This window comes from Devosia sp. J2-20, assembly GCF_055808475.1.
In genome coordinates, this window is sequence record NZ_CM147870.1 from 3,729,839 (window position 1) to 3,784,177 (window position 54,339).

Genomic DNA, 54,339 nt, shown 5'->3' on the forward strand with positions numbered 1-54,339 from the left:
CCGATATGCGCCGCATCAGCGGCCGCCACCTTCAATCCCCATGCTGCAATCCCCCCGAACCGACACCACACGCGCCACTGGCGCGGTTTTTCGTTGTGGTGAAGGCTTGCTGGTTTCACGTGAATCAGCCCAGAAACCGGCGCTAATCGGGTACGCCGCTGCCGGCGGACGACAGGGTTGCCGCAAAATATCCTTGATTGAGCCCAATTGCGGACCGGTTCAGCCGGTCCAAGGGACGCTTGAAAACTGACAGGGCAGCGCCACCATGACCGATCCCCGCCCCGATCCCGACGCAGCCGCCGACTCGATTGGCCGAATTGCCGAACTGATCGGGCAAGACCCTGCCATCGGGCTTGATACCGATATGAAGCTGGTGATCGACATGCTGGGACAACTGGGTGCGCGTCCGCTTGAGCAGTTGAGCCCCGATGCAGCACGCAGCCAGCCCAGGGCCGTCGATGCGATCGCCGCGCTGATGGCGCAGGGGGCGGCACGCTCGGTGATGATCAGGTGGTGGTCGAGGCGCTGAGCATTCCCGGCGGCGATGGCAGCCTGGCGGCGCGGCTTTATCGTCCCGCCGGGCTGGCGGAGCGGCTCAATCCGATGGTGCTGTATTTTCACGGCGGTGGTTTTGTTACCGGCGATCTGGACAGTCACGACGCCTCGGCCCGCGCCTTTGCGTGGCGGGCGGGCGCCATTGTGCTTTCGCTCGATTACCGGCTGGCGCCCGAGCATGGTTTTCCCGCGGCCCATGCTGATGCCTGGGCGGCATGGGGCTGGCTGAGTGGTCAGGCCCATCGGCTGGGCGGCGATCCGCGCCGCATTGCGGTGGCCGGCGAAGATGCAGGCGCCAATCTGGCCATGCATGTGGCGCTCAAGGCACGTGAAACGCGGGGGCTGCGGCCGGTACAGCAAGTGCTGATCCATCCCATTGCCGACACGGATATGAGCACACCGTCCTATGATGAAGCCCTGCGCACGCGCCCGATCGGGCTACCCGCCATGCGCTGGCGCTTCAAGCAGCTGTTTCCCGAAGGCATGCCCGAAACCGTGCCCGCGCTGCAATTGGTAGGCCGCGATGATCTGGCCGGACTGCCACCGAGCCTGATCGTGCTGGCGGGGATTGATCCGCTGCGCTCGGAAGGCGAAGCACTGGCCAGCGCATTGAGCGCGGCCGGTGTGGCAGTCACCACGCTGCGCTATGACGGGGTCACGCAGGGATTTTTCGGCATGGGCCGGATCGTCACCAAGGCGCTGTTTGCCCAGGCCGATGTCGCGGACGGGTTGAGCAAGACATTCGCGGCCGCGCTGCGCCGCTAGCCAATCGAATCACCCATGTTGAAGCCTGCGCCCGCTCTTGCTACATGAGCGGGTAATTGGTTGCCCTGAGAGCAGAAGGGCGTTTTGGCCGGCAAAAGTGCACCAACTTTTGCTCAAAACGCTCTAGCGGCCCCAGACCCCTTGCGGGCCGTGGGGTCGATTGCCATCTAGGGGCTTAGATCTTGATCGGGCGCGCCTGTCGCGACCGGCAACGCATTGGAGACGTGCTTCTTGTCCAAACGGGATTTCTACGACGTGCTCGGTGTCGAAAAGGGCGCCGATGACGCTGCGCTCAAGAGCGCCTACCGCAAGCTGGCCATGGCGCATCACCCTGACCGGAATCCGGGCAATGATGAGGCCGAGGCCAAATTCAAGGAAATCAACGAGGCCTATGACACGCTCAAGGACGGCCAGAAGCGGGCCGCCTATGACCGGTTTGGCCACGCGGCGTTCGAGAATGGCGGTGGCCGCGGTCCGAGCGGTTTCGGGCCTGACTTCAACTCGTCCATGTCCGATATCTTTGACGATATCTTTGGCGACTTCATGGGCGGCGGCGGCCGTCGGGGCGGTGGCGGCGCGGCCAAGCTGCGTGGCAGCGATCTGCGCTACAATCTTGAAATCAGCCTCGAAGAGAGCTTTGAAGGCCGCACCGTCGAGATCGACGTGCCAACCCTGGTCGGCTGCGATACCTGTGACGGCTCGGGCGCCAAGCCTGGCACGGGCACCCATACCTGCCGGCAGTGTAATGGCCATGGCAAGGTGCGCGCCGCCCAGGGCTTTTTCACCATTGAGCGGACCTGCCCGGTCTGTCAGGGCCGCGGCCAGATGATGGACCAGCCCTGCACCGATTGTGGTGGTCAGGGCCGTCGTCAGGAAAACCGTACGCTCAGCGTTGATATTCCCAAGGGGATTGAAGACGGCACGCGCATCCGGCTGGCCAATGAAGGCGAAGCGGGGCTGCGCGGGGGCCCGCCGGGGGACCTGTATATCTTTATCTCGATCCGGCCCCATGAGCTGTTCCAGCGCGATGGCGCCGATCTGTTCGCCCGGGTACCTATTGCCATGACCACCGCCGCACTGGGCGGCGAGTTCGAAGTGCCAACGCTGGACAATGCGCGGGCCAAGGTGAAGGTTTCGGCCGGTACCCAGCCCGGCCAGCGTGTCCGGCTCAAGGGCAAGGGCATGCCGGTGCTGCGCAGCAAGGATGTCGGCGACATGTATGTGCAGCTCGATATCGAGACGCCACAAGCGCTCAGCCGCAAGCAGCGCGAACTGCTCGAAGAGTTCGCCCAGCTCGAAACCGAGGCCACCAGCCCGACCTCGGGCGGGTTCTTCGACAAGCTCAAAAAGATGTTCGACGCCTAAGGCGCATCGCGTATTCAATCAGCGCCATGCGGGGTAACCCCGCATGGTATCATTGCCGCGCACGCGGCAGCGCAATCACCAGCGGCGCCTAGTCCTGGGGCATTTGCGCCATATCCATCCACATATGTTCCCACACATGGCCATCCAGATCGGCAATGGCGCGTGAATACATAAAGCCCATATCCTGGGCCGGCCGTATTTCGCTGCCCCCGGCCTTGAGACCGGCCTCGGCTATGGCATCCACCGCCGCGCGGCTATCGCGCGAGAGCGCATAGAGGGCCTGGGTCTGGGCCTTTGGATCGGGAATGGGCAGAGGCGAGAACTGCTTGAACTTGTCATGGGTGAGCAGCATGACAAAAATGGTGTCGCTGATGACGATGCAGGCCGCTGTCTCATCGGTAAATTGCGGATTGTGATCAAAGCCGATGGCCTTGTAATAGGCCATGGCAGCGTCCAGATCGGTGACCGGCAGGTTGACGAAGATCATTGCAGACATGGGCAATACTCCCTGATGGATTGATATGGCTAGGACATTGCCCGATCGGGGGCAACGCCCTTGCCACGACGGACCAGCCACGTCACTTTCGACATCAATTGAGTTGGAGATGACATGACCACTGCCCTGACCCTGTCCGGATCGATCCGCCAAGGCTCGCACAACCTGAAATTGCAGGCCCATCTGGGACGCCAGCTCGAGGCGGCGGGCGTGAGCGTGAACGCCATCAATCTGGGTGATTTCAATCTGCCCATCTTCAATGAGGATCTGGAAGCCGATGCCGTCCCGCAGGGTGCGGTGGCCCTGGCCGAGCTTTGGCGCAGCCACGACATCGTCTTCATTGCCACGCCAGAATATAATGGCGGACTGCCGCCACTGCTGGTCAATGCCATCACCTGGGTCAGCCGCCAGCGGCCGAGCCCGTTTCGCCATGCGGTGTTCGGCATTGGCGGGGTTAGCTCGGGCAAGTACGGCACGATCTGGTCGCTGAGCCATCTGCGCGAATCGCTGACCAAGGTGGGCGCGCTGGTGGTGCCAACCCTGCTGGGTATCGGGCCCGCCGAGGAAGCGTTTGACGCCCAGCAGAACTTTGTCGAACCCGCCATTGTGCGCAAGGTCGATCAGATGGTGCACGAACTGACCCATTTCAGCCGGGGCTAGCGCAGTGCGCGCGCTCTATGTCACCCATCCGCAAGTGCTGATCGACGCCAGCGTGCCGGTGCCGCAATGGGGGTTGAGCCCGCAGGGGCGCGCGCGCGCCCAGGCCTTTGCCGATCGCGATATCGTACCGACAGGGGCGGCGATTTTTGCCAGCGATGAGCGCAAGGCGATCGAACTGGCCACGCTGTTGTCGCCCGACCGCGATATCCGCATCGATCCGTCCCTGGGCGAGAATGATCGTAGCGCCACCGGCTTTCTGCCCAGCGCAGAATTCGAGGCCATGGCTGACCGGTTCTTTGGCGAACCGGCTACCAGTGCCCAGGGCTGGGAACGCGCCATCGACGCACAGATGCGCATCGTGGCGGCGGTGGCCCGGGCGCTGGCCGAAACCGGCGCGGACCGCCCGGTGGTGTTTTGCGGCCATGGCGGGGTGGGCACCTTGCTCAAGTGCCATGTGAGCGGCCGCGCCATTGCCCGCGCCGAGGATCAGAGCCGGCATGCGCATCCCGGCGGCGGCAATTGCTTCGCGTTCGATCTCGAACCGGCAAAGCTTGCGGCCGAATGGGTGGCGATGGAAGATTTCGCACCCGGCTGGTTCAGCCCTTCTGTTGCGGCAGCTCGATAGTGGCCGCCACCAGTTCATCGGACAGGGACTGAACTGCGATATTGGCCGCGCGCTCGGCATCATCAAGCGTGGTGCCATAGGGCACTTCGAGCCCCAGCCGCTTGGCCGGATCATCGGACCAGACGAAATTCACATAGGATCTGCGGTTCTGCAGATCGTGGTTGAGATGGGTGACGACGAGCGTGGACATTGACCATTGCCCTCCTTGGCATCGCCAAGACTAAGCACGCCGACCCGCCATCGGCAATCGCGCCCGGCAGCTTGCGGCGTGGGTGCAAATCCTCTAGGTGCTGAGCCAACATACACATCGGAGGGAAGAGCATGGCTGGCCAATTGATCGTTGGACTGGATGTGTCGTCACGCGCGCGCGCCGAGGAAATCGTGGCGCTGCTGGGTGACAGCGTCGACTTCTACAAGATTGGCTATCAGTGCTTTTACGGCGCCGATGGCTTCGCGCTGGGCAAGGCGCTGCTGGCGGCAGGCAAGAAGGTGTTCTTTGACCTCAAGCTGCTCGATATCGACAATACGGTCGAAAAGGGCGTGGCCGCGATTGCCGAGACCGGCGCCACCATGCTGACCGTGCACGCCTATCCCCAATGCATGCGCGCCGCGGTCAAGGGTGCGGCAGGCTCGGATCTGTCCATTCTGGGCGTTTCGGTGCTGACCTCGATGGACGATAGCGATCTCAAGGAAGCCGGTTTTGCCCGCGACACGGCAGGGCTGGTGGCGCTGCGGGCGCAGCAGGCGCGCGATGCCGGCATTGGCGGGCTGGTCGCCTCGGCGCATGAAGCGGCCATGGTACGCGACATTGTGGGCCCAAATCTCTCCATCGTCACCCCGGGCATCCGGCCGGCCGGCAGCGCGGCTGGTGATCAGAAACGGGTGATGAGCCCGGCGCAGGCGCTCAGCGCCGGGGCGACCCATCTGGTGGTGGCGCGGCCCATCATTGAAGCGGCCGATCCTGCCGCTGCGGCCAAAGCCATTCTGGCGGAAATGAATACCGGCACGCGGCTGGCATGATGCGCAAATTCTCTGCCTGCATCGACATGCTGTTCGTCCCCGAGACCGATGATTTTTGCCAGCGCATTGAACTGGCCAAGGCAGCGGGGTTCGAACAGGTCGAATTCTGGCTGTGGTCGAACAAGGATCTCGATGCGGTGGAGCGGACGCTGCAGCAGACCGGCATCACGCTGGCCGGCATTGTCGCCGAACCGTTTGCCGAGCTGACGCGCGACAGCGACCATGACCGCTTTCTTGCCGGCCTCGAAAACAGCCGCGATGTGGCGGTGCGGCTGGGTGCGCCGATCCTGATCTGCCAGTCGGGGCCGTTGCTTGAGGGCGTCGAGCGCGCCCGCCAGCATGCGGCGCTGACCCGGGCCATGGCCCGCTCGGCCGATGTGCTGACCGGGTCGGGCGTGCGGCTGGCGCTGGAGCCACTCAATGATCGCGTCGATCATCCCGGCTATTACCTGACCAGCACCGCCGAAGCGCTCGACATTGTCGACGCCGTCAACCGCCCCGAGATCGGCCTGACCTATGACATGTATCATTCCATGGTGATGGACGAGGACTCCGAGAGCGTGCTGGCCGGCCGATTGAACCGCATCTTTCACGTCCACATCGCCGACCATCCCGGCCGCAACCAACCCGGCAGCGGCCAGCTGCCGCTCCGGCAGAAGCTGAGCTGGCTGGACACACAGGGCTATGCGGGCGCGGTGGGTCTGGAGTTCAAGCCGACGGGATCAACGGCAGATGCGCTGGAGATGATGCGGGGAGTCTGGGGTAGGTCCGCCGTCAAAGATCGTGTTCTAGCGGGAAGGGCTTCGACTCCCAGAGATGTTAGACGCCCTATTTGCTCCATGCCGGTAGCGTTAACTACTTCTCAGCAGCGGCATGCCGGGGACGATACATCTTGTTGTTTCTTAAAGCCTAAGGCGAGGCTCCAGAATCTGATGTTTGGGAGAATGAGAATGGACTTTATGCGTTTTCTATCTGCGCTGGTTGCCGCTGCGGTTGTTTATTCCGCGGCGTTAAGCAGTGTGCCGACAGCACTGGCTGCAATCGCATTCTTCGTCATGCTGTCAGCCGGGTGGAGCGAAGCCCGGTTTGAGCGGATCATGAAGGCCATCAACTCCAAGTGGGGGCTCGACTAGCAGCAAATAACGCCTAGCTGGCGGCCAGGCCGTGCTGGCTGAGGAGGGTGGTCAGGTCGACCTGGGGGCGGGCGCCGATGTGGCTGATCACTTCATGGGCCGACAGACAGCCGGTCTTGAGGGCTTCTTCCATGGTCTGATTGCGGGCCAGGCCGAGCAGGAAGCCCGAGGCGAACAGATCGCCCGCGCCGGTGGCATCGACCACCTTGTCGATGGGGAAGGCAGGGACCGAGGTCACTTCGCCATTGTGGATGGCCATGGCGCCATCAGCCCCCATGGTAATGGCCGCGACTTCGGCATCCTTGGCAATTTCGCGCACGGCTTCGCCCAGATCATCGGTCTGATAGAGCGATTTGAGCTCGTGCACATTGGCAAAGACGTAGTCGATGGTCTTGGAGCGGATAAGGTCGAGGAATTCGGCACGGAAACGATCAACGCAGAACGGATCAGACAGGGTCAGGGCCGCGGCGCGCTCGTTCTTGTGGGCATAGTGGGCGGCCAGCACGAAGGCCTTCTTGGCCTCCTGGGGATCCCACAGGAAACCTTCCATGAAGGTAATGGCTGCGCCGCCGATCTCGTTTTCGTTGATATCGGCTTCGGTCAGCTGATGGCAGGCGCCCAGATAGGTGTTCATGGTGCGCTCGCCATCTTCGCTCAGAAAGATCATCGAGCGGGCGGTCAGCGCGCCATTCTTGAGGCGGCTGGTATTGTAGAACACGCCAATATCGTTCAGATCGGCCTCGAACACATCGCCGAGCGGATCATCGGCAACCTTGCCGACAAAGGCGGCGCGCCCCCCAGCGAGGCAATGCCAGCTGCGGTATTGGCAGCGCTGCCGCCGGAAATCTGCTGACGGCCCTGGGGCATCTTGGCGTAGAGATCTTCGGCCCGATCGGTATCGATCAGGTGCATGATCCCCTCTTTCATGCCCTCGCGTTCGATGAAGCCTGGTTCCACCGGTGCAATGATATCGACGATGGCATTGCCGATGGTGAGAACGTCGAAGCGCGTCTGGGTCATGAACGGATCCGGGTTGAGGGGGCCGGATGACCGTTTAGAGCAAGGTTTAGCCGGGCGCAACGTCCAGCGGCTCAGCGCTTCTCGATGATTTCGGTGATCAGGGCCTCGATATCCTCGCCCGCCTGGATGGCGATCTGTCCATCAAGCAGCAGGACGGCCAGACCATGCACCCGGGCCCAGGCGGCCAGCGCGGCGATCCGCCCGCCGGGATTATCGCCGCCGCTGACCTGGCGGAGCGTGTCAAAGGCGGCATTGGCGGCCATGCGCAGACCGGGGCGGTTATCGCGCTTGAGCTGGGGCGAAAACATCAGCCGGAACAGCGCGGTATTGTTCAGCGCGAACAGCACATAGGTCTTGCCCATGGCCGAGAGAATATCGGGTGGGCTGCTGGCCGCGACCTCGTTCATGGCGGTGGTGAAGCGCTGATAGCCGGTGACAGCCAGCGCTTCGAGCAGGGCGGCGCGGCTATCGAAATGGCGATAGGGCGCCGCAGGCGACACCCCCACCGCCCGCGCCAGATCGCGCAGACCCAGCCCCGCCTCGCCGTCACGTTCGAGAATGATCAGTGCTGCATCGAGCAGGGCGCGGCGCAGATCGCCGTGATGGTAAGGCGCATTGGCAGATGTTGACATTGTTTACATGGCCATTCATATATGTGAGCAGTGATAACATAAGGTGCTGGAGCCCCGCAAATGGATATCGATCTGGTTCTGGCCTTCGCTCATCATCTGGCAGTGTTCGTGGTGGTGGGGATTGTCGCTGCCGAATTCGCGCTATTGCGGCCAGGTCTGGAAGGCTTGCGACTGAGACAGCTGGCACGGATCGACCGAGCCTATGGCGGCGCGGCAATGTTGCTGATCGCCGTGGGCGTGGGGCGCGTGCTGTTTGGCCAGAGCGGGGCGGGCTATTATCTGGCCAACCACATTTTCTGGGGCAAGATGGGGCTGTTCGTGATTGTGGGCCTGCTCTCGATCCAGCCCACCGTTTCGCTGGTGCGCTGGAGCCGGGCGCTGCGGGATGATCCGGGCTTTGTCGTGCCCGATGCGCAGATCGCGCGCAGCCGCCGCTTCATCCATCTGCAGATAATCGGGCTGGCGCTGATCCCGCTGTTTGCTGCTGCCATGGCGCGGGGCTACGGCATCTAGCCCTAATGGGCCTTGGCCGGAACGCTGGGCATGGGCGTCTTGGGGGTAAAGCGACACCACTGGGCAATCGGGCAGCGCCAGCATTCAGGCTTGCGCGCCTTGCAGATATAGCGCCCGTGCAGGATCAGCCAGTGATGGGCATGCAGCATATATTGCGCGGGGATGACCTTGAGCAGGATCTGCTCGACCGCCAGGGGTGTGTTGGCCGGCGCCATGCCGGTGCGGTTGGAAACCCGGAACAAATGGGTGTCCACCGCGATGGCGGGCTGCTTGAAAAAGATATTGAGCACCACATTGGCGGTCTTGCGACCGACGCCAGGCAGGGCTTCGAGCGCTTCGCGGGTCTGCGGCACTTCGCCACCGTGCAGGTCAAGCAATTGCTGACTGAGCAGGAACACGTTCTTGGCCTTGGTGCGGAACAGGCCAATGGTGCGCACGTGCTGCTCGATCTGTTCCTGGCCCAGCGCCACCATGGCGGCGGGATCAGGGGCCAGTTGAAACAATGACTTGGTTGCCTTGTTGACCCCCACATCGGTGGCCTGTGCCGACAGCACCACCGCCACCAGCAGGGTAAAGGCATTGGAATAGTCCAGCTCCCCCTTGGGTTCGGGCTCAATTTGGTGGAAGCGCGCAAAGATGGCTTCGATGTCGGCCCTGGGCAGGCTCTTCACTTTTTTGCTGGCAGCCATTCTCTCGCCTCTGATTCTGGGCCTATAGTTAGGCCACAAGAGAACGCCATGCCAATGCAAGCCACAACCACAACGCCGCTGTTTGCGGCAGAACTGACGCCCAACCGCTCGCTGAGCGCGCGCGGCGCCTGGGTGTTGTTCGGCCTGACCGCCGCGCTGTTCGCCATGCCCGGCCTGTTGTTCATGTCGATGGGCGGCTTTCCTGTTACCGCATTGATGGGGCTGACCGGCGCGGCCATCATCGGTGCGCTCTATATAGCGCTGCGCCGCAGCAAGCGCAGCGAGCGCGTCACGGTATGGTCCGACCAGATCGAATGGCTCAGCGTGGACAGTGCTGGCCAAAGCGTGCTGCGCCGGTTTGATCCGGTGAGCATCCGGCTGGTGCTGACCCGCGACGAGCACGAAAAGACCAATGCGGTCTGCCTGCGCGATGGCAAGGATGTGTTCGAGCTGGGTGCATTCCTGAGCACCGAGGACAAATCGAGCTTTGCCAAGGCGCTGGGGACGGCGTTGCGCCGGGCACGCAACTAGGTTCGGGCAAAACCGGGTCGCTTCGGGAACCGATGGGTTCTACAGCCTTGATCACGACAGCAATCAGCAATGAGCGTGGCGATGAACCAGGCGGCACAGATCAGTCCGGCCAATGATTACGACACCATCAGGGCGGCCATTCGCTATCTCAGCGAGAACGGACCCGATGTGGCAGACCTGCCCGGTTTCGGTCGCGCGCTGGGGCTGAGCGAGCGGCAATTGACTGATCTTTTCCGGCGCTGGTGTGGTCTGTCGCCCAAGAGCTTTGCCCAGGCCGTGGCGCTGGATCATGCCAAGGGTCTGCTGCGCGCGCAGGAAAGCGTGCTCGACACCACCTATGAGGTGGGACTGAGTTCGACCTCGCGGCTGCATGATCTGTTTGTGACCTATGAGGCGATGCCGCCCGGCGTGTTCCGGGCCGGTGGCTCCGGACTGGACATGATCTGGGGCGCGGCACCCTCGCCCTTTGGCACGGCGGTGGTGACGGCGACCGATTACGGCATGAGCGGGCTGGGCTTTGCCGATGAAGAGACATCGATCGAGCAGGCCTTTGAGGATCTGGCCAATCGCTGGCCCAATGCCCGCTTCACCCGGGATGATGCCCGCGTTGCGCCCATGGTGGCGCAGGCTTTTGATCCCAACCACTGGGCGGCGGACCGGCCCGTGCGGGTGGTGCTGATCGGCACCGATTTTGAAGTCCAGGTGTGGGAGACACTGCTCAAGATCCCCGTGGGCAAGGCGACCACCTATTCGGCCGTGGCCAATCATATCGGCCGCCCCACCGCCTCGCGTGCCGTTGGCGCGGCGGTGGGCAAGAACCCGATCAGCTTTGTGGTGCCGTGCCACCGCGTGGTGGGCACATCGGGGGCACTGACCGGCTATCACTGGGGTGTGCCCCGCAAGCGCGCCATTCTGGGCTGGGAAGCCGGGGTGATCTCGGCGACACGCCAGGCCCGATAGCTAGAAAATCCTCTGGTTCAGGCGTCAACGGCCCGGCCATTCGAGCTTAGCTCTCAATCGCCTTCTCGCCTCAAATCGCGCCACTGGCGCGATTTGCCCTGCGGGATGGTTCGACGTTTCACGTGAATCGGTAGCTTTAAGCGGAACTTCGGCGGCGCTGGGGGCTTGGTCCTTTGACAAACCCTGGAGGCACCATGTCCGAACCCGTCCGCGCGGTTCTCATCGGCGTGGCGGCCACGGTTGGATTGGCCATGGTGTGGCTGCTGGCCGGACCGCTACTGACCATTTTTGCCGGCCTGCTGGTGGCGGCGCTGCTTGACGCCATCGTGCGCGGCATACGCCGGGTCGTGCCCCTGCCACAGGCACCGCTGGTGATCGTGGTCAGCCTCGCCATTGTCGGGCTGACAGCCACAGGGCTGTCTTTTGGCGGCATGGGGCTGTGGCGCTCGGTGGATGAGCTGGTGCAGATGCTCAGGCTGCAAGCGGGGGAAATCTACCAGCAACTGGCCTCATTCGGATCCGGCAGCGATCTGCTGCCCGATGATCCGGGCGCCATGCTGGCCGATTTCATGCCCAGTTCTGCCGGGGTGTTCTCCAGCGCCCAGTTCCTGTTCGGCAGCACGATGGGACTGGTGAGCAATGCCGTGGTGATCGTATTTCTGGGCATCTTCTTTGCCCTGGCGCCGGGGCGTTATCGCGACGGGCTGTTGCGCATGGTGCCTGCTTCGGCGCGCGAGGAAGCCCGCCGGGCCATGGATGGCACCGGCCATACGCTGCGCGGCTGGCTGGTCACGCAGATGGTGACCATGGTGGTGGTTGGCACGCTGATGGGGGGGCTGCTGCTGGCACTGGGCGTGCCCAATGCGATTTTGCTGGGCGTACTGGCCGGGCTGTTGAACTTCGTGCCGTTTCTGGGGCCGCTGTTTTCCGCTGTGCCGGTGCTGATGACACTGGCGACGCAAGACATGACCACGCTGATCATCGGCGTTGGGGGGCTTTTGCTAATCCAGAATCTGGAAGGCTATGTGCTCACGCCCATGCTGCAGGCGCGGATCATTTCGCTGCCGCCGGCGTGGTCGCTGTGCATGATGCTGGTAATGGGGGCCCTGTTCGGGCTGCCGGGTGTGGCGCTGGCCACACCGTTGTTTGCCGTCATTCGCTCGCTGACGCTGTCGCTCTATGTCGAACCGCAGCGGGCCGGTGCCGGCCCGCCGCTGGAGGATGATTGAGCTAGAGCTCGACGCGGCGCTCGAGCTTACCGTCGGTGCTGATCTCATAGACCGTTGGCTGACCGGTGCCGATTTCGCGGGCCAGAATCTGCTCGGGCGTCAGGTCTTCAATGTACTTGACCAGGGCGCGCAGCGAATTGCCGTGAGCGGCGACCAGCACGGTCTTGCCGGCCTTGAGCAGCGGCAGCAATTCGGTCTCGTAATAGGGCAGGGTGCGGTCGGCCGTGTCCTTCAGGCTCTCGCCGCCGGGCGGGGGAACGTCGTAGCTGCGGCGCCAGATATGGACCTGCTCCTCACCCCATTTGACGCGGGCGTCGTCCTTGTTCAGACCCGCCAGATCACCATAGTCACGCTCATTGAGCGCGATATTGCGGGTGATGGTGACATTGTCGATGCCCATTTCCTCAAGCATCAGGTCCAGCGTGTGCTGGGCGCGACGCAGGGCCGAGGTGTAGTAATAGTCCGGTACGATGCCCTTGGCCTTGAGCGCCTTGCCGGTCTCGCGGGCTTCTTCAACACCCTTTTCGGTCAGGTCCGGATTGCGCCAGCCGGTGAAGAGGTTTTTCAGGTTCCACTCGCTCTGCCCGTGGCGGACGAGGATCAGGGTTCCGGTCATCAAAATCATCCTTGTTCAGTCGTTGAGGCCGAGCACGTCGACCATGGAATAGAGCCCGGGCTGCTGATCGGCAGCCCAGAGGGCGGCGCGGGCAGCGCCATTGGCAAAGATCGAACGGTCCTCGGCGCGGTGGCCCAGCTCGATCCGCTCGCCGGGACCCGCCAGGATCACCGAATGATCGCCCACAACCGTACCGCCGCGCAGGGTGGCAAAACCGATCGAGCCGGTTTCGCGCGGGCCGGTATGGCCATCCCGGACGCGCACCGCATGGGCCTTGAGCGAAATATCGCGGCCCTTAGCGGCGGCTTCGCCGAGCATCAGGGCAGTACCCGATGGTGCGTCGACCTTGCGGTTGTGGTGCATTTCAAGAATGTCGATATCGTAGTCAGCCAGGGCGGCGGCAGCCTTTTCGACCAGATTGGTCAGCACCACCATGCCCATGGAAAAATTGCCGGACTTGACGATGCGCGCTCCATCCTTGGCCGATTGGGCAATCGCCGCGTCGTCAACTTCGCTACAACCAGTAGTGCCGATAATGTGCACCAGGCCGAGATCGGCCACGCGGGCGGCCAGCGCCACACTGGCCTGGGGCGCGGTAAAATCGATAACGATGTCAGCGTCCACCAGAGCGACATCAAGATCATCGGTAATGGTGACGCCCTGTGCGGCAATGCCCGCGAACAGCCCGGCATCCTGGCCAATGGCGTCGGCGCCGACACGATCGACGGCAGCATGCAGGCTCAGCCCGGCCTGCGCCGCGACAGCGCGAATATTGGCCGCACCCATGCGCCCACCGGCGCCAGCGACCACGACCTTGAGTTCTGCCATCTGTCGTCTCCCAATTCGGTCTGGGCTATAGCAGCGCTGTGATAAAAGGCCAACACTGTGCCCGGGCCTGCCGCATTACCGTCAACATGGTAAGGTTGAGGTTGGGACAAAACCAAGGACGCTGATTTGACTATCACCAACGCGCTGGCCGGTATCGCGGTGGACGACATCACCGAGGCGCTCGATTTCTATGAACGGCTGTTTGGGCGGGCGCCAGATGCGCGGCCGATCAGCGATGTCGCGGAGTGGAAACTGCCCGGTGGTGGCTGGGTGCAGATCCTGGCCGACAGCGACAAGGCGGGGGCGTCGACGCTGACGCTGATCGTTGATGATCTGGCCGAGGAGCTGGGCCGGCTAAGCCTGCAGGGGCTCAAGCCGGTCGCCAAATCGATGGGCGATTTCTTCAAGACCGCCAAGTTCCGCGACAGCGACGGCAATCAGATCATCTTCAGCCAGCCCCAGCACGGGACCTATTAGACCCGGCGCAGCTTGACGTCCTCGATGTGGTGGCTCTTGCCCTTTTTGAGGATGAGGTCGGCACGGCCGCGCGTGGGCAGTACATTGTCGAGCAGGTTGGGCAAGTTGATGGTGCGCCACACCATGCGGCCAAATTCGCCAGCTTCTTCTTCGCTCATTTCGGCAAAACGGCGGAAGAACGAGGTCGGGTCCTTGAAGGCGGTCTCGCGCAGACGGAAAAACCGCTCCATGAACCAGGCTTCAAGATCATCGACTTCGGCGTCGATATAGATCGAGAAATCGATGAAGTCCGAAGCGAACAGGATCGGCGCGCCGTTCTTGGGCAATTCGCCGGGCTGCAGGATGTTGAGCCCCTCAACGATCAGGATATCGGGCTGCTCGATGGTGACTTCGCTATCGGGCACCACGTCGTAGACCATGTGGGAATAGACGGGCACCTTGACGTTGGTCTTGCCCGATTTGATATCGGCCAGAAACTGCACGAAGCGGGCGCGATCATAGCTTTCGGGAAAACCCTTGCGCGCCATGATGCCGCGTTTTTCCAGCTCCGCATTGGGATGCAGGAAGCCGTCCGTGGTGACCAGATCCACCTTGGGGCTGGCCGGCCAGCGCTGCAGCAGCGCCTGTAGGATACGCGCGGTGGTCGACTTGCCCACCGCGACCGACCCGGCCACGCCGATGATGAAGGGGACCTTGTGGTCGCGGGTTTCGAGAAAACGGGTCGAGACCGAGTGCAGGTTCTGGATCGCCTCGACATAGAATGAGAGCAGACGCGTCAGCGGCAGATAGGTCTCTTCGGCCTCTTCAAGCGAGATCGGGTCGCTCAGTGTGCGCAGACGCGAAATGTCTTCGCGGGTCAGCGTCATGGGTTCGTCGGCGCGCAGGGCCCCCCATTGCGCCTTGGTGAAATGGTGATACGGCGCCAGGACCGGCTTGCGCTTGGCCATCAGCCCTGATCCTGACCGGGTTTATTTTGGCGGGCGGCCTTTTCGGCCAGGCCCGACTGGGCCGTGCGGGCATCAAGCTCGGCCATCACATCTGCCAACGGCACCCCGGCGGCGCGCAGTACAACGAGCAGGTGATAGAGCACGTCGGCGCTCTCCTTGACCAGTTCGGGCTTGTTGGCGGTGACCGCGGCGATCACCGCTTCGGTGGCTTCCTCACCCAGCTTCTGCGCGCATTTTTCAATGCCGCGGCTGAGCAGTTTGGCGGTGTAGCTGTCCTCGGGTGCGGCAGCGGCACGCAGGGCGAGGCGGGCGTCGAGATCGTCCAGGGTCATGGCAGGCAAGGCTCCTCATCGACGATGTCATCCCGGTTTTGAGCCGGGGCAGCACCGCTATTGGGACTGGCTTAAAGCAAACTTTGGTGGCCGCGTCATCTCCGACCTGTGGCTTAGGCCGGGCGGTCCATGCGCACGGCAACGCCATGATCGGCCAGATATTGCTTGGCCTGGGGAATGGTGAAGGTGCCGAAATGGAAGATCGAGGCGGCCAGCACGGCGCTGGCATGGCCATCAACCACACCATCGACCAGATCCTGCAGCGATCCCACGCCCCCCGATGCGATCACCGGCACGGCCACAGTGTCGGCAATGGTGCGGGTCAGCTCGAGATCAAAGCCGGACTTGGTGCCGTCGCGATCCATTGAGGTCACCAGCAATTCGCCCGCGCCCCGCTCGACCATGCGGGCGGCAAATTCGACGGCGTCGACGCCGGTCGGCTTGCGGCCACCATGGGTGAAGATTTCCCAGGCCGAAACATTGTCGCCGCCCACGGCCTGGGTCAGGCGCTGCTTGGCATCGACCGAAACCACGATGCACTGATTGCCAAACTTGTCGGCCGCGCGGGCGATGAAATCGGGATCGTTCACGGCGGCGGAATTGATCGCCACCTTGTCGGCCCCGGCCAGCAGCAGCTTGCGGATATCGTCAATGCTACGCACCCCACCGCCCACGGTGAGCGGCATGAAGCAGTGTTCGGCGGTACGGGCGACAACGTCCAGAATGGTGTCGCGCCCCTCATGGGTGGCGGTGATGTCGAGAAAGGTCAGCTCGTCAGCACCCGCGGCGTCATAAGCCATGGCCGCCTCGACCGGGTCACCGGCATCGCGCAGATCGACAAAGTTGACGCCCTTGACGACACGGCCGTCCATGACATCGAGGCAGGGAATAAGGCGAGTCTTGAGGGTCACCGGCCGCGTCCTTTTGATTTGCGCGTCCTCGCGCCTGCGGCGCTGCGGGCGACGCGGGCACATCCATGACATGGAGGCAGGGGATATGGCGGGTCTTCAGGGTCACGGACGCTGTTCCTTACGCTCTTGCCGCTTGCGCTTGAGCACGGCGAACACCGTGAACCCCAGCGAGAACAGCCACATCAAAAAGGCGAAGACGGCGATCAGCAGCGACCAGCTCGGTAGCCAGCTCATCAGGGCCGCATAACCCAATGCCAAGATGGGCACGATCGGCGCCAGATACCAGAGGAAGTTGACGTTCCTGATCAGCACGGGGCGGGGGGCATTCATCAGCCAGCCGCCTTGAGCAGCGCCAGTGCTTCACGTGAATCAATGCGGCCATCATAGAGCGCGCGCCCCGAAATGGCGCCCTCGAGCACGGCGCAATCGGGCTGGGTCAGGCGCTCGATATCGCTCATCGAGGCGAGGCCGCCCGAGGCGATCACCGGGATCGAGGTGGCGCGGGCCAGCTCGATGGTGGAATCCCAGTTGATGCCGGCCAGCACGCCGTCGCGATCAATATCGGTATAGATGATGGCAGCCACGCCCGCGCCTTCGAAGCGCTTGGCCAGTTCGATGATGGACAGCTCGGAGGTCTCGGCCCAGCCTTCAACGGCGACCATGCCCTTGCGCGCATCGATACCCACGGCGACCTGACCGGGCCATTTGCTGGCGGCGGCCCTGACCAGTTCGGGATCGCGCACCGCCACGGTGCCCAAAATGACGCGGGCCAGACCCTTGTCGAGCCAGCTTTCGATATGGGCCAGGGTGCGGATACCACCGCCCAACTGGACCGGGAATTTCACAGCCTTGAGGATCGCCTCGACCGCCGCGCCATTGACGCTCTGCCCGGCAAAGGCACCATTGAGATCGACGACGTGGAGATACTCGAACCCCTGATCCTCAAAGCTCTTGGCCTGGGCGGCGGGATCATCGTTGAACACGGTGGCCTGCTCCATGTCGCCCAGCTTGAGGCGCACGCACTGACCGTCTTTCAGATCGATGGCAGGAAACAGGATCACGGCGTCCACCTCAGAAAATTTTCAATCAATTGCAGACCCAGCGTCTGGCTCTTTTCGGGATGGAACTGGGTGCCAAACATGTTGTCGCGGCCGACACAGGCGGTCAGCGGCCCACCATAATCGGTGGTCGCCAGCAGCGTGTCGGGGCTCTGCGTCACCAGGTGATAGGAGTGCACGAAATAGGCGTGCAACCCGTCCGGGCCATCGGGGATATTGTCAAACAGCGGATGCGGGTGGGTGATGGAAATGGTGTTCCAGCCCATATGCGGCACCTTGAGCGCTGGGTCAGACGGTGTGATCGCCTGCACCGCACCGGGAATCCAGCCCAGTCCCGCGGTCACGGTTTTCTCGCGGCCCTCGGATGCCATCAGCTGCATGCCGACGCAGACGCCCAGAAAGGGCGTGCCGCCCTTGATGACGCGTTCTTCGAGAACCTCTTCCATGCCGGGCACCGCATCGAGCCCCGCCTTGCAATCGGCAAAGGCGCCGACCCCGGGCAGCATGATGCGATCGGCCTGACGGACGCGCTCGGGATCAGCGGTCACCTCAATGGTGATGCCGCCCAACCCCTCGGCCATGCGTTCGAATGCCTTGGCGGCGGAATGCAGATTGCCGGCGCCGTAATCGATAATGGTGACAAGGCTCACGACAGGGCCTCCAATTGAGCAAGATCAGCACTGGCAGCGATACGGTCGCCGCGATGGCGCCAGCCGCGCCAGCTCAGGCCATGGCGGCGAAAGCCGGGGGCGGCGAAACCGAGCCAGATGGCGAGCAGGCCATAAAGCAGCAGCGCGGCGTCATCACCGATGAATCCGGCCAGGATGACCAGTGCGACAATTTTGAGACCGTAGGCCAGGCATTCCAGCCACAGGCCATGGCGCAGGAAAAATACCGGCGGCAGCACAGCGGCCAGCCAGGAGAATTTTTCCGGGACCGCGACAGGCAGGGCAGGCTTGCCCGGCTGGGGATCAAAAATGGCGTAAAGGGTCACACGTGGCTCCAGTCCCGCGACTGTCATCCCGGACGCTGGCCGGGGTGACACCGTGAATGAGGGTGGATTAGTGCAAAAGGGCCGAAAACAAAAGCCTAGAGCGTGCCCTTGGTGGAGGGGATGCGATCAGCGGTGCGCGGATCGATCTCCACGGCCACGCGCAGCGCCCGTGCCACCGCCTTGAACATCGACTCCGCCAGATGGTGGTTGTTGTCGGTGTAGAAGTTTTCGATGTGCAGCGTGATGCCGGCATTCATGGCAAAGGCCTGAAAGAATTCACGGAACAGCTCGGTGTCCATCTCGCCTACCTTGTCGCGGCTGAATTCGGCGCGGAACACCAGAAACGGGCGGCCCGACACATCAAGCGCGGCGCGGGTCAGCGTGCCGTCCATGGGCAGATCGGCGGAGGCGTAGCGCCGAATGCCCTTCTTGTCGCCCAGCGCCTGAGCGATAGCCTGGCCCAGCGCGATGCCGACATCTTCCACCGTGTGGTGAAAATCGATGTGCAGATCGCCCGAGCAGGCCACGTCCATATCGATCAGGGAATGGCGGCTGAGCTGATCAAGCATGTGATCGAAAAAGCCGACGCCGGTCGCCATGGTGTGCGCACCGGTGCCATCGAGATTGATCGTGACCTTGATTTCGGTCTCGTTGGTCTTGCGGGCAATGGTCGCGGTACGCATGGGCTGTTCTCATCAAAGTTCGGCGCTGTCCTAGCAGATAAGGGCAAACGCATAAAGATTGCGTTGCCGTGGGGATCTGGGTGCAGCTGGCTCGCCCCCTCTCCCTGGCAGACAGAATGCAGGCGACGGCCAGACTGCGCGAACCGAAAAAAATATCCATCTAATCCCCACCCTCAAAACTCCGTGCCATCATAGCCCCGTTCCCGCCAGTCACCGGCCCCAACGCAGGGTCGGGCGGGGAGACCGGGGGATGGGGGCGCCCGTCCAGTGGGGCAAGCGGCAGTCGCGTCTGAAACACCGGCGCAGGCTGAACCGCCCCCCGCACAAAACCGGCTCGTGACGGGCGGCCCTTGGCTCCCCATTGTCTGTTTCAGTTGAGTCAACGGCCGCCCGTTACCGTGCACCGCGACGCCAACGAGGCGCGGCGGGGTTTTGGCGCGTCGGTTGCATTCCGGGCTGAGGCTCCTAAATATCACTCAACAGTTCTGGAGTATTTTTTCCATCATGAGTGACTCTGCATTCCCCGGCTGGCACGGGACAACGATCGTGTCGGTACGCAAGGGCAACAAGGTTGTGGTGGCTGGCGATGGCCAGGTGTCCATGGGCCAGACCGTCATGAAGCATGGCGCCAAGAAGGTGCGGCGGCTGGCGGGCGGCAAGGTGATCGGCGGCTTTGCCGGATCGACCGCTGATGCCTTCACCCTGTTTGAAAGACTTGAAGCCCGGCTTGAGCAATATCCCGACCAATTGATGCGTGCCGCGGTCGAGCTGGCCAAGGACTGGCGTACCGATCGCTATCTGCGCAAGCTGGAGGCGATGATGATCGTGGCCGACAAGAAGGACACGCTGGTGCTGACCGGCACGGGCGATGTGCTGACCCCCGATCATGGCGTTACCGCGATTGGCTCGGGCGGCAATTATGCGCTGAGTGCTGCGCTGGCGCTGCATCAGGGCACCGAGATGGACGCCGAAGAAGTGGCGCGACGCGCCATGTCGATCGCCGAGCAGATCTGCGTTTACACCAATGGCAGCGTGACGCTGGAAACCATCGAGCTGGACGCGTGAGCTACGCCATCCGGCGCCTGACACCGGCCGATGTCGAGGCTTACCGCGCCATACGGCTCGAAGCCCTGACCAATCATCCCGAAGCCTTTGGCAGTGCGGCCGAGGATTTCGTGCTGCACGCCATCACCGATCTCGAAGCGGTGCTGGAAAAGCTGGTGTTCTTTGGCGGGCTGACCCCGGATGGCGAACTGGTCGGGATCATGGCCTTTGACGTCAGCCAGGGGCGGCAGGCGCACCGGGCCTGGGTGATCCAGGTCTATGTGCGGCCGCACATGCGCGGCACGGGCTGCGCCGCGGCGCTGCTGGATGCGGTGATCGATTACGCCAGAGGCGAGGTCAAACAGCTCCACCTCAGCGTCGCCGCACACAACGCCCCGGCCCTTCGCCTCTACGAAAAGGCAGGCTTTGAAATCTACGGCACCGATCCGCGCTTCATGGCGGTGAATGGCCGCTATATCGACGAACATTTGATGGTGCGCTTGCTCGATAAGGCACCAGGAAAGACAGACCAATGAGTGAGACCAATTTTTCGCCTCGTGAGATCGTCAGTGAGCTGGACCGCAATATCGTTGGCCAGAATGACGCCAAGCGCGCTGTCGCGGTGGCGCTGCGCAATCGCTGGCGCCGGCAGCAGCTGCCACCCGAACTGCGCCGCGAGGTCAGCCCCAAGAATATCCTGATGATCGGGCCGACCGGCGTCGGCAAGACCGAGATTTCGCGTCGTCTGGCCCGTCTGGCCCAGGCCCCGTTCATCAAGGTGGAAGCCACCAAGTTCACCGAGGTGGGCTATGTCGGCCGCGATGTCGAACAGATCATCCGCGATCTGGTGGAAGCCGGGATTGCCGTGTTGCGCGACAAGCGCCGGGCCGATGTACAGGCCCAGGCGCACCAGAATGCCGAAGACCGCGTGCTTGAAGCGCTGGTGGGCAATTCGGCGACGCCCGCAACCCGCGATTCGTTCCGCAAGAAGCTGCGCAATAACGAACTCGATGACAGCGAAATCGAGATCGAAATGACGCCACCGGCCAGCAGCGGGGGCTTTGATATCCCCGGCATGCCCAATGGCGGCATCGGCATGATCAATCTGAGCGACATGTTCAAATCGGCCATGGGCGGGCGCGGCGTCAAACGCAAGATCAAGGTCAAGGATGCCTATGAGCCGCTGATCGCCGAAGAGGCGGACAAGCTGCTTGATCAGGACCAGCTGAAAAGCGAAGCCATCGAGCTGGTGGAGAACCACGGCATCGTGTTCATCGACGAAATCGACAAGGTGGCCCACCGCGAAGGCGGGGCACAGGGCGGTCCGTCGCGTGAAGGCGTGCAGCGCGATCTGCTGCCGCTGATCGAGGGCACCACCGTCTCGACCAAATATGGCCCGGTCAATACCGACCACATCCTGTTCATCGCCTCGGGCGCTTTCCATGTGTCCAAGCCCAGCGATCTGCTGCCCGAATTGCAGGGCCGCCTGCCGATCCGGGTGGAGCTCAAGGCGCTGACGCGCGGCGATTTCATCCGCATCCTCAACGATACCGAGGCCAGCCTGATCAAGCAGTATATCGCGCTGATGGGCACTGAAGGGGTGACGCTGGAATTCAGCCAGGATGCCATTGAGGCAATTGCCGACGCGGCGGTGCTGGTCAACGACACGGTCGAGAATATCGGCGCCCGGCGTCTGATGACCGTGATGGAACGACTGGTGGAAGACATCAGCTTTGACGCCCCCGACAAGCATGGTCAGACCATCAGCATCGACGCGGCCTTCGTGGCTGAAAAGGTCGGCGCGCTGGCTGGCGATACCGATCTGAGCAAGTTCGTATTGTAGCCGACGAACCCGTCACAAATGCGATGTCACCCCGGCGCAGGCCGGGATGACATCGTGGGTCAAGCGAGGAACGAGAAAACTCAGCGCTTGCGGGAGGCCCGGCGGGCGAGTTCGTCGCGCAGGGCGTGCAGATCCTCGGCATCAAGCCGGGCAATATCGGCAGCAAGCCGATTGGTCAGCTCGGTGGCTTCAGGCAGCATGCCGCCGGTATCGATGGTAATCTTGGGGTCGCTGATTTCAGCCAGCCGCTGCAGCTCTTCGGCCTCATCCCAGATGACATTGAAAAAGGCGATGATACGGTGCAGCAAAAAGCCGGTGGGCTTGCCGCGATGGCCATGCTCGAGCGCCGAAAGATAGGCGCTTGAGACATTGAGCGCGGCGGCCATTTCCTTGAGGGAAATGCCGCGCTCCTCGCGCAATTGGCGGATACGGGCACCCAATGGGGTCATCGGCGACGCAGGCGCACATACCACGCCCCCTCCCCACCATGGCCGCGCGCGGCGGCCGACCAACCCGACACCAGCGGCGCCAGAGACGGCTCGTTAAGCCAGATGGGCAGCATGGTGCGCAAAATGCCCCGACCGGTCATGGCGGCGATATAATCATCATCGGATTTCAGGCCCTTGCCGGTAATCACCAGAATGGTACGGGCGCCCTGAGCCACCTTGGCCTGGACAAATCTGTGCAGCGCAGAGCGGGCCTCGGCCTGGGTCATGTCATGCAGATCGATCTTGCCGTCTATCTCGATGCGGCCACGACCCAGCTTTTTGCGGATCGAGGGATCAACCGCCTTGTCGGGCGGCGCACTATTGGCCTGAGGGGCCTGATAGGGGGGCAGGAACGGCTTGCGCGGCGCCTGGCGCTTGGGCGCGGCCTTGCCATTGGCCGGAACCTGCCGTGGTGGTTCCTCAACGGGCAGGGGCAGGGGGCCGGTGCCCAGCTTGAGCAGCCCCTTGCGCCGCAGCGGATCGACCGTCGCGGCGACGGCCGTCCAGAGATGAAAGTCATGCGGCAGGCGCCGGGGATCACGCTTAGACATGAGTTATGAACCCGCCGCGCCGCTTTCGGTTCAGTCGAGCTGGCTGGTGGAAACGACTTTCCAGTTGGGGTCGCGCGATTTGGGATTGCGCGCAAAGGTCCATTCATCGGCGATGGTCTGGACCTGATCAGCATTGCCATCAACCAGATTGCCGTCCTTGTCGCGGGTCGCCGAGACCACTTCGGCGTGGAAGCGCACGGTCAGCGTGACGGTCTTCTTGTCGAACTCAGCGTCGGAATATTCGACCTTGGGCAGACCCACAAAGGTGAAATCAACAGTCTGGCCAGCGGCCTCGCGCTCGGTGATGGCGCTCTGGAAGCCTTCATAGACGTCCTTTTCGAGCAGGTTCTTCAGCATTGCCCGATCGCCGGTGGCGTAGCCGGTCACGATCATCTCATAGGCCTGCTTGGCACCATCGAGGAAGGATTTGGGCGTGAAGGTCGGATCGGCGTCAGCAACTTCCTTGAAGCCGGCGGCCAGTTCGGCATCGCCATGGGAGAACTGTTCGATCTCGGCCTCGACCTTGCGGGCGCGGCGTTCCTCATCAAGCTCGGGGGCAGCCGTGCCCTTGGGGCGCAGCGGCACCACGGTGTCTTCATTGGCCGGGGTGTCGCTGGGCTTGCGGCGCTCAAGCGGTGGGCGCTCGGTGCCGGTGCGGGTGCCCAATACGGAGCGCAGCCGGAACAGCACGAAAACCGCGATAGCGATCACGATGAGAGTGGGCAGATCGAAGAATTCGTCCATTGAGCAATGCACCTTACCGTCGACTACGTCGGAAAATGACGCGGGAGCGCTCGCTGAGCGCCAGATTTGAACTATATATAGGCAAAGCCTCACCCCAAAACCAGTTCACGATGGGGTAAACGCCGTTTTGCCGCGCTTTGCGCGAGAAGGAAACCCGACCTTGGCCCGATTTTTGCTCTTAGCCTGCTTGTGTTGCCCATTATCGAGATCGCGATCTTCATCAAGGTGGGGCAAACCATCGGCCTGTTTCCCACGCTGGCGCTGATTATAGGCGCAGCGCTGCTTGGTGGGGTGGTGCTGCGCCTGCAGGGGCTGCAGGTGCTCGGCCAACTGCGCAACAATGTCAGCACCGGCAAATTGCCCGGCCGCACCATTGCCGACGCCATGATGATCGGGCTGGCCGCGCTGCTATTGATTCTGCCGGGCTTTCTGAGTGACTTCGTGGCGCTGGGCCTGCTGCTGCCGCCGGTGCGCGGCTGGATCTATGCAGGACTGGCCAGTCGGTTCACCGTGGTCAGCGCCACCAGCAGCTATCGCCGCTCTGATCAACCCGATGAACCCCACGTTGGCGGCCCCGGCGTGATTGATCTGGACGACGACGATTACCGCCCACAGTAACCCTTAGGGGTGGCTCGCGCTTGTGGCGTCACCCCAAAGATGGTAGCCAGCTGCAACGTTTTTTCGACAAAGGAACCGTCTATGACTGACGAGACCCAGGGCGACGCAACAGCCCAGGCCAACACGCCCTCGATGAACATGGTGGGCCAGTATATCCGTGATCTGTCCTTCGAAAATCCCGGCGCACCCGGTTCGATCATGGCGGGCGGCGGCAACCCGGCCTTCAACGTCTCGATTTCGGTCGCGGTCAAGAAGCAGACCGACGAAGTCTATGCCGTTGAGCTGACGCTCAATGCCAAGGCCAATCGCGAAGAGACAGTGCTGTTCAATGTCGAACTGATCTATGGCGGCGTGTTCCGTCTGCAGAATGTGCCCGAGGCAACTCTGAGCCAGCTGCTGATGATCGAATGCCCACGCCTGATCTTCCCGTTTGCCCGCCAGGTGCTGGCCAGCGTGACCCAGCAAGGTGGCTTCCCGCCACTGATGATGGAGCCCGTCGATTTTGCTGCCATCTACCGGCAGAACCTGGCCAAGCTGGCTGCCCAGCAGGGCGCTGCACCGCTGGCCACGCCAGATGGCGCCGACAAGCCCAACTGATCGGTCCCTGATCGCTGAATATGAATTTGAAGAGCCCCGGATCACTCCGGGGTTTTTTGTTGGCTGGTATCAGGAGGCCGAAGCGACGTTCTGGCGGTATTTCTGCCAGATGGCGTCGTCACCGAGCTTGCCGATGAAGGCGGCATGGGCCTCAGCTTCTGCCTGGGTGAGCCGGCTTGGCAGCGGCGTTGGCCGCGCAGTGGCGGTGACGCGGGTGGCGATGGCATCAGCGCCCGACACATTGCTTTCGGCGATCAGGGCGAGGCTGACCTGCTTGCCGCCCAGCAGCTCGAGATAGACCTCAGCCAGGATTTCGCTATCGAGCAGGGCCCCATGCAGCGTGCGGCGCGAATTGTCGATGCCGTAGTGCTTGCACATCGCATCAAGGCTGACACGGGCACCCGGGTGCTTCTGGCGCGCCAGCATGACTGTGTCGATGACCGGGTTGGCTAATGGCTTGTGGCCTGCACGTTCCAGTTCGGCATTGAGGAAGCCCATATCGAAGGGCGCGTTATGGATGACCAGTGTGGCGTCGCCGATAAACGCCTGAAAATCGCTGACCACGTCCCCAAACAAGGGCTTGTCGGCAAGGAATTCCTCGCTCAGCCCGTGCACGCGGAACGCCTCTTCGGGCATGGAGCGCTGCGGGTTGATATAGACGTGGTAGTGATTGCCCGAGGGAATGTGGTTGATCAGCTCAACGCAGCCGATTTCAACCAGACGGTCGCCCGAAGCGGGGGACAGGCCGGTGGTTTCGGTATCGAGGACGATCTCGCGGTTCATTTAGCTGGCATCCCTGGCGCGAATTGCAGCCACCAGAGCGGCGACCATCTCGCGGGTCTCTTCGATCGGCATGGCGGTATCAAACAGATAGCTCGCCCGTGCCTTCTTTTCGGCCTGTGGCATCTGGCGGGCAAGGATGGTGTCGAGCTTTTCCCCGCTCATTGCTGGACGCGCCAGGGCACGTTGTCGCTGGATGGCGGGATCGACCCAGGTCACCGCAACTGCGTCAAAACCATAGTCGAAGCCGCTTTCAAACAGCAGGGGGACCTCAACAACTGCCAGCTTGTGACCCTGCGCCTGAGCGTCTTCGAAAAACCGGGTAATGCGCTCGCGCACCAGAGGGTGCACGATGGCTTCAAGGCGCGCAAAGCCAGATGGATCGGCCGTCAGCGCGCGCGACAGGGCTGCCTTGTCGATGGCGCCATCGCGCGCCGTGCCGGGAAACAGCGTCTCTATAGGGGCCACTGCCTGGCCTCTATAGAGCTCGGCCACGGCCTGATCGGCAGAAAATACCGGAACACCGAGATCACCAAAGGCCTGCAACACAGTGGATTTGCCGGTAGCGATCGAGCCGGTCACTCCAATGCGCCACATGCTCAATGCTCCAGCGCCGCTTCAATGGTCGCGCGCAGGGCCGGTGTCACATCAGGGCGCACGCCGAACCAGGCGCTGAACCCCGGCACGGCCTGATGCAGCAGCATGCCCAGCCCATCGACCGTTCTGAGGCCACGAGCGCGGGCATCGGCCAGCAAGGGAGTTACCAGCGGCACATAGACAATATCGGTGACCAGCGCGTCGTCAGGCAAGTGGTCGAGGGCCAGATCCTTAAACCGGGTGCCGTGCATGCCGATCGAGGTGGTATTGACGACAAGGCCCGCGCCCGGCGCCAGGGCGTTGAAATCGCCCAGCGCACCGGCGGTGATGGCCCCACCAATTTCTCTTGCCAGCTTGTCAGCGGTGGAACGGGTGCGATTGAGCAGGTGAACAGGGATGTTGCGGCTCTTGAGGGCCACCAGAATGGCCCGGGCAGCACCGCCAGCCCCCATCACGATAGCGGCGCGGCCGGCACGGTCCCAACCGGGCGCGCCGGCGTCCAGATTGCCCAGAAAGCCGAGATAGTCGGTATTGGTGCCATGCACCTGGCCATTGTTGACCACCAGCGTATTGACCGCGCCAATGGTGGTGGCGAGGGGATCAATGCTGTCGCAAAGGGCGAACACGGCTTCCTTATGCGGGATAGTGACATTGCCGCCGGCAAATTCGCCACTGCGCAGGCGTTGGAAGAAGGCTGGCAAATCGGCGGGCGCTACATCGATCGCTTCATAGCTGCCGGCAATGGCGTGTTGCGCCAGCCAGTTGCCGTGGATCAGGGGCGAGCGCGAGTGATTGATCGGATGACCGATGACAAAGGCTTTGATGATCACTGCAGCGTCTCGGGGGCAATCATGCGCAGCGCCGCCAGCAAGGGCAGCAGGGGCAGGCCCAGAATGGTGAAATAGTCGCCAACCACCTTGTCGAACAGGCGAATGGAGGGCCCTTCGAGCCGATAGCCGCCAACCGAGGCCAGAATGGCGTCGCCTTCGCGATCGAGCACATCGTCGCGCTCCTGGGCGGTGAACTCGCGCATGGTCAGCTCAGCGGTCTGAATGTCGGACCACAGCAGGACATCATCGCGGATCAGTGTCACCGCCGCATGCAGACGATGGGTCTTGCCGCGCAGATGGTCGAGCTGGGTGGCGGCATCATGGCGGTCAGTGGGCTTGTGCAAAAGCTCGGTGCCCAGGCTCAATGTCTGGTCGGCACCGATCACAATGGCGCCGGGATGGGTTTTGGCGACCGCCTCAGCCTTGTGTCTGGCCAGCAGCAGGGCGACATCACGGCCATCGCCGCCGGCAGCAATGGCGGCCGTTTCCAGTGCCCGCTCATCAATGGCAGCGGGGGCGGTGGAAAAACCCAGTCCGGCCTGCTCTAGCAGGGCTTTGCGGGTGGTGCTCTTGGACGCAAGGATCAGCATGGCTAGCATGTTTTCCACACTGTCATCCCCAGCTCAAGCCCAAGCTGTGACAATGACTCATGACTTTGGCTGATCGGCAAACTTGTTCGACTTGGTTACCAATCTATTAACAGTTCGGCCCAGCCCCTGTCTGCCGGCGGGCTATGGATAGCTCTGGGGATAACTCATCCACGACGTTATTCACCCGCCAAGCGGTTTTGCACACGCGCGCAGCGAATCGTTGACTCCGGAGTCGGCCCGTTAAGCTTTCGTTAAGACGTGTTAAGGACTGGTAACCATGTGCGGGCACCGACAGTGTTAACACCGTCTTAACCATGGGGCTGCGCGCTTGTGCCACGAGCCAGGGTGATTGTGGATGGTCATGAATTGCCTCAAAACACCGCCATGATAATACAAATACTAAGTCAGAAAGACTCTTTAGGGGTTTTGGAAGGAAGTCAGGCGTGACCGTTAAACCATTGCTGGCAACCGTGCTCGGTGAGCGCCAGGCACGACCGCCCATCTGGATCATGCGTCAGGCCGGACGCTATCTGCCTGAGTATCGGGCAACGCGCGCCCAATCCAAGGGGTTCCTTGATCTCTGCTATACCCCCGAGCTGGCGATTGAAGTCTCGCTGCAACCGCTTCGACGGTTTGATCTCGATGCAGCGATCATGTTCTCGGACATTCTGGTGATCCCCGATGCGCTGGGGCAGACGGTTCGCTTCGCGCAGGGCGAAGGACCCATTCTCGACCCAATCGATGAAACCAGTATCGCTTCGCTGACGCCAGAGAAGGCTCTGGATCATCTGGCACCCGTGCTGGAGACCCTGAAAGGCTTACGAGCAGCGCTGGCGCCTGAAAAGACCCTGATCGGCTTCTGCGGGTCTCCCTGGACCGTGGCGACCTATATGATCGGCGGTCGTGGATCGACTGATCAGGCCGCGGCGCGACTGTTCGCCGTGCGTCACCCGGAAGCTTTTGGTCAGCTGATGGATATTCTGGTGCAGACCAGTATCGATTATCTGGTGGCCCAGTTTGCAGCGGGTGCCGATGTGGTGCAGCTGTTCGAGAGCTGGGCCCTTAATCTGGATGATCAGGCTTTTGACGAGCGGGTGATCAATCCCAATCGCCGAATTGTCGAGGGCGTACGCGCCAAGGTGCCAAATGCGCCCATTATCGGTTTTCCGAGGGGTGCTGCGGGCAATCTGGCGCGCTATGCAGCCGCCACCGGGGTCAATGCGCTGGGTCTGGACTATGCAACGCCGCTGGATTTTGCAGCCAGGCACCTGCCCAAGGATCTGCCGGTTCAGGGCAATCTCGATCCGCTGCGCTTGGTGGCCGGCGGCGCGCAGATGGACAACCGGATTGACGCGATCATTAAGGCCTTCAGCGACAGGCCACACATTTTCAATCTCGGTCATGGCATTGTGCCAGAAACACCTATCGAGAATGTCGCCCGGCTGATCGAGCGGGTCAAGAACGGCTAAATCTGCTGAACTGTTGAGGAGTTGGCGGGCATGGAATGGGTCAAGGCCGCGCATGTGCTTTCGGTGATCGCCTGGATGGCGGGCATGATGTACCTGCCAAGGCTGTTTGTTTATCACGCTGACGCGGCGGTGGGCTCGGACAAATCCGAGACCTTCAAGGTCATGGAAAGACGGCTTTATCGGGGAATTATCACCCCGGCCATGCTGGCCACCTGGATCTTTGGCTTGTGGCTGGCCTTCGGGTTCGGACTGGTCGATTTTTCCCAGGGCTGGATGTGGGTCAAAGCGGTGATGGTTATCGCACTGAGTGGCGTGCACGGGTTTTACGGCAGCCTGCTGCGGGGCTTCGCCCAGGACCGCAATACCCGCAGTCACAAATTCTACCGGGCGATCAATGAAATTCCCTTCGTTCTGGCAATCATCATCGTGATCATGGTGATCGTTCGGCCATTCTAAAATCGCTGTTTCACGTGAATCTGGCGGTTGGGCGACGGTTCAACCTTGAAACAACCGCCAGATCGGGTTATGTGGCTTTTAACGCATCCCATTTCACAAGCTGACCCGCCCGGGTCGCTGCGCGGTGCCTACCCTCCCAAATAGACTCGTCGTCCAGATTTCCCTCAAGGGTTTATCGATTACATGCAGAATATGAAGCTCAGTGAGCTCAAGGCCAAATCCCCGGCCGAATTGCTGGTGTTCGCCGAAGAACACGAGGTCGAAAACGCTTCGACCATGCGCAAACAGGAATTGATGTTTGCCATTCTCAAGGAACTGGCCGCCCAGGAAGTGGACATCACCGGCGAAGGCGTCGTTGAAATCCTGCCCGACGGTTTCGGTTTTCTGCGCTCCCCGGACGCAAACTATCTGCCCGGTCCGGACGATATCTATGTGAGCCCCTCGCAAATCCGTCGCTTTGGTCTGCGGACCGGCGACACGGTTGAAGGCCAGATCCGGTCTCCCAAGGATGGCGAGCGCTATTTTGCGCTGCTCAAGGTCAACACCATCAATTTCGAGGATCCTGAGGCGGTTCGCCACAAGGTCAACTTCGACAACCTCACCCCGCTTTATCCTGAAGAACGCCTCCGCATGGAGATGCCCGATCCGACCGTCAAAGATCGTTCGGCGCGCCTACTGGATTTGGTGGCACCATTGGGCAAGGGGCAGCGCGCTTTGATTGTTGCGCCACCACGTACCGGTAAGACGGTACTGTTGCAGAATATTGCACAATCAATCGCCGCCAATCACCCTGAATGCTATCTGATCGTATTGCTGATCGACGAACGGCCCGAAGAAGTGACCGATATGCAGCGCTCGGTGCGCGGCGAAGTCATCTCCTCGACCTTCGATGAACCTGCCAGCCGACACGTGCAAGTCGCTGAAATGGTGATTGAAAAGGCCAAACGCCTTGTTGAACACAAGCATGACGTGGTGATTCTGCTCGATCTCGATCACCCGCCTGGGCCGCGCCTACAACACTGTGGTGCCATCGTCGGGCAAGGTGTTGACCGGTGGTGTTGATGCCAACGCCCTGCAGCGTCCGAAGCGTTTCTTCGGTGCCGCCCGCAACATCGAAGACGGTGGCTCGCTGACCATTATCTCCACTGCGCTGATCGATACCGGCTCACGTATGGATGAAGTGATCTTTGAAGAATTCAAGGGTACCGGCAATTCGGAAATCATTCTGGATCGCAAGGTTGCTGATAAGCGTATCTTCCCTGCCATCGACATCACCAAGTCGGGCACGCGCAAGGAAGAGCTGCTGATCGAACCCGATATTCTCAAGAAGATGTACGTGTTGCGTCGTATCCTCAATCCAATGGGGACGATTGATGCCATGGAATTCCTGATGGACAAGGTTCGTCAGACCAAAACGAATTCCGACTTCTTCGACTCGATGAACACCTAACAGCCATGGGCGTGTTGCTGATTGCTGCCGCCCATGACCTGGCCTGATCGAGATGCGGTCGGGCGACACAATTGTGGCGTTGTCCTCCGGGGCACCGCCTTCGGGGTGGCGGTCATCCGCCTTTCGGGTCCCGATGTTGCGACAATCATCAAAAGCGTCGCTGGTGGCCTGCCAGAGCCCCGCCGATTGAGCTTGCGCCCCATCGGGGACCAGTCGCTGCTTGATCGCGGCCTAGTCGCCTATTTTCCAGCACCGCACAGTTTTACCGGCGAAGATTGCGCGGAATTGCAGGTGCATGGTTCGCCAGCCGGCGTACGCGCTATCCTCAAGCTACTGACAACCCAGGGGGCTCGCCTGGCCGAAGCTGGCGAGTTCACCCGTCGGGCATTTGAAAACGGCAAACTCGATCTGGTCGAAATCGAAGGCCTGGGCGATCTGCTTGAGGCAGAAACAGAGAACCAGCGCCGTCAGGCGCTTGCCCGGTTTGAAGGCGGTCTGAGCCAGCATGTCGACAGCTGGCGCCATCAACTGCTGGATCTACGCGCCGAGATCGAGGCACGGCTCGATTTTTCCGACGAAGGTGATGTCAGCGATGCCTTGCCGCAAAGCTTCGGCTCCAGCATTGCCACCCTTCAAAGCGATATCGGTCTGGCGCTGGCATCGGCCGAGCATGGTCGCGTGGTGCGCGAAGGTATTCGCGTGGCGCTCGCGGGCGCCCCTAATGCCGGAAAATCCAGCCTGCTCAATGCTCTGGCGCGATCCGACATTGCCATTGTGACAGATGAAGCCGGCACCACGCGCGACGTTCGTGAAGTCCCATTGGACATTCACGGTCAACTCTACATCCTTCTCGACCTGGCGGGGCTGCGTGAGACGGATAGCAAAGCGGAAGCGGAGGGCGTACGGCGCGCCCGACATGCAATCAGCCACGCTGATATCGTCTTATGGCTATCTGCGCCCGATATAGAGGAAACCGATAGTGCCTTGAGGGCCGGGGCCGATCTACGTATCGGGACCAAGCAAGACATAGGCGCGGCGCCCGACGTTGATCATCTGGTTTCGGTAGCTACAGGTGCGGGCCTGACCGAATTACTCGAAGCGATCGAGTCAATTGGGCGCACCATTATGGGCGGCGAGCCCGCATTGATCAGCCGCGCCCGCGACCGGGTCGCACTGGCGAGCGCCATCGACGCACTGGATAGTGCCCAGACGCAGCTTGAGGTCCCTGAAATCGCGGCCGAAAGCCTTAGATTGGCCTCTCAGGCGCTGGAACGATTACTGGGGCGACTGGACGCCGAACGCGTGTTGGACCGGCTGTTTTCCAGTTTCTGCATCGGCAAATGATTCACGTGAAACACTGCCATGCTTGGTGCGGAATTGATTCACGTGAAACATTGGCCTATTGAGCCCGTCTGGAGATCAGACCTATGAATGATTACGCGGTCATCGTCGTTGGGGGCGGTCACGCCGGCTGTGAAGCCGCGGCGGCATCGGCACGCCTGGGCGTCCCGACAGCGCTGGTCACCCACAAATTTGCAACCATCGGCGAAATGAGCTGCAATCCCGCTATTGGTGGTCTGGGGAAGGGCCACCTCGTTCGCGAGATCGATGCGCTCGATGGTCTGATGGGCCATGTCGCCGATGCAGCCGGTATCCAGTTCCGCGTGCTCAATCGCCGCAAGGGCCCGGCGGTACGCGGACCGCGAGCGCAGGCGGATCGAAAGCTGTATCGTAATGCGATGCAGGCGGCGATTTCGCGCCAGGCCAATCTAACGGTAATCGAAGGCGAAGTGGACGATATTATCGTCAGCGATGGTATCGTTACCGGTGTCAAGCTACTGGACGGTCGCGCTTTCGGTACTAAGGCTGTGGTCCTCACAACCGGTACCTTTTTGCGCGGGCTGATTCATCGCGGTGAGCAAACCACGCCTGCGGGCCGCATGGGTGAAGCACCGGTCCTGGGATTATCCACGCGCCTTGAAGCGATGGGGCTGCAACTCGGGCGTCTCAAGACGGGCACGCCGGCACGCCTTGATGGTAGCACCATTGATTTCTCGGTACTTGACGAGCAGCCCGGCGATACACCACCTGAGCCGTTCTCCGCGATGACGCAGGCGATCACCACCCCCCAGGTGAGTTGCCACATCACGCGAACGACCGCAGAAACGCACAAGATCATTTCGGACAATCTGCATCGCTCAGCGATGTATTCGGGCAAGATCAGCAGCCGCGGGCCGCGCTACTGTCCCTCGATCGAGGACAAGGTTGTTCGCTTTGCCGATCGCGACAGTCATCAGATTTTCCTCGAGCCAGAGGGACTGGATGACACCACGATCTATCCCAATGGCCTGTCGACATCCCTGCCAGCGGATGTGCAAGAAGCGTTTCTGCGTTCGATGCCCGGTCTGGAAAATGTGAAGATCGTTCGCCCGGGCTATGCGATTGAGTATGACTATGTTGATCCGCGCGAACTGCGTCCGACGCTGGAGGTCAAGCGTCAGCCCGGGCTGTATCTGGCTGGGCAGATCAACGGAACAACGGGCTATGAAGAGGCCGGTGCGCAGGGGTTGCTGGCGGGTGCCAATGCAGCACTGGCATCAGCGGGGCGTGAGCGTCTCGTGCTGTCTCGCACCGAAAGCTATCTTGGCGTGATGGTGGATGATCTGGTGACGCGGGGGGTAAGCGAACCGTACCGCATGTTCACCTCCCGAGCCGAGTTCCGCCTGCACTTGCGTGCCGATAATGCCGATCAACGGCTTACCCCTCTGGGAATTGCTACCGGCTTGGTGGGTGAGGAGCGAACCGCTCTATTTACGGCAAAGGCCGAGGCCTTGGCCAAAGGCATGCGCTTGCTGACGTCCTTGTCGACAACGCCCAGCGCGGCGCGAAAAGCAGGTATTGCAGTCAACGAAGACGGTAAATCACGGTCGGCGTTTGATCTGCTGTCCTATCCGGACGTCGACCCAACAGATGTCAGCCGGCTTTGGCCCGAGATCGGACAAATTGCGCCGGTTGTGATCGAACAATTGGTCGTCGATGCTCAGTATGCGGTCTATCTCGATCGACAGCGGGACGATATTGATGCGGTCCGCAGAGACGAACAAAAACCTATTCCCGATGGTATCGATTATGAGGCTATCCCCGGCCTCTCGATGGAACTTCGCCAGAAGTTGGACCAGTATCGCCCACAGACAATAGCCCAGGCGCAAGCCATGGACGGCATGACGCCTGCAGCCGTCACGTTGTTGCTAGCCGTGATCCGGCGTGGCGAATTGCGAAAGGCCAGCTAATGGCAGATTATTCGGCAATAGCCCCCTACACCCCCTATTTTGCGCGGGGCCTGGATGAGGTTGGCGCGGATCTGGAATCCTATGCTGCGCTGCTGCGGAAATGGCAGAGTGTACAGAATCTTGTTTCACGTGAAACACTGGATGAAGTCTGGACCCGGCATTTCGCAGACAGCCTGCAGGTGCTTAAGCTACTGACGGAAACTGATCAGTCATTCCTGGACTTTGGTAGCGGCGGGGGGCTGCCGGCCCTGCCGTTGGCGATCGCCCTTAAGGGGTCGAATCGGCAGTTCACCCTGATTGAACCGAATGGCCGCAAGGTCAGCTTTTTGCGGACGGTGGCACGGGAGCTTGGCTTGCTGGTGAGCGTCGAGGGACGTCGCACGGATCAGGTTGATTCACGTGAAACACCAGCCCCGGACGTCATCACCACGCGGGCTTTGGCCTCCTTGCCGCAGCTCTGCAGCTGGATGCAGCCCTTTGTGACGCCGAAAACCCGGGCGATTCTGCACAAAGGCCGGGAACATGTTGAAGAACTCGCGGAAACGGGTGCGCTGTGGGACTTTAACGTGGTATTAACGCCTAGCGACACCGATCGAAGCGGTGTTTTGCTTACGCTTTCAGATTTGAAAGCGAAATCAGTAAGTTAGCGGCGAACGAGCTGGAGGCCGATAGTGGCGCCCCGTATCCTGACACTGGCCAATCAAAAGGGTGGCGTGGGTAAGACCACGACGGCCATCAACCTTGCCACGGCATTGGCTGCCATCGGCGAACGCGTCCTGATTGTGGACCTTGACCCGCAGGGCAATGCGTCCACGGGGCTGGGCATTTCGCGGACGGATCGCGAGGTTTCATCCTATGATCTGCTGGTCGGCGAAGCGACGGTCGCCGAAGCAGCCATCATGACCAGCGTTCCCAACGTGGCCATTGTGCCCTCGACGATGGATTTGCTGGGCGTTGAGCTGACCATCGCAGAACATGGGGATCGTGCCTTCAAACTGCGTAATGCGTTCAAGCAGCTTGGTGATTTGACGATCAATGAGAAGCCGGTCTCCTATATCCTTATTGACTGCCCCCCATCATTGAACTTGTTGACGGTGAACTCTCTGGTCGCGGCAGACGCGGTGCTAGTGCCGCTGCAGTGTGAGTTTTTCGCGCTGGAGGGTCTTAGCCAGCTGCTGCAGACCATCGAGCAGATTCGCTCGACGCTCAACCCACGGCTGTCGATCCAGGGTGTGGTGATGACCATGTTCGACAAGCGCAATAATCTCAGCGAACAGGTGCTGCACGACGTGCGCAGCGAAATGGGGTCGCTGGTCTATGACACGGTCATTCCACGCAATGTCCGCTTGTCGGAGGCGCCATCCTATGGCAAGCCCGCTTTGCTGTATGATTTGAAATGTGCCGGCAGCCAGGCCTATTTGCGGCTGGCAACCGAAGTGATCCGCCGCGAGCGGCAGCTCAACGCGGCATAGGAGCCCGTCCATGAACGAAAAACCCACACGTCTTGGCCGCGGGCTGGCCGCCCTGATTGGCGATATGGCCACTGTCGAGGGTGCGCGCGTCACCGAATCGGGCGGGATCAAGCGCCTGCCGGTTGATTTTATCATTGCTAACCGGTCCAATCCCCGCCGCACCTTCAATGACGAGCAGCTGGAAGAACTCACGAACTCGATTCGCGAGAAGGGCGTGATGCAGCCCCTGCTGGTCCGCCCGAGCGACGATCCCAACATCTTTGAGCTGATCGCGGGTGAACGCCGGTGGCGCGCCTCGCAGCGCGCTGGCCTGCATGATGTGCCCGTTATCATTCGCGACGTGAATGACAAGGAAGCGCTTGAGCTCGCGATTATCGAGAATGTGCAGCGTGCCGATCTCAATCCGCTCGAAGAAGCGATGGGTTATGGTCAGCTGATCGAGCAGTTTGAATATACCCAGCAGGATCTGGCCCAGGTGATCGGCAAGAGCCGCTCTCACGTGGCCAATACGCTGCGTCTGCTGCGCCTCCCCGAAGACGTGCGCGAAATGGTGTCGAGTGGATCGCTGACGGCCGGTCATGCGCGGACGCTGATTACGGCTGAGGATCCGGCTACACTGGCGCGGCAGATCGTGTCCGGGGGGTTGTCGGTGCGGGATGCAGAAGCATTGAGCCAGCAGCGCGACATTGCCGGGACAAAGAAACCCAGTGCATCGGCGAGCGTGCGAGACCCGGATACTGTGGCGCTTGAGCGGCGTCTGGCAGATGCCCTGGGTCTGTCGGTTTCGCTTTCGCATGGCGATCGTGGCGGCAAGCTTGAGATACGCTACAAGACGCTGGAGCAGCTTGATGGTATCTGCCTCAAGCTAACCGGCTCGAACTAGTTTCACGTGAAACGCTGCGGCGGGCCTAGCGGGCCGCTGCCATCATGCATATCGCCAGCAAGGTACGCCGCAAGGCCGGTTCGGCCAGACCCGGCCGGCGGCGGGTGTCGGCGGTCGTCTGCAGAATGCGGGCGCTTGCCGTCGCCAGCGCATTATCGGACCAGAGTCGCAATTGCTGCTCTAGAGCGCCAATGCGGGAGAAGTGTGGCTTGGGGCGTTGGCCGTCCAGCACGGCCCGCGGCGCCTTCCCGGAATCCACTTCGGTCCGCCAACGGCGCAAATTATCAAAGTGAATCATGCACATACGCAGTAATCGCTGCGGATCAACGGCTGACGACAGGGCGCGATTGAGCGCCAATTCGAGCCGCTCGGCATGGCCGCCGCCAGTGGCGTCCAGAATGGCGTCTATCACCAGCATACCGTTATCGGCACAGAGCAATAGCACGTCCTCGCGTGAGAGCTCCTTGCTCGCGGCAGCGTAGAGGCAGAGCTTTTCGAGTTCGCGACGGGTGATTTCGCGATCATTACCGAGGATTTCGCGCAGTATACCGACGACGTCGGCGTCCACACGAATGCCCTGTTGGTTGAACGTGTCGCGTATAAGGGCCGCCAGCGCCTCATCGCTGTCGGGATAGCAGGGGAGGGCCCGGCCATTCTTTGCGGCCTCCACAAGGGCTCGCAGGGCGTCTCTGGGAGGGAGATTGCCAGCCTCGAGCACGATAGAGGCGCCTTGCATATCGTCACGCAGTTCAGTGAGGGTCATAACCAGTGACTTGCCCGCGCCACGGACACGGACAATACGCTTGCCGCCAAACAGGGAGATGGTCTTGGCTTCGACTGCGAGAATAGATGGATCAGCATCAACTTCGGAACCGTCCAGGGTCACGATGCTGGCCGATTCGGGGTCGTCGCCGCTCAATTTTCGGATCAGGCGCTGTGCTGTCTCGCGTACCAGACCGGCGTCAGGCCCATAGGCCAGGAAGATACCCTCATCAACGTCCGGGCGTGTGAGAAAGCGTGCAACCTCATGGGCCTTCAGTGCCGCCATTAGCGGTTCAGACCCGCCAAAACGGCCAAACGCAATGATTCGGCAGCGCCTCTGGCGGCGCGTTCTACCGCTTCATCGGCGGCGGCATTATCAGCCACGATCTGGCCCGAGCGGGTATAGTTCGCCGACGCAGTCCGGGTGAAGCTGCGCGCCTCGGCGTCGCTGCCGTCGCGTACCGTAATTATCAGGGTCGCGGTGACCTTAACCTCAACCGGAATGGCGGGGCTGGGGTTACCGGTAACCAGCATGTCGCCGCCACCGGCACTCGCCGAGACGGTGGCGAGCGGGGCGGTTTCCGCAGTCGATTCGCCCAAGCGCAAGGCTAGTTCTTGATAAATCAGCTGTTCGAGACGATTGGCAGGCTTGGCATAGGCCAGGTTCAGCGAAGGCTGGCTTGCCAAGGTGCCACTATAAACCGGGGAGAAGCTGCAGGCGCCCAGCGCCGCAACGATGCCGAGCATGAAACCAGCCAGAACCGTGCGGCGAAGCGCGTTAGACAACGACATTGACGATCCTGTCCGGGACGATGACGATCTTTTTTGGAGCCTTGCCGTCAAGAATGCGGATAATCTCGTCCATAGACAAGACAAGTTTCTCCACTTCGGCGGCCGGCATGCCTTTGGCAACAGTGATTTCGCCGCGGCGCTTGCCGTTGAACTGGATGGGCAGCGTCACATCATTGTCGACGAGAAGGCTCTCATCGACGTCAGGCCAGGGGGCGTCGGCCACAAGGCCAGTCTTTCCCAGGGCTTCCCAGCAGGTTTCGGCCAGATGCGGCATCATCGGCGCAATCACCTGGATCAGGTGGGAAACACCAAGCTCCAGTGCCGCCAGGCGGCTGGCAGGTGCCACGGCGCAAATACCTTCGGCGCGCACCAAGGCGTTGGTGAGTTCATAGATCTGGGCCACAGCGCGGTTAAAGCGCAGGCCTTCGATATCGGCACCGACATTGTGCACCGCGCGATGGATGATCTTGCGCAGCGCCAGCCCCTCGTCGTCGTCCTTTACGCGAACAGTCTGCGAAGACTGTTTAACGATCTCGATCGTTTCACCAACCAGACGCCAGACACGCTGCTGGAAGCGGCTGGCGCCTTCGACGCCGGATTCGGTCCACTGCACATCGCGCTCCGGGGAGAATCCGAAAGCATGAACCAGCGCGCGGTATCGGCGCCATAGGTCGCGACGATCTCATCAGGGTCGATGACGTTTTTCTTGGATTTGCTCATTTTTTCGACCGAGCCGATGGCAATCGTCTCGCCCGATTTGAGGTGCTTGGCGCTCCGCGTTTCGCCATTGGTCTCGACCACAATATCGGCCGGCGCCACCCATTCGCCCTTGGGCGACTTATAGGTTTCGTGGGTGACCATGCCCTGGGTGAACAGGCCCTTGAACGGCTCGTCGAGCCCCACATGGCCCGTCGCCTTCATGGCGCGCGTGAAATAGCGCGAATAGAGCAGGTGCAGGATCGCATGCTCGACGCCACCAATATACTGATCGACCGGTAGCCAGCGATTGGCAATCTCGGGCACGGTTGGCGTCGCCGCATGCGGTGCGGTGAAGCGGGTATAGTACCAGGACGAATCCACAAAGGTGTCCATGGTATCGGTTTCACGCCGCGCTGCGCCGCCGCATTGCGGACAGTTAACGTGCTTCCAGGTGGGGTGATGATCAAGCGCATTGCCGGGTTTGTCGAAGCTGACATCCTCAGGCAGCACGACAGGAAGATCCTTCTTGGGCACGGGCAGGGTGCCACAGACCTCGCAATGGATCACGGGGATCGGGCAACCCCAATAGCGCTGGCGAGATACACCCCAGTCGCGCAGGCGGTAATTGACCTCGACCGTGCCCTGCGGCCTGCCGTCGACGGTGCGGGCCTCAAAATGGGCCGCTGCGGCCTTTTTGGCCTCGTCAATCGTCAGTCCATCCAGAAAGCCGGAATTGAAGATGGTGCCGGCATCGGTAAAGGCTTCGTTGGCGACGGCAAAGCTCGCGGCATCGGCGCCGCTGGGCAGCACCACGGGCTTGACCGGCAGGTCATAACGGCGCGCGAAATCCAGATCGCGCTGATCATGGGCAGGACAGCCGAAAATGGCGCCGGTGCCGTAATCCATCAATACGAAATTGGCGACATAGACGGGCAGAGTAGCGCCCTCGATCACCGGGTGCTGCACGTGCAGGCCGGTGAAGACGCCTTTTTTCTCTGCCTTTTCAAGGGTTTCTGTCGCAGTGCCCTGAGCATGGCACTCAGCGATGAAGGCGGTCAGTTCGGCATTGTCGGCAGCCAGCTGGGTGGCCAGCGGATGATCGGCTGAGAGCGCGATGAAAGAGGCGCCAAAGATGGTGTCGGGACGGGTGGTGAAAACCTCGATCGACTTGGCGTTGGTCTGATTGCCCTCAACCAGTGCAAACAGCAGGCGCAGTCCTTCGGACTTGCCGATCCAGTTGCGCTGCATGACGCGTACTTTTTCAGGCCATTCGGTGAGCGTATCAAGCCCGGCGAGCAGATCCTCGGCGAAATCGGAAATCTTGAAGAACCACTGGGTCAGTTCGCGCTGTTCCACAGGGGCGCCCGAGCGCCAGCCCTTGCCGTCAATGACCTGCTCATTAGCTAGCACGGTCATGTCGATGGGGTCCCAGTTGACCTTGGACTGTTTGCGCGTGACCAGGCCCGCTTCCATCATGTCGATGAACATGGCCTGCTGGTGTTGGTAGTATTCCGGCTCGCAGGTGGCGATCTCGCGGGTCCAGTCGATCGCCAGACCCATGGACTGCAACTGTGCCTTCATCGAGGCGATATTCTGGCGCGTCCAGGTGCCCGGATGGGTGTTGCGCTCGATTGCGGCGTTTTCCGCTGGCAGACCGAACGCATCCCAACCCATGGGATGGAGCACATTCTTGCCCTTGGCGCGGTGATAGCGCGCTACCACATCGCCCATGGAGTAGTTGCGGACATGACCCATGTGGATGCGCCCCGAAGGGTAGGGGAACATCTCAAGGACGTAATAGGGTTCGCGCGGGTCATCATTGGATGTGACAAAGCTTTTGGCCTGATCCCAGACCTGCTGCCATTTGGGTTCCATCTCGCGCGGATTGTAGCGTTCGCCGCTCACTTGGCTCGTCCTCGGGTGAATGTCGCAACGCACGCTGGAAGGTCCAGAGCGGCTTGCGTTTATGGGGGATTTTGTCTACCGGACCATCACCAGAAATACCCCGCTAGGTCAACAGGAACAGGGCGAAAGCATGGAAGCCAGTGCCGCCAGCAATCTCGCCGCGATCAATGAGCGGATCGCAAAGGCCAAAGACCGCTTCGGACCGCCGCCTGATCGGGTGACGCTGGTCGCGGTATCCAAGACCTTCCCCGCCGAGGCAATTGCGCCTTTTCTGGAAGCTGGACAGCGGGTTTTCGGCGAGAACCGGGTGCAGGAAGCCAGTCAGAAATGGCCAGGGCTGCGTGAGCGCTTCAGTGATGTGGAGCTGCACCTGATCGGGCCATTGCAGACCAACAAGGCGCGCGAGGCGGTGGCGCTGTTCGATGTGATTGAAACAGTTGATCGTGACAAGCTGGCCGGCGTTCTGGCGGAAGAAATGGACCGCGCGGGACGACAATTGCCGTGCTTTGTGCAGGTCAATATCGGGCTTGAAGAGCAAAAGGCCGGCATTGCGCCCGCTGAGGCAGCTGGGTTCGTACGGCGCTGCCGGGACGAGCACGGGCTTAACATTGTCGGGCTGATGTGCATTCCGCCCGACGGCGTGCCCCCCGGCCCCTATTTCGCCCAGATGGCAGCGTTGGGACAGGCGGCGGGTGTCAGTCAGCTCTCAATGGGCATGAGTGGCGATTTCGAGGTTGGCATCGGTATGGGGGCAACCCATGTGCGGGTGGGATCGGCTTTGTTTGGTCACCGGCCCACGATAATTGAGGCCTGAGCCAAGAAATATTGTCATTACCGGCTGATTGCCTGCAACTTCTCCGGGGGCGGGCACGTTGTTGTTCAGGATAACGCCGTTGTGATTGGCAGGCCAAAAACCGGTCGCAATATTGTGACCGTTGGGCAGGTCGACGCAAAAAGACCGGAGAAAACAATGAACAAGCGACGCATTCTGCTAGTGGACGATGATGCGGACCTGCGTCAAACCCTGGTCGAGCAGCTCGAAACGCTCCCGGATTTTGAGATCCTGCAGGCCGAAACGGCCAATGATGCGCTCAAGTCGACGCGCGAAAACAATATTGACCTTACCATTCTCGATGTCGGACTGCCCGACATGGATGGCCGTGAAGCCGTCAAGGTCCTGCGCGCAGAGGGTTATAACAGCCCGATTCTGATGCTGACTGGCCATGATAGCGATGCCGACCAGATTCGTGGGCTGGATTCGGGCGCCAATGACTATCTGACCAAGCCATTCCGTTTTCCCGTGCTGTTGGCCCGCATCAATGCGGCGCTGCGCCAGCATGACCAGAGCGAAGATGTGGTCTTTACGATTGGACCCTACAGCTTCCAGCCGTCAGCGAAGGTTCTCGAGACCAATGACGGCAACAAGGTGCGCCTGACCGACAAGGAAACAGCGATCCTGAAGTTCCTGTATCGTCAGGGCCCCAAGACCATGTCGCGCGATATCCTGCTCAAGGAAGTGTGGGGCTACAATAACCGGGTCACCACCCATACGCTGGAAACCCATATCTACCGGCTGCGTCAGAAGATCGAGCGCGACCCGTCCAACGCCCGTTTGCTGGTTACCGAAGAGGGCGGTTACCGTCTGGTGCCGTGAAAGCCGTGGACGGCGGGGCGCAAACACAAAATCGGGTATAAATGCGCGTAAAATGCCCTATAGGATGAGACGGCTCCGCTTTGGCGGGGCCGTAGTGCATTCGGATTGGGGCTTATGATCAGGGACGAGGCGGACGCCGCGCTGGCGCAGGCCGAATTTTTCGATATTTGCGATGATGAGCAGCGCCGCTTGTTGGCGTTTGCGGGCACACGTCGGCACTTCGATCCCGATGCGGTTATCTACCAGTCCGGCGATACGCCGCTGGGCGCCCATGTGCTGATCTCTGGTACGCTCAAGGCCAGGCCGGAAGGCAAGGGGGCCAACAAGCCCTATGCGATCTCTGAACCTGGCAGTGTGGTATCGGCAATGGCGCTGATATTGGACAAGCCGCGCCTCGTCACGTTCACCGCTGTCACCGATTGCGAGACGCTTTTTGTGCCGCGCACGGCCTTTCTCAAGCTGGTCCAGCAATCGCCGGACCTGGCGCAACGCGCGGTGGCGCGGATCGAGCGCGATCTGGGCAGCTATCTGGGCGCGCTGGAGCCATTGGGCCGGCGCATGCGCGCAGGCCAGGACTAATCTAGAACATCAACGCGTTGTCTAGACCCCGGCGAAACAAGCGATGACCGGTACGTGGTCGCTGGGCTTTTCTGTCCAGCCGCGCGCCGGCTTGATGATTTCGGCCCCGATGCAGTGATCGGCAACGTCACCGGTTGACCAGATATGGTCGAGCCGACGGCCGCGATCAGAGGCTTCCCAGTCCTTGCCGCGATAGCTCCACCAGGAATACAGCTTTTGATCATGGGGCAGGTGCTTGCGCACCAGATCGGTCCAGCCGTGGCCGCCATTGAGAATGGCGTCGAGCGTTTCGGTCTCAAGCGGGGTGTGGCTGACAACCTTGAGCAGCTGTTTGTGGCTCCAGACGTCGTTCTCATGCGGGGCAATGTTGAAATCACCGGCGATCAGATGACCGCGTGAAAAGTCAGGCTCCTGAAACCAGCTGGTCAGTTCACTGAGGAACCCCATCTTGTGCTTAAACTTGGGGTTGATCTCGACATCGGGCTCGTCACCGCCGGCCGGAATATAGAAATTGTGCACGGTGAGCGGGCCGCGACCGAAATCGAGGCGGGCAGAGACGTGGCGTGATTCCTCAATCTCGCAGAAAACCCGGCTGGAGACATCGGTCAGCGGGAATTTAGAGATGGTGGCGACGCCATGATAGCCCTTCTGTCCATGCACAGCCTGATGGGGATAGCCGGCATCGGCGAAGGCCTTGGCAGGAAACTGGTCGTTGGTGCATTTGATTTCCTGCAGCATCAACACATCGGGCTGATACTGGTTGATGAACTCAAGCACCATGGGCAGGCGCAAGCGAACCGAATTGATGTTCCAGGTGACGATGGAGACGGACATGACGGGCCTTTGACGCAAGCGGGGCCTTCTTATCGCGGAGGCGCGCAGTGAGGTAAAGCCGGAATTGGCGGCTTATCGAGAGCGTTTCACGTGAATCGGTGACAGTGCGCCAGCAAAAAGCCCGACACCTTGCGGGGCCGGGCTTTGCAAAATTTGTTCGCTCAAGCCTGAGCGGCTGACGGCAAAAGCCTATTCAGCCTTTGGCTCGGCGTCGGCTGGCGCGGCTTCAGCAGCAGCGGCCTGCTCGGCGGCTGCAGCTGCTGCTGCGGCCTCGGCATCCTTGGCTGCCTGCTCAGCGGCAAAAGCCTCTGCAGCGGCGATCTTCTCGGCTTCACGAGCTTCCTTGGCAGCAACGGCTGCAGTGCGCTCGGAATCCTGGATCTTCTTGGTACGCGAATTGGTCGATTCGAAAATACGAGCCGATTTACCGCGACGATCGCGCAGGTAGTACAGCTTGGCGCGACGAACCTTACCGCGCTTGAGAACTTCAACCGAAGCCACGTTGGGGGAGTAGAGCGGGAATACGCGCTCAACGCCTTCGCCGTACGAAATCTTGCGCACGGTGAATGATTCCATCAGGCCACCGCCGTTGAAAGCGATGACAACACCTTCATAGGCCTGCAGACGCTCCTTGGCGCCTTCAGTGATACGGACCCACACCTTGACGGTGTCGCCGTGGGTGAATTCAGGCAGCTGGCGCTTTTCGGCGACCGCTGCCATCTGCTCGGCTTCGAGCTGTTCGATGATGCTGGACATGGTGATTCCGTTCTGAATCTTTTCAAAGGAGCGTTTATTCGAGCCTTGCAGCCCGATCGCCCGGTCTTGGTTGGTAACGGAGTTTGGTCGTCTTTTTATTGGTGCGTGACAGGTCCGATTAGCCCGACACGCGGATAGTGGCGCGGCTATAGGGGAAAACCGGCCAAGAGTCTAGAGTTTGTGTGCGGTTTATGACTTGCGCGGGTCCAGAAGGTCTGGTCGTCGCGCACGGGTCAGCTCCAGGCTTTGTTCGGCGCGCCATTTGGCAATCTTGCCGTGATCGCCCGAGGTCAGCACCGGCGGGATGTCGACGCCCTCAAAGCTCTGCGGACGGGTATATTGGGGGTATTCGAGCTGGCCGTTCTCAAAGCTCTCATCGGCATGGCTGTCAGCGCCGCCGAGCACACCGGGGATGAGCCGCACAACGGCCTCCAACAGCACCATGGCGGCTACTTCGCCACCTGCCAGCACATAGTCTCCGATGGAGATTTCCTCGAGCGCACGGGCGTCTATGACGCGCTGGTCGATGCCCTCAAAGCGACCACAGACGATCACTGCGCCAGGGCCAAGCGCCAGTTCGCGCGCGCGCTTCTGGGTAAGGGGCTTGCCACGCGGGGACATCAGGATGCGCGGACGCGGATCGCCCTGAGGCGCCACCGTGTCGATTGCCTTGGCCAAAACATCGGGCTTGAGCACCATGCCGGCGCCGCCACCTGAAGGGGTGGCGTCGACGCTGCGGTGACGATCGGTGGCAAAGTCACGCAATTGGGTGGCCTGAAGCGACCAGAGCCCATCGGACAGGCCCCGCCCCAGAACCGATGCACCCAGCGGGCCGGGAAACAGCTCGGGAAACAGCGTGATGATGGAGGCTGAAAAACTCAATCGGGTTCTTCCTCGCCCTCTTCAGCGTCAAGCGGCACTTCGATGACCAAAAAACCTTCGGCAATGCGGATGGTGGGTACCACTGCCTTGGTGAAGGGGTACAGGAAGGTATCGCCGCTATTGGGGTCGCGTATTTCAATGAGGTCGCCGGCGCCAAAATTGGGAATGGCGGAGACCTGGCCGATGATCTGGCCGGAGGCGATGCGGGCCTCAAGGCCGATCAGATCAGCGTGGTAGAAATCTTCGTCATCTTCTGGCTCGGGCAGCCGAGCGCGGTCAACGTAAAGGCCAACGCCATTAAGCGTTTCGGCGGTGTTGCGGTCATTGATGCCCTTGATGTGAGCAACGACCACATTCTTGTGCAGACGCAGTTTGGAGATGGTGATGGTCAGCCCGGGGCGGTCGGTTTCAAGGGGTCCGTAGCTGCCGATATCAGTGGGATCCTGGGTATGGGAGGCGATACGGACGGCGCCCTTGATGCCATGGGCGGCGCCGATCTGGCCGAGCAGGATACGATTGGGGTTCTGGGTGGTCATGGCAGCTCCGAGCGGTCTAAGGTGCTCTTAGCAGGCAACGCCCGGGTTGGGAATTGCCGCGGAACCAACGGCAGATAAAGCGATTGTTGGAACAGCACACACCAAGGAGCGTACGCAATGGCCAAGACTTTGACGGACCGCAATGAAATTCGCGAATGGGCCGCGGCGCGCGGTGGCAACCCGATGCTGATGGAGGTGCCTGATGGCAGTGGTAGCCGGACGTTGCTCCAGCTGACCTTTGGCCAGTACGAGATCAATACGGACGGCAATGAGGGCCCGGACCGGATTGGTGGATTCCAGCTTGTCAGCTGGGACGAGTGGTTCGACGCGCTCGATGCGAACAATCTCGCCGTGCGGGTGTCGGACGATCCGTCTGGAGGCAATGAAGCGGAATTCGAGTTTGTCGAAAAGTCTAAATAAAATCAGGCTTTAGCAGGCAGCTCGCATTTCGGCGGTTCATCGCCTCCAGTAGGTCGCCCGGCTCACTCAGGCGTCGCGAGTGAGTTGAGGCCGGCTTCGTACAGGCGCATCGTCGCTTCAATATCATCGATATGCATCGTCAGGCCCTGTTCAACAGCTTCGGCCTGGCGGCGCACAAGGTCACGACGCGACAGCAATTCAAAACGCTCGCTTTCGAGTTCCTTGACGGCCATGTCGATCCGGTCGCGATGCGCGGCCAGACGCTGCACCATTGGCGCGGTCTGCTTGGACGCTTCCTGCATGATAGCTTCCATCTGTTCAATTTCAGGCTGAACGATCTTCAGATTGGTCTTGGCTCGGGTTGTCATTGGCTGCTTCCCACAACATTTGAAATATGCGCCCGACTTCCCCTTTTGCGAGGCCGACAGGCGTTGTCTGGCAGATATAGTGATATTGTGGGGAATCCCAATGTTTACCCGTTGTTTACCTTAACAACTGGCGGCTCATGACTGGGAAATCTAAATAAAATTGAAGTAAAATTAGCCGGATCAGGGAGCGTCGGCTGCCGCTTCGATAGCATCCATGTCGTCGTCGGAAAAGCCGAAATGGTGTCCGAGCTCATGGATCAGCACGTGCGTGACGACTTCTCCCAAGGTATTGTCGTCATGCTCTGACCAATAGTCGAGAATAGCCCGGCGATAGAGGAAGACAGTATTGGGCAATTGTCCGGTCTGTGGGGTGGACCCGTCCTGTACCAGCCCGATGCCGGTGAACAGACCCATCAGCTCGAACGGGCTTTGCATGCCGAACTCCACCAGAACGTCTTCCGGGGCAAATTCGGCGACCGCGCAGGTCACATCGGCGGCCAGAGATCTGAAAGGCTCGGGCAAGTCGGCCAGGGCCTGACTCGCCAGAGCTTCAATATCGTCCAGGGTTGGCGCGTGGCGCGCCGCCCAGTCTGAGTGGCTTACTGCCAATCGCGGATGTCGACGAAGTGACCGGTGACCGCTGCGGCGACCGCCATGGTGGGGGACACCAGATGGGTACGCCCCTTAAAGCCCTGACGACCCTCGAAATTACGGTTCGAGGTCGAGGCGCAGCGTTCCTGCGGCTTGAGCTTGTCGTCGTTCATGGCCAGGCACATCGAGCAACCGGGCTCGCGCCAGTCAAAGCCGGCATCCTTGAAGATCTTGTCGAGGCCTTCAGCCTCGGCCTGTTCCTTGACCAGACCGGAGCCGGGCACGACCATGGCGCTGACAGATGGGTGAACAGTCTTGCCTTCGAGCAGCTTGGCTGCTGCGCGCAGATCTTCGATACGACCATTGGTGCACGAGCCAACAAAGACGCGGTCAACGGTGATGTCGGTGATCTTGGTGCCGGGTTTGAGACCCATATATTCCAGCGCGCGCCATTTGGAGGCCCGCTTGTTTTCGTCGGCGATGTCATCGGGATTGGGCACTGCGCCGGTTACCGCGATGACGTCTTCGGGCGAAGAACCCCAGGATACGATGGGCGGCAGGTTGGCAGCGTCAAGCACTACAACCTTGTCATAGACAGCGCCTTCATCGGTGTAGAGCGTCTTCCAATAGTCCAGCGCCATGTCCCAGGCCTTGCCCGTTGGCGCGCGGTTGCGGCCCTGGACGTAGTCAAACGTGGTCTGGTCGGGGGCAATCAGGCCAGCGCGGGCGCCGCCTTCAATGGTCATGTTGCAGACCGTCATGCGGCCTTCCATGGACAGGGCCTGAATGGCTTCACCGGCGAACTCAATGACGTGGCCATTGCCGCCAGCCGTGCCGATCTCGCCGATAATGGCCAGGATGATGTCCTTGGCAGTGACGTGGGGGGGCAGCTTGCCATCCACGCGCACCAGCATGTTCTTGGCCTTCTGCTGGATCAGCGTCTGGGTGGCCAGAACGTGCTCGACTTCGGAAGTGCCGATACCGTGCGCCAGCGCCCCAAAGGCGCCATGGGTCGAGGTATGGCTGTCGCCGCATACAATTGTCATGCCGGGCAGGGTAAAGCCCTGTTCGGGACCCACGATGTGGACAATGCCCTGACGCTTGTCGAGCTCGTTGAAATACTCGACGCCGAACTCGCGGGCGTTTTCGGCCAGCGTGTCGACCTGCAGCTTGGATTCGGGATTGTCGATGCCGTGTGTGCGGTCCGAGGTGGGCACGTTGTGATCCACCACGGCCAATGTACGCTCGGGGTGGCGCACCTTGCGGCTGTTGAGGCGAAGCCCCTCAAAGGCCTGCGGGCTGGTCACTTCGTGCACCAGATGCCGGTCGATATAGAGGAGGGAGGTTCCGTCCTCATTGTTCTGGACCAGATGGTCATCCCAGATCTTGTCGTAGAGCGTGCGAGCCTTGGTCATGGCAAAATTCCGGCAGGTAAAGTTTGGAGTGGTTCTAAGCCGCTGGGGCAGAGGGGTCAAGCATTACCGTACTCGCCGGTACGGTTCGGCTAGTCCGTGGCGCGGTCGGTTGCGGTCTTGATGGCCAGAATACCCAGCAGGCTGGTGTCCAGGCCAATGCGCTGACGGCACCACAGGGCAATGGCCAGCTGCGCGATGATGCGCGCGCCCATATTGGCGGCGGCCGCGCCCACAATGCCATAGGTGGGGATGATCAGGATCTGAACCAGAAAGCCCAATCCCATGATGGCGCCGAAAATCATGGCGTAGGCCCGCTCATGGCCAGTCATCATCATGACAATCTTGGAGGGGCCGGTGGCAGCGTCAAACAGCAGACCGAACGAGAGCAGGACCAGCACAAGCCAGCCTTCAGCATAGCTGGGGCCGAAAAAGCTCAAGATCCAGTCGCCCCAACCGAAAAAGGCGGTGAAGACCAGCAGGGAAAACACAAAGCCAGCCGCTGAGCCCATGGCAGTGATGGCCTGGGCCTTGCGCATTTCACCGGCATGGAAGTGTTGCGCGATCATCGGGGCAATTACCAGTTCGATGGCGAAGGTGAACAACGTCATCAGGCCGGCAGTGCGGAATGCGTTGAAGTACAGCCCCGAGCTTTCGAGGTTGAGCATCAGGCCAACCAGAATGACATCGGCATTGAGCGCCGCAGTTTCGATCAGCGCGCCCAGCAACAGCCAGCGGCTGATGCCGCCCCACTGCTTCCAGTATCGCGCGCTGACGCCACGCGCCGGGTTGAGCACATAGCCGCGCCGCATGGCGCTCCAGAACTGCAGCACCAGCATGCCCGAAAGCAGGGCTGCCGACAGCACCAGCGCATCGGGCCCGCTCAGCACGATGCCAAGGCTGAACAGGGCCAGCACGGCGGCGGGCAGGGCAATGCGCCAGAGAATGTCGCGCGGCACCAAGGCGCTCCACAGCGAGCCCTGGGCGCGCAAGGCCGAGGAATTGTACTCGGCCAAGGCCATGGGCAGGATGAGAAAGGCGGCGCCATAAAAATGGTTTGCCGTATCGGTGGTTGGGAAAAACGAGACCCACAGGAAGACTGTCAGGCACAGCGTAACGGCAATGACCAGCCCCGCCAGAATGGTCAGAACCGATCCAGCCTGGGCGGCCTTGAGCGCGGCGAGTTTGTCGCCGGCAACCGATAGCTGGGGCCAGAGGCGCAGAATTGCAGTGGGCTGACCCACGCCCGCGGCAATGGCCAGCACGGTGGCCAGGGCCAGACCGAAGGCAAAGTGGCCGTATTCATCGGCCGTCATGGTGCGTGAGAGCACCACATAGGTGAAATAGGTCAGGCCAGCGGTGGCGACCTTGATGCCGAGCGAGCCGATGGAGCGCCACATGCCGGTGTGGAGCAGAGCAGACAGATCGGCGGGGATAGACAATCGCATGGCAGGCCTCAGGGCCGCGCGAGGTGCGCGACCCAAGCAACCTAGATGGGCAATCTCAAAAAGGTCTTACCGCACCGCCATTTGAAGATTACGGTTTGGTCAGGTTTGCCGATCAGTGCCGGAAATGGCGCATGCCGGTCATGACCATGGCGATCCCTGCGGCATCGGCAGCGGCGATGACTTCATCGTCGCGCATCGAACCGCCGGGCTGGATAACGGCGGTGGCACCTGCCGCGACCAGCGCCTCAAGCCCATCAGCGAAGGGGAAGAAAGCGTCCGAAGCCGCTACCGAACCTGCAGTCAGGGCCCCTTCAATGCCGGCAGCCTTGGCTGCATCGATGGATTTACGATGCGCCGTCAGGGCTGAATCGACGCGGCTCATCTGGCCCGCACCGATGCCCACGGTCGCGCCGTCCTTGACGTAGACAATGGCGTTGGACTTGACGTGCTTGGCGACCTTGGCGGCGAGGCGCAGATCGGCCATTTCGCGCTCTGTGGGGGCCTTCTTGGTCACGACCCTGAGGTCGCAGTCATCGACGTTGCGATTGTCGCGTGACTGCACCAGCAGACCACCCGCCACGGATTTGACCATCAGGCCATCGGCCTTGGCGTCAGCCAGACCGCCGGTCAGCAGCAGACGCAAATTCTTCTTGCCCGCAATAATGGCCTGCGCCTCGGGGGTGGCCGAAGGGGCCACGATCACCTCGGTGAAAACCTTGACGATCTCAGTGGCTGTGGCGGCATCAATCTCGCGATTGGTCGCAACAATGCCGCCGAAGGCCGAGACCGGATCGGTGCGCAAGGCGTTGTGGTAGGCGGTCAGCAAATCCTCGGCCATGCCGACGCCGCACGGATTGGCATGCTTGATGATGGCCACGGCGGCGACGTCTGCGGCATCGAACTCGCTGACCAGCTCAAAGGCGGCGTCCGTGTCGTTGATATTGTTGTAGCTCAGGGTCTTGCCCTGAACCTGGGTGGCGGTGGCAACACCGGGGCGGTCCTCGCCATTGGCATAAAAGCCGGCCCACTGATGGGGGTTTTCGCCGTAACGCATGACCTCGCGCAGGGTGCCAGCAAAGCTGCGATAGGGGATTTCAGGGTAGTCGATGGCCTTGGCGAACCAGGTTGAAATGGCGCTGTCATAGGCCGCGGTGCGGGCATAGGCCTTGGCCGCGAGCTTTTGGCGCATCTCGAAGGGCACGCCGCCGGTTTCGGCGATGGCGGCCAGGATGGCGGGGTAGTCGGCAGGATCAACCACAACGGTGACAAATGCGTGGTTCTTGGCGGCTGAGCGGACCATTGCGGGGCCGCCTATGTCGATATTTTCGATGATATCGTCATAGCCGGCGCCCGCGGCGACGGTCTTTTCGAAGGGGTAGAGGTTCACGGCTACCAGATCGATGGCGCCGATATCGTGTTCGGCCATGGAGGCGGCGTGATCGGGTTTGTCGCGCACGGCCAGCAGGCCGCCATGCACCTTGGGATGAAGGGTCTTGACCCGGCCGTCCATCATCTCGGGAAAGCCGGTGAGATCGGCGATTTCTCGCACCGGCAGACCGGCATCCTTGATCAGCTTGTGTGTGCCGCCAGTGGAGACGAGCTCGACACCTGCAGCGCTCAGCCCGCTGGCGAAATCCGCCATGCCAGATTTGTCGAATACCGAAAGCAGTGCGCGCCCGACCTTGACCGTCTTGCCCATGAGGTGTGTGCCCTATTGGAGGTGAATTCGCGCGCTCGCTAGCACGAAGCCGGGCCCAGGCCAACTGGCTATTGCTGCTCGAGCGTAAAGATCCAGGCAATCTCGCGGTCGGCAGCCACATCTGCCTCGAGCACCAATTGCCGGGTTTTGTGCAGGCCGACATAGGCCGACTGGCGCACGCTTTCCTCATCGCGGAAGGTCGCGCCTTCCCACAGGAAGATCCACACGGTGCCGTTGGGCAGTGTCAGGCGCACCACACCTTCATCGCGATTGCGCTCCATCTGCACGCCGGGTGCCAGATGAAACCGCACGGCCAGCAGACCCGAAGGTTTGCCATGGGCGATCATGCGGTCCTGTCCAACCAGAGTGGTGCCGCCCGACAGCAGGGTAATGCGGCGCTCAAGATCAATGCCGAACCGCTTGGCATAGCCAGCGGTGGTGATCGAGAGCAATTGGTCGGCAGGGGCAAGGGTCATGGCCGGCGCGGGGGAGATGGCCGCGTCCTCGGCGTCAATGGTTGGTGCTGAATGGGCCACACCTTGTCGGAACAGCGCCTTGCTGGCAGGCAGGTCAGCCGGGGCGGGCCCACAGCTGCCCAGGATCAGCTCGCTGCCATGGGAGAATTCCAGCGCCAGCGCACTGGCATGGGCATTGCCGGCATAGCCCGGTGGCGGGGTGCGGCCAGAATCGGCGATCACCACAGCGTCGCCTGCGCGCAGAATGCCGTAGCCCCCAAGCAGCATGGAGCGGCGGCGATGCCCTGTCGCATTGGCCTGGATGGCAATCAGCACATCGTGCGGCAGGTGTCCGCCGCCATTGAAGTACACCGGCTCGCCGCTCGACAGGGTCAGGGCGTCCAGACACTCATGCATGCGATCGATCTGGGCAGCCAGTTCGTGGGCAGCCTCGGATTTGATCTGGGCGGCGATGCGGCGCACGCTGACCAGCTCCACCAGCAGCTGCAATTGCAGCTTGGTATTGCGGGAGCGGTGCAAACCGTCGGTGTCGAGCTGGCGCACCAGCAGGCGGTTGAGCCGCTCAACCCGGCCGGGGACATCTGTCTGGTCGCCTTGTTCGCAATATTCGGCGCCCAGCAGGGCGATGGCGGCAAACAGCGCATCGGCGGGTTCACCCGCAAGACGCCCGCGCAGCTTGAGGCTCTGAATCTGTGCCCCGAGCACGCGCTGGATGGTTTTGGCCTGCTCGGGGGGGCCCCTCAAGCAGCAGGGGCAGGTGGCGCAACCAGTTCAGCACGCGTTGCGCTGTCAGCGCCAGCGCCCAGGTGTCCCGCTCGAAGCGGCCTTCGCGGCCGATCCAGTCGAGCACCAGCGTGCGGGCAAAATTGCGCTCGCCGGGGTCACGCACGTCGCGGAAATGACGCAGCCAGGCAAAGCCATGCAGGTTGAACCACCAGTCGGTGTGATCCACTGCAAGCGCAAAGGGCGACACGCCATGCGTCTCGATAAGTTTGCTGGCCAGCAGATAGCGGCCCGCCATCATGTCGCGCACCGCCTCGCGATCAGTGGGCCGGAACTCGTGCAGTTCGCCAGAAAACGCATCGTCGGCCAGGCCGCGCCAGGTCCAGCGCAGAATGGGCAGGGTGACAAACGTATCGGCCAAGCCATAGGCAAGGCGCCGCAAGGCATAGCCGAGCCGAGGCAGCATCGTGCTGCTAGCGTCCGCCGCGGCTAAGGCCTGCGTCATTGTTTGTCTGCCCGTCAATGACCAGTTCCTAATTTGGCGCCTTCCCCTCAGCGCCAGTCGATCACCCTATCTCGTTGCGGCCAAAGCGCGCCACGAAGAAGCCATCCATGCCACCAGCGCGTCCTCCGGGCATCATGCCAGGATGGGTCCGCACCAGCCCCTTGGCGGAAACGGCGGCCTCCAAGCCAACCATTTCCTCGGGCTTGATTGGCAAAAGCTTCAGCCCAGGCAGCGATTGGAGGGCCCAATCAACCTGTTCTTCACCTTCCGCCGGTTCAAGCGAACACACGCAATAGATGAGCACTCCGTCACGATCAAGGCAGCGCAAGGCGTTGGTCAGCAGGGCCCGCTGCAGCCGTACGCGGCTGGCAACGTCGCCCACGGAGCGATGCCAGATGACCTCGGGGTGACGGCGGAAGGTGCCGGTGGCTGAGCAGGGTGCATCCAGCAGCACGCCCTTGAAGGGCGATGGCGCCTCGAATTTTCCAGCGTCGGCGACAACGGTCTCGGCGGTGTAGTTGAGGCGTGTCAGGTTCTCGCTGAGACGCTCCATGCGC

General features: G+C 61.4%; 61 protein-coding genes and 5 pseudogenes (1 of these 66 running past the window's edge). 29 read left to right on the forward strand and 37 right to left on the reverse strand.

Annotated elements, in window-relative coordinates; all coding sequences use genetic code 11:
- The first annotated feature begins 265 nt into the window (after positions 1-265).
- The 3 genes from AC0L37_RS18555 (at position 266) to dnaJ (ending at position 2,685) form a co-directional block, all read left to right on the forward strand.
- Positions 266-529: a hypothetical protein gene (locus AC0L37_RS18555; RefSeq protein WP_282222383.1), complete on the forward strand. Its 264-nt coding sequence runs from the start codon at positions 266-268 to the stop codon at positions 527-529.
- Positions 514-1,320, forward strand: coding sequence for an alpha/beta hydrolase (locus AC0L37_RS18560; RefSeq protein ID WP_282222382.1), 807 nt, complete (start codon positions 514-516; stop codon positions 1,318-1,320). Before AC0L37_RS18555 ends, AC0L37_RS18560 begins: the two co-directional genes overlap by 16 nt.
- A 231-nt stretch (positions 1,321-1,551) precedes the next feature.
- Entirely contained in the window at positions 1,552-2,685 is a 1,134-nt protein-coding gene (gene dnaJ / locus AC0L37_RS18565; RefSeq protein ID WP_212660019.1) for a molecular chaperone DnaJ, read from the forward strand.
- 88 nt (positions 2,686-2,773) lie between these two features.
- On the opposite strand, the gene AC0L37_RS18570 is transcribed toward dnaJ, so the two are convergent.
- The gene (locus AC0L37_RS18570; RefSeq protein ID WP_212660018.1) at positions 2,774-3,181 is read right to left on the reverse strand and encodes a VOC family protein; all 408 of its coding nucleotides are present in this window, start codon (positions 3,179-3,181) and stop codon (positions 2,774-2,776) included.
- A 114-nt stretch (positions 3,182-3,295) separates the two neighbouring features.
- Here AC0L37_RS18570 and AC0L37_RS18575 point away from each other — a divergent pair, with 114 nt between their 5' ends.
- Both AC0L37_RS18575 and AC0L37_RS18580 read left to right on the forward strand, forming a co-directional pair.
- A complete protein-coding gene (locus tag AC0L37_RS18575) occupies positions 3,296-3,841 on the forward strand; it encodes an NADPH-dependent FMN reductase (protein ID WP_282222381.1) in 546 nt (181 codons plus the stop codon).
- Between the two features lie 4 nt (positions 3,842-3,845).
- Positions 3,846-4,466: a histidine phosphatase family protein gene (locus tag AC0L37_RS18580; RefSeq protein ID WP_269371341.1), complete on the forward strand. Its 621-nt coding sequence runs from the start codon at positions 3,846-3,848 to the stop codon at positions 4,464-4,466.
- Here the strand turns inward: AC0L37_RS18580 and AC0L37_RS18585 are convergent.
- Complete coding sequence (locus AC0L37_RS18585) at positions 4,438-4,656, reverse strand: hypothetical protein (protein ID WP_282222380.1); 219 nt, start codon at positions 4,654-4,656, stop codon at positions 4,438-4,440. The genes AC0L37_RS18580 and AC0L37_RS18585 overlap by 29 nt on opposite strands.
- A 131-nt stretch (positions 4,657-4,787) precedes the next feature.
- On the opposite strand from AC0L37_RS18585, the gene pyrF reads away from it, so the two are divergent.
- A complete protein-coding gene (gene pyrF / locus AC0L37_RS18590; protein ID WP_269371339.1) occupies positions 4,788-5,486 on the forward strand; it encodes an orotidine-5'-phosphate decarboxylase in 699 nt (232 codons plus the stop codon).
- A pseudogene (locus AC0L37_RS18595) lies at positions 5,486-6,229 on the forward strand (TIM barrel protein); the annotation flags it as partial. The gene pyrF and the pseudogene AC0L37_RS18595, both read left to right, overlap by 1 nt.
- Positions 6,230-6,632: 403 nt before the next feature.
- Here AC0L37_RS18595 and AC0L37_RS18600 read toward each other — a convergent pair.
- Positions 6,633-7,639: pseudogene (locus AC0L37_RS18600) on the reverse strand (adenosine kinase).
- A 71-nt stretch (positions 7,640-7,710) separates the two neighbouring features.
- A complete protein-coding gene (locus AC0L37_RS18605) occupies positions 7,711-8,271 on the reverse strand; it encodes a TetR/AcrR family transcriptional regulator (protein WP_282222379.1) in 561 nt (186 codons plus the stop codon).
- A gap of 60 nt (positions 8,272-8,331) precedes the next feature.
- Between AC0L37_RS18605 and AC0L37_RS18610 the strand changes: the two genes are divergently transcribed.
- A complete protein-coding gene (locus AC0L37_RS18610; protein WP_282222378.1) occupies positions 8,332-8,784 on the forward strand; it encodes a DUF2214 family protein in 453 nt (150 codons plus the stop codon).
- A gap of 2 nt (positions 8,785-8,786) precedes the next feature.
- Here the strand turns inward: AC0L37_RS18610 and nth are convergent, their stop codons facing one another.
- Entirely contained in the window at positions 8,787-9,473 is a 687-nt protein-coding gene (gene nth, locus AC0L37_RS18615; protein WP_282222377.1) for an endonuclease III, read from the reverse strand.
- Positions 9,474-9,521: 48 nt separating this feature from the next.
- Between nth and AC0L37_RS18620 the strand changes: the two genes are divergently transcribed.
- From AC0L37_RS18620 to AC0L37_RS18630, 3 genes are all read left to right on the forward strand, one after another.
- Positions 9,522-10,004, forward strand: coding sequence for a DUF2244 domain-containing protein (locus tag AC0L37_RS18620; RefSeq protein ID WP_282222376.1), 483 nt, complete (start codon positions 9,522-9,524; stop codon positions 10,002-10,004).
- A 69-nt stretch (positions 10,005-10,073) separates the two neighbouring features.
- Positions 10,074-10,964 carry a methylated-DNA--[protein]-cysteine S-methyltransferase gene (locus AC0L37_RS18625; protein WP_282222375.1) on the forward strand — a complete coding sequence of 297 codons (891 nt, stop codon included), beginning with the start codon at positions 10,074-10,076 and terminating at the stop codon, positions 10,962-10,964.
- A gap of 194 nt (positions 10,965-11,158) precedes the next feature.
- Positions 11,159-12,193, forward strand: coding sequence for an AI-2E family transporter (locus AC0L37_RS18630; protein ID WP_269371327.1), 1,035 nt, complete (start codon positions 11,159-11,161; stop codon positions 12,191-12,193).
- Between the two features lies 1 nt (position 12,194).
- Here AC0L37_RS18630 and AC0L37_RS18635 read toward each other — a convergent pair whose 3' ends face one another.
- Together AC0L37_RS18635 and dapB are read right to left on the reverse strand one after the other, a co-directional pair.
- Positions 12,195-12,809, reverse strand: coding sequence for a 2,3-bisphosphoglycerate-dependent phosphoglycerate mutase (locus AC0L37_RS18635; protein ID WP_212660006.1), 615 nt, complete (start codon positions 12,807-12,809; stop codon positions 12,195-12,197).
- A 15-nt stretch (positions 12,810-12,824) separates the two neighbouring features.
- Positions 12,825-13,637 carry a 4-hydroxy-tetrahydrodipicolinate reductase gene (gene dapB, locus AC0L37_RS18640; protein WP_282222372.1) on the reverse strand — a complete coding sequence of 271 codons (813 nt, stop codon included), beginning with the start codon at positions 13,635-13,637 and terminating at the stop codon, positions 12,825-12,827.
- 126 nt (positions 13,638-13,763) lie between these two features.
- Here dapB and AC0L37_RS18645 point away from each other — a divergent pair, with 126 nt between their 5' ends.
- Positions 13,764-14,114 (forward strand): VOC family protein, encoded by a 351-nt coding sequence (locus AC0L37_RS18645; protein ID WP_212660004.1) that lies wholly within the window; start codon positions 13,764-13,766, stop codon positions 14,112-14,114.
- Here AC0L37_RS18645 and coaA read toward each other — a convergent pair.
- The 8 genes from coaA to hisB form a co-directional block, all read right to left on the reverse strand.
- The gene (gene coaA / locus AC0L37_RS18650) at positions 14,111-15,061 is read right to left on the reverse strand and encodes a type I pantothenate kinase (RefSeq protein ID WP_212660003.1); all 951 of its coding nucleotides are present in this window, start codon (positions 15,059-15,061) and stop codon (positions 14,111-14,113) included. The genes AC0L37_RS18645 and coaA overlap by 4 nt on opposite strands.
- Positions 15,061-15,393 (reverse strand): phosphoribosyl-ATP diphosphatase, encoded by a 333-nt coding sequence (locus AC0L37_RS18655; RefSeq protein WP_473313718.1) that lies wholly within the window; start codon positions 15,391-15,393, stop codon positions 15,061-15,063. Before AC0L37_RS18655 ends, coaA begins: the two co-directional genes overlap by 1 nt.
- A 113-nt stretch (positions 15,394-15,506) precedes the next feature.
- Positions 15,507-16,304 carry an imidazole glycerol phosphate synthase subunit HisF gene (gene hisF, locus AC0L37_RS18660; RefSeq protein WP_212660001.1) on the reverse strand — a complete coding sequence of 266 codons (798 nt, stop codon included), beginning with the start codon at positions 16,302-16,304 and terminating at the stop codon, positions 15,507-15,509.
- Between the two features lie 102 nt (positions 16,305-16,406).
- A complete protein-coding gene (locus AC0L37_RS18665) occupies positions 16,407-16,634 on the reverse strand; it encodes a hypothetical protein (protein ID WP_282222370.1) in 228 nt (75 codons plus the stop codon).
- Positions 16,634-17,365: a 1-(5-phosphoribosyl)-5-[(5-phosphoribosylamino)methylideneamino]imidazole-4-carboxamide isomerase gene (gene hisA, locus AC0L37_RS18670; RefSeq protein WP_282222369.1), complete on the reverse strand. Its 732-nt coding sequence runs from the start codon at positions 17,363-17,365 to the stop codon at positions 16,634-16,636. Before hisA ends, AC0L37_RS18665 begins: the two co-directional genes overlap by 1 nt.
- Positions 17,362-18,012 (reverse strand): imidazole glycerol phosphate synthase subunit HisH, encoded by a 651-nt coding sequence (gene hisH, locus AC0L37_RS18675; RefSeq protein ID WP_282222368.1) that lies wholly within the window; start codon positions 18,010-18,012, stop codon positions 17,362-17,364. Before hisH ends, hisA begins: the two co-directional genes overlap by 4 nt.
- Positions 18,009-18,356, reverse strand: a complete 348-nt coding sequence (locus AC0L37_RS18680; RefSeq protein ID WP_212659997.1) for a DUF2628 domain-containing protein — start codon at positions 18,354-18,356, stop codon at positions 18,009-18,011. The genes hisH and AC0L37_RS18680 overlap by 4 nt, the downstream gene beginning before the upstream one ends.
- 95 nt (positions 18,357-18,451) lie before the next feature.
- Positions 18,452-19,039 (reverse strand): imidazoleglycerol-phosphate dehydratase HisB, encoded by a 588-nt coding sequence (gene hisB, locus AC0L37_RS18685; RefSeq protein ID WP_212659996.1) that lies wholly within the window; start codon positions 19,037-19,039, stop codon positions 18,452-18,454.
- Positions 19,040-19,543: 504 nt separating this feature from the next.
- On the opposite strand from hisB, the gene hslV reads away from it, so the two are divergent.
- Genes hslV through hslU form a run of 3 tightly spaced genes read left to right on the forward strand, consistent with a single transcriptional unit; the run spans position 19,544 to position 21,926 of the window.
- Positions 19,544-20,104 (forward strand): ATP-dependent protease subunit HslV, encoded by a 561-nt coding sequence (gene hslV / locus AC0L37_RS18690; protein WP_212659995.1) that lies wholly within the window; start codon positions 19,544-19,546, stop codon positions 20,102-20,104.
- A complete protein-coding gene (locus tag AC0L37_RS18695) occupies positions 20,101-20,619 on the forward strand; it encodes a GNAT family N-acetyltransferase (protein WP_212659994.1) in 519 nt (172 codons plus the stop codon). The genes hslV and AC0L37_RS18695 overlap by 4 nt, the downstream gene beginning before the upstream one ends.
- Positions 20,616-21,926, forward strand: a complete 1,311-nt coding sequence (gene hslU / locus AC0L37_RS18700) for an ATP-dependent protease ATPase subunit HslU (protein ID WP_212659993.1) — start codon at positions 20,616-20,618, stop codon at positions 21,924-21,926. Before AC0L37_RS18695 ends, hslU begins: the two co-directional genes overlap by 4 nt.
- Positions 21,927-22,006: 80 nt before the next feature.
- On the opposite strand, the gene AC0L37_RS18705 is transcribed toward hslU, so the two are convergent.
- Genes AC0L37_RS18705 through AC0L37_RS18715 form a run of 3 tightly spaced genes read right to left on the reverse strand, consistent with a single transcriptional unit; the run spans position 22,007 to position 23,709 of the window.
- The gene (locus AC0L37_RS18705; protein ID WP_212659992.1) at positions 22,007-22,375 is read right to left on the reverse strand and encodes a helix-turn-helix domain-containing protein; all 369 of its coding nucleotides are present in this window, start codon (positions 22,373-22,375) and stop codon (positions 22,007-22,009) included.
- The gene (locus tag AC0L37_RS18710; RefSeq protein ID WP_269371310.1) at positions 22,372-22,965 is read right to left on the reverse strand and encodes a Smr/MutS family protein; all 594 of its coding nucleotides are present in this window, start codon (positions 22,963-22,965) and stop codon (positions 22,372-22,374) included. Before AC0L37_RS18710 ends, AC0L37_RS18705 begins: the two co-directional genes overlap by 4 nt.
- A gap of 30 nt (positions 22,966-22,995) precedes the next feature.
- On the reverse strand, positions 22,996-23,709 hold the full coding sequence (locus tag AC0L37_RS18715) for a Tim44/TimA family putative adaptor protein (protein ID WP_282222367.1): 714 nt from the start codon (positions 23,707-23,709) through the stop codon (positions 22,996-22,998).
- Positions 23,710-23,901: 192 nt separating this feature from the next.
- Here AC0L37_RS18715 and AC0L37_RS18720 point away from each other — a divergent pair, with 192 nt between their 5' ends.
- Both AC0L37_RS18720 and secB read left to right on the forward strand, forming a co-directional pair.
- Positions 23,902-24,327 carry an FxsA family protein gene (locus AC0L37_RS18720; RefSeq protein WP_282222366.1) on the forward strand — a complete coding sequence of 142 codons (426 nt, stop codon included), beginning with the start codon at positions 23,902-23,904 and terminating at the stop codon, positions 24,325-24,327.
- An 81-nt stretch (positions 24,328-24,408) separates the two neighbouring features.
- Complete coding sequence (gene secB, locus AC0L37_RS18725) at positions 24,409-24,924, forward strand: protein-export chaperone SecB (RefSeq protein ID WP_212659988.1); 516 nt, start codon at positions 24,409-24,411, stop codon at positions 24,922-24,924.
- A gap of 69 nt (positions 24,925-24,993) precedes the next feature.
- Here secB and dnaQ read toward each other — a convergent pair whose 3' ends face one another.
- Genes dnaQ through AC0L37_RS18745 form a run of 4 tightly spaced genes read right to left on the reverse strand, consistent with a single transcriptional unit; the run spans position 24,994 to position 27,730 of the window.
- Positions 24,994-25,707 (reverse strand): DNA polymerase III subunit epsilon, encoded by a 714-nt coding sequence (gene dnaQ, locus AC0L37_RS18730; protein ID WP_269371305.1) that lies wholly within the window; start codon positions 25,705-25,707, stop codon positions 24,994-24,996.
- Positions 25,708-26,301: a dephospho-CoA kinase gene (gene coaE / locus AC0L37_RS18735; RefSeq protein ID WP_282222365.1), complete on the reverse strand. Its 594-nt coding sequence runs from the start codon at positions 26,299-26,301 to the stop codon at positions 25,708-25,710. It abuts the gene before it with no gap.
- A 2-nt stretch (positions 26,302-26,303) separates the two neighbouring features.
- Complete coding sequence (locus AC0L37_RS18740) at positions 26,304-27,131, reverse strand: shikimate dehydrogenase (RefSeq protein WP_473313725.1); 828 nt, start codon at positions 27,129-27,131, stop codon at positions 26,304-26,306.
- Entirely contained in the window at positions 27,128-27,730 is a 603-nt protein-coding gene (locus tag AC0L37_RS18745; RefSeq protein WP_282222957.1) for a Maf family protein, read from the reverse strand. Before AC0L37_RS18745 ends, AC0L37_RS18740 begins: the two co-directional genes overlap by 4 nt.
- A gap of 434 nt (positions 27,731-28,164) precedes the next feature.
- Here AC0L37_RS18745 and hemE point away from each other — a divergent pair, with 434 nt between their 5' ends.
- The 8 genes and pseudogenes from hemE to AC0L37_RS18785 all read left to right on the forward strand — a co-directional run bounded on the left by hemE (position 28,165) and on the right by AC0L37_RS18785 (position 36,741).
- Positions 28,165-29,190 carry a uroporphyrinogen decarboxylase gene (gene hemE, locus AC0L37_RS18750; protein ID WP_282222364.1) on the forward strand — a complete coding sequence of 342 codons (1,026 nt, stop codon included), beginning with the start codon at positions 28,165-28,167 and terminating at the stop codon, positions 29,188-29,190.
- 30 nt (positions 29,191-29,220) lie between these two features.
- Positions 29,221-29,646, forward strand: coding sequence for a protoporphyrinogen oxidase HemJ (hemJ, locus tag AC0L37_RS18755; RefSeq protein WP_212659984.1), 426 nt, complete (start codon positions 29,221-29,223; stop codon positions 29,644-29,646).
- A 183-nt stretch (positions 29,647-29,829) separates the two neighbouring features.
- Positions 29,830-31,096 (forward strand): annotated as a pseudogene (rho, locus tag AC0L37_RS18760) (transcription termination factor Rho).
- Between the two features lie 52 nt (positions 31,097-31,148).
- A pseudogene (gene mnmE / locus AC0L37_RS18765) lies at positions 31,149-32,440 on the forward strand (tRNA uridine-5-carboxymethylaminomethyl(34) synthesis GTPase MnmE).
- An 83-nt stretch (positions 32,441-32,523) separates the two neighbouring features.
- Positions 32,524-34,386 carry a tRNA uridine-5-carboxymethylaminomethyl(34) synthesis enzyme MnmG gene (gene mnmG / locus AC0L37_RS18770; protein WP_282222363.1) on the forward strand — a complete coding sequence of 621 codons (1,863 nt, stop codon included), beginning with the start codon at positions 32,524-32,526 and terminating at the stop codon, positions 34,384-34,386.
- On the forward strand, positions 34,386-35,033 hold the full coding sequence (gene rsmG, locus AC0L37_RS18775; RefSeq protein ID WP_212659981.1) for a 16S rRNA (guanine(527)-N(7))-methyltransferase RsmG: 648 nt from the start codon (positions 34,386-34,388) through the stop codon (positions 35,031-35,033). Before mnmG ends, rsmG begins: the two co-directional genes overlap by 1 nt.
- 24 nt (positions 35,034-35,057) lie before the next feature.
- Positions 35,058-35,858, forward strand: a complete 801-nt coding sequence (locus AC0L37_RS18780; protein WP_212659980.1) for a ParA family protein — start codon at positions 35,058-35,060, stop codon at positions 35,856-35,858.
- 10 nt (positions 35,859-35,868) lie between these two features.
- Positions 35,869-36,741 (forward strand): ParB/RepB/Spo0J family partition protein, encoded by an 873-nt coding sequence (locus AC0L37_RS18785; protein WP_212659979.1) that lies wholly within the window; start codon positions 35,869-35,871, stop codon positions 36,739-36,741.
- A 25-nt stretch (positions 36,742-36,766) separates the two neighbouring features.
- On the opposite strand, the gene holA is transcribed toward AC0L37_RS18785, so the two are convergent.
- From holA to leuS, 3 genes and pseudogenes are all read right to left on the reverse strand, one after another.
- Positions 36,767-37,789 (reverse strand): DNA polymerase III subunit delta, encoded by a 1,023-nt coding sequence (gene holA / locus AC0L37_RS18790; RefSeq protein ID WP_282222362.1) that lies wholly within the window; start codon positions 37,787-37,789, stop codon positions 36,767-36,769.
- Positions 37,789-38,295, reverse strand: coding sequence for a hypothetical protein (locus AC0L37_RS18795; protein ID WP_282222361.1), 507 nt, complete (start codon positions 38,293-38,295; stop codon positions 37,789-37,791). The genes holA and AC0L37_RS18795 overlap by 1 nt, the downstream gene beginning before the upstream one ends.
- A pseudogene (gene leuS / locus AC0L37_RS18800) lies at positions 38,282-40,899 on the reverse strand (leucine--tRNA ligase). Before leuS ends, AC0L37_RS18795 begins: the two are co-directional and overlap by 14 nt.
- 130 nt (positions 40,900-41,029) lie before the next feature.
- On the opposite strand from leuS, the gene AC0L37_RS18805 reads away from it, so the two are divergent.
- The 3 genes from AC0L37_RS18805 (at position 41,030) to AC0L37_RS18815 (ending at position 43,132) form a co-directional block, all read left to right on the forward strand.
- The gene (locus tag AC0L37_RS18805) at positions 41,030-41,713 is read left to right on the forward strand and encodes a YggS family pyridoxal phosphate-dependent enzyme (protein WP_282222360.1); all 684 of its coding nucleotides are present in this window, start codon (positions 41,030-41,032) and stop codon (positions 41,711-41,713) included.
- A gap of 156 nt (positions 41,714-41,869) precedes the next feature.
- Entirely contained in the window at positions 41,870-42,553 is a 684-nt protein-coding gene (locus tag AC0L37_RS18810) for a response regulator transcription factor (protein WP_212659974.1), read from the forward strand.
- Positions 42,554-42,667: 114 nt separating this feature from the next.
- The gene (locus AC0L37_RS18815) at positions 42,668-43,132 is read left to right on the forward strand and encodes a Crp/Fnr family transcriptional regulator (RefSeq protein ID WP_282222359.1); all 465 of its coding nucleotides are present in this window, start codon (positions 42,668-42,670) and stop codon (positions 43,130-43,132) included.
- Between the two features lie 21 nt (positions 43,133-43,153).
- Here the strand turns inward: AC0L37_RS18815 and AC0L37_RS18820 are convergent, their stop codons facing one another.
- The 4 genes from AC0L37_RS18820 to rimM all read right to left on the reverse strand — a co-directional run bounded on the left by AC0L37_RS18820 (position 43,154) and on the right by rimM (position 46,140).
- The gene (locus tag AC0L37_RS18820) at positions 43,154-43,966 is read right to left on the reverse strand and encodes an exodeoxyribonuclease III (protein ID WP_282222358.1); all 813 of its coding nucleotides are present in this window, start codon (positions 43,964-43,966) and stop codon (positions 43,154-43,156) included.
- 189 nt (positions 43,967-44,155) lie between these two features.
- Positions 44,156-44,722: a 50S ribosomal protein L19 gene (gene rplS, locus AC0L37_RS18825; RefSeq protein ID WP_212659971.1), complete on the reverse strand. Its 567-nt coding sequence runs from the start codon at positions 44,720-44,722 to the stop codon at positions 44,156-44,158.
- A gap of 189 nt (positions 44,723-44,911) precedes the next feature.
- The gene (gene trmD, locus AC0L37_RS18830; RefSeq protein ID WP_212659970.1) at positions 44,912-45,604 is read right to left on the reverse strand and encodes a tRNA (guanosine(37)-N1)-methyltransferase TrmD; all 693 of its coding nucleotides are present in this window, start codon (positions 45,602-45,604) and stop codon (positions 44,912-44,914) included.
- Positions 45,601-46,140 (reverse strand): ribosome maturation factor RimM, encoded by a 540-nt coding sequence (gene rimM / locus AC0L37_RS18835; RefSeq protein WP_269371279.1) that lies wholly within the window; start codon positions 46,138-46,140, stop codon positions 45,601-45,603. Before rimM ends, trmD begins: the two co-directional genes overlap by 4 nt.
- Before the next feature lie 117 nt (positions 46,141-46,257).
- Here rimM and AC0L37_RS18840 point away from each other — a divergent pair, with 117 nt between their 5' ends.
- Positions 46,258-46,560, forward strand: coding sequence for a hypothetical protein (locus AC0L37_RS18840; RefSeq protein WP_212659968.1), 303 nt, complete (start codon positions 46,258-46,260; stop codon positions 46,558-46,560).
- 62 nt (positions 46,561-46,622) lie between these two features.
- Here AC0L37_RS18840 and AC0L37_RS18845 read toward each other — a convergent pair whose 3' ends face one another.
- The 8 genes from AC0L37_RS18845 to AC0L37_RS18880 form a co-directional block, all read right to left on the reverse strand.
- Positions 46,623-46,928 (reverse strand): hypothetical protein, encoded by a 306-nt coding sequence (locus AC0L37_RS18845; RefSeq protein WP_212659967.1) that lies wholly within the window; start codon positions 46,926-46,928, stop codon positions 46,623-46,625.
- A gap of 180 nt (positions 46,929-47,108) precedes the next feature.
- Positions 47,109-47,537: a metallopeptidase family protein gene (locus tag AC0L37_RS18850; RefSeq protein WP_282222357.1), complete on the reverse strand. Its 429-nt coding sequence runs from the start codon at positions 47,535-47,537 to the stop codon at positions 47,109-47,111.
- Positions 47,528-48,934: a 3-isopropylmalate dehydratase large subunit gene (gene leuC / locus AC0L37_RS18855; RefSeq protein ID WP_212659965.1), complete on the reverse strand. Its 1,407-nt coding sequence runs from the start codon at positions 48,932-48,934 to the stop codon at positions 47,528-47,530. The genes AC0L37_RS18850 and leuC overlap by 10 nt, the downstream gene beginning before the upstream one ends.
- A gap of 89 nt (positions 48,935-49,023) precedes the next feature.
- A complete protein-coding gene (locus AC0L37_RS18860; protein ID WP_282222356.1) occupies positions 49,024-50,379 on the reverse strand; it encodes an oligosaccharide flippase family protein in 1,356 nt (451 codons plus the stop codon).
- A 112-nt stretch (positions 50,380-50,491) separates the two neighbouring features.
- Positions 50,492-52,078: a bifunctional phosphoribosylaminoimidazolecarboxamide formyltransferase/IMP cyclohydrolase gene (gene purH / locus AC0L37_RS18865; RefSeq protein WP_282222355.1), complete on the reverse strand. Its 1,587-nt coding sequence runs from the start codon at positions 52,076-52,078 to the stop codon at positions 50,492-50,494.
- A 68-nt stretch (positions 52,079-52,146) separates the two neighbouring features.
- Positions 52,147-53,259, reverse strand: coding sequence for a heparinase II/III domain-containing protein (locus AC0L37_RS18870; protein ID WP_282222354.1), 1,113 nt, complete (start codon positions 53,257-53,259; stop codon positions 52,147-52,149).
- Positions 53,207-53,782 carry a hypothetical protein gene (locus tag AC0L37_RS18875; protein ID WP_282222353.1) on the reverse strand — a complete coding sequence of 192 codons (576 nt, stop codon included), beginning with the start codon at positions 53,780-53,782 and terminating at the stop codon, positions 53,207-53,209. Before AC0L37_RS18875 ends, AC0L37_RS18870 begins: the two co-directional genes overlap by 53 nt.
- A gap of 61 nt (positions 53,783-53,843) precedes the next feature.
- A protein-coding gene (locus AC0L37_RS18880) for an RsmB/NOP family class I SAM-dependent RNA methyltransferase (protein WP_282222352.1) crosses the window boundary here: on the reverse strand, positions 53,844-54,339 show its 3' portion. 812 nt of this gene lie beyond the right edge of the window; 496 of the gene's 1,308 nt are visible here — the last part of the coding sequence; the start codon falls outside the window, past its right edge; the stop codon is at positions 53,844-53,846.

Excerpts from the sequence above, each read along its gene's own strand:
- rimM (WP_269371279.1), bottom strand. The coding sequence starts at position 46,140 with ATGACCACCCAGAACCCCAATCGTATCCTGCTCGGCCAGATCGGCGCC.
- AC0L37_RS18705 (WP_212659992.1), bottom strand. The coding sequence starts at position 22,375 with ATGACCCCATTGGGTGCCCGTATCCGCCAATTGCGCGAGGAGCGCGGC.
- AC0L37_RS18785 (WP_212659979.1), top strand. The coding sequence starts at position 35,869 with ATGAACGAAAAACCCACACGTCTTGGCCGCGGGCTGGCCGCCCTGATT.
- rplS (WP_212659971.1), bottom strand. The coding sequence starts at position 44,722 with ATGTCCAGCATCATCGAACAGCTCGAAGCCGAGCAGATGGCAGCGGTC.
- hemJ (WP_212659984.1), top strand. The coding sequence starts at position 29,221 with ATGGAATGGGTCAAGGCCGCGCATGTGCTTTCGGTGATCGCCTGGATG.
- AC0L37_RS18805 (WP_282222360.1), top strand. The coding sequence starts at position 41,030 with ATGGAAGCCAGTGCCGCCAGCAATCTCGCCGCGATCAATGAGCGGATC.
- AC0L37_RS18840 (WP_212659968.1), top strand. The coding sequence starts at position 46,258 with ATGGCCAAGACTTTGACGGACCGCAATGAAATTCGCGAATGGGCCGCG.
- AC0L37_RS18795 (WP_282222361.1), bottom strand. The coding sequence starts at position 38,295 with ATGTCGTTGTCTAACGCGCTTCGCCGCACGGTTCTGGCTGGTTTCATG.
- hslV (WP_212659995.1), top strand. The coding sequence starts at position 19,544 with ATGAGTGACTCTGCATTCCCCGGCTGGCACGGGACAACGATCGTGTCG.
- purH (WP_282222355.1), bottom strand. The coding sequence starts at position 52,078 with ATGGGCAAGACGGTCAAGGTCGGGCGCGCACTGCTTTCGGTATTCGAC.
- AC0L37_RS18810 (WP_212659974.1), top strand. The coding sequence starts at position 41,870 with ATGAACAAGCGACGCATTCTGCTAGTGGACGATGATGCGGACCTGCGT.
- AC0L37_RS18665 (WP_282222370.1), bottom strand. The coding sequence starts at position 16,634 with ATGAATGCCCCCCGCCCCGTGCTGATCAGGAACGTCAACTTCCTCTGG.
- AC0L37_RS18875 (WP_282222353.1), bottom strand. The coding sequence starts at position 53,782 with ATGACGCAGGCCTTAGCCGCGGCGGACGCTAGCAGCACGATGCTGCCT.
- AC0L37_RS18605 (WP_282222379.1), bottom strand. The coding sequence starts at position 8,271 with ATGTCAACATCTGCCAATGCGCCTTACCATCACGGCGATCTGCGCCGC.
- AC0L37_RS18845 (WP_212659967.1), bottom strand. The coding sequence starts at position 46,928 with ATGACAACCCGAGCCAAGACCAATCTGAAGATCGTTCAGCCTGAAATT.
- AC0L37_RS18630 (WP_269371327.1), top strand. The coding sequence starts at position 11,159 with ATGTCCGAACCCGTCCGCGCGGTTCTCATCGGCGTGGCGGCCACGGTT.
- AC0L37_RS18655 (WP_473313718.1), bottom strand. The coding sequence starts at position 15,393 with ATGACCCTGGACGATCTCGACGCCCGCCTCGCCCTGCGTGCCGCTGCC.
- AC0L37_RS18820 (WP_282222358.1), bottom strand. The coding sequence starts at position 43,966 with ATGTCCGTCTCCATCGTCACCTGGAACATCAATTCGGTTCGCTTGCGC.
- leuC (WP_212659965.1), bottom strand. The coding sequence starts at position 48,934 with ATGACCAAGGCTCGCACGCTCTACGACAAGATCTGGGATGACCATCTG.
- rsmG (WP_212659981.1), top strand. The coding sequence starts at position 34,386 with ATGGCAGATTATTCGGCAATAGCCCCCTACACCCCCTATTTTGCGCGG.
- AC0L37_RS18635 (WP_212660006.1), bottom strand. The coding sequence starts at position 12,809 with ATGACCGGAACCCTGATCCTCGTCCGCCACGGGCAGAGCGAGTGGAAC.
- AC0L37_RS18610 (WP_282222378.1), top strand. The coding sequence starts at position 8,332 with ATGGATATCGATCTGGTTCTGGCCTTCGCTCATCATCTGGCAGTGTTC.
- AC0L37_RS18815 (WP_282222359.1), top strand. The coding sequence starts at position 42,668 with ATGATCAGGGACGAGGCGGACGCCGCGCTGGCGCAGGCCGAATTTTTC.
- AC0L37_RS18575 (WP_282222381.1), top strand. The coding sequence starts at position 3,296 with ATGACCACTGCCCTGACCCTGTCCGGATCGATCCGCCAAGGCTCGCAC.
- AC0L37_RS18585 (WP_282222380.1), bottom strand. The coding sequence starts at position 4,656 with ATGTCCACGCTCGTCGTCACCCATCTCAACCACGATCTGCAGAACCGC.
- holA (WP_282222362.1), bottom strand. The coding sequence starts at position 37,789 with ATGGCGGCACTGAAGGCCCATGAGGTTGCACGCTTTCTCACACGCCCG.
- AC0L37_RS18620 (WP_282222376.1), top strand. The coding sequence starts at position 9,522 with ATGCCAATGCAAGCCACAACCACAACGCCGCTGTTTGCGGCAGAACTG.
- hisB (WP_212659996.1), bottom strand. The coding sequence starts at position 19,039 with ATGCGTACCGCGACCATTGCCCGCAAGACCAACGAGACCGAAATCAAG.
- AC0L37_RS18745 (WP_282222957.1), bottom strand. The coding sequence starts at position 27,730 with ATGCTAGCCATGCTGATCCTTGCGTCCAAGAGCACCACCCGCAAAGCC.
- coaA (WP_212660003.1), bottom strand. The coding sequence starts at position 15,061 with ATGGCCAAGCGCAAGCCGGTCCTGGCGCCGTATCACCATTTCACCAAG.
- hslU (WP_212659993.1), top strand. The coding sequence starts at position 20,616 with ATGAGTGAGACCAATTTTTCGCCTCGTGAGATCGTCAGTGAGCTGGAC.
- AC0L37_RS18555 (WP_282222383.1), top strand. The coding sequence starts at position 266 with ATGACCGATCCCCGCCCCGATCCCGACGCAGCCGCCGACTCGATTGGC.
- AC0L37_RS18860 (WP_282222356.1), bottom strand. The coding sequence starts at position 50,379 with ATGCGATTGTCTATCCCCGCCGATCTGTCTGCTCTGCTCCACACCGGC.
- AC0L37_RS18710 (WP_269371310.1), bottom strand. The coding sequence starts at position 22,965 with ATGTCTAAGCGTGATCCCCGGCGCCTGCCGCATGACTTTCATCTCTGG.
- AC0L37_RS18570 (WP_212660018.1), bottom strand. The coding sequence starts at position 3,181 with ATGTCTGCAATGATCTTCGTCAACCTGCCGGTCACCGATCTGGACGCT.
- dnaQ (WP_269371305.1), bottom strand. The coding sequence starts at position 25,707 with ATGAACCGCGAGATCGTCCTCGATACCGAAACCACCGGCCTGTCCCCC.
- pyrF (WP_269371339.1), top strand. The coding sequence starts at position 4,788 with ATGGCTGGCCAATTGATCGTTGGACTGGATGTGTCGTCACGCGCGCGC.
- nth (WP_282222377.1), bottom strand. The coding sequence starts at position 9,473 with ATGGCTGCCAGCAAAAAAGTGAAGAGCCTGCCCAGGGCCGACATCGAA.
- mnmG (WP_282222363.1), top strand. The coding sequence starts at position 32,524 with ATGAATGATTACGCGGTCATCGTCGTTGGGGGCGGTCACGCCGGCTGT.
- AC0L37_RS18625 (WP_282222375.1), top strand. The coding sequence starts at position 10,074 with ATGAGCGTGGCGATGAACCAGGCGGCACAGATCAGTCCGGCCAATGAT.
- coaE (WP_282222365.1), bottom strand. The coding sequence starts at position 26,301 with ATGTGGCGCATTGGAGTGACCGGCTCGATCGCTACCGGCAAATCCACT.
- AC0L37_RS18715 (WP_282222367.1), bottom strand. The coding sequence starts at position 23,709 with ATGGACGAATTCTTCGATCTGCCCACTCTCATCGTGATCGCTATCGCG.
- dapB (WP_282222372.1), bottom strand. The coding sequence starts at position 13,637 with ATGGCAGAACTCAAGGTCGTGGTCGCTGGCGCCGGTGGGCGCATGGGT.
- secB (WP_212659988.1), top strand. The coding sequence starts at position 24,409 with ATGACTGACGAGACCCAGGGCGACGCAACAGCCCAGGCCAACACGCCC.